Source organism: Microbispora sp. NPDC004025 (genome assembly GCF_053604425.1).
The window spans coordinates 112634-170304 of sequence record NZ_JBSGHN010000015.1 but is presented as its reverse complement, the minus strand read 5'-3'; the positions used below and the strand labels follow the sequence as shown (position 1 = coordinate 170304).

Sequence of the window (57671 nt, the reverse complement as noted above, 5' to 3'; positions counted from 1 at the left end):
CGGACCGCCTGCCTGCCGACGTCCTCGGCGGGAATGAGCACGGAGGTCAGCGCGGGGCTGGCCCGCTCGGCGATGTCGTCCGGGCAGATCGCCACCACCGAGACGTCCTCGGGCACCCGCCTGCCGAGGATCCGCAACGCCCCCAGCACATGGCCGGCGGCCGCCTCGTTGTGCACGACGAGCCCGGACAGCCGCGGCCGCTCGTCGAGCAGCAGCTTCACGGCCGCGTGGATCTCGTCGAACGACTCCTCGCAGGGCCGCGCGTCGGCCTCCAGGCCGTGCCGCCGGGCCGCTTCGACGAAGCCCGCCATCGTCCGCTCCGCGAAGCCCGTGCCGCGCTCGTAGACCACGCGCGGCGCGCCGAGCAGCGCGATCTCGCGATGCCCGAGGTCGGCCAGGTGGTCGGCGCACAGCGCCCCGGCCCGGGCGAAGTCGAGGTCGACGCAGGTCAGCCCTTCGGGGTCGGCCGGGAAACCGATCAGCACGCTCGGCTCGGCGAGCTTGCGCAGCAGCGGCACGCGGGGGTCGTGGATCTCCACGTCCATCAGCAGCAACCCGTCGACCAGCGCGCTGGCCGCCACCCGGTGCAGCCCGTCCGCTCCCTCGTCGGCCGTCATGAGGAGCACGTCGTGGTCGTACTGCCGGGCCGTGGTGACGACCGAGGTCGCGAACTGCATGAGGACCGGCAGGTTCATGCCGGCCCGCAGCGGCAGCACCAGCGCGATGACCTTCGCGCGCTTGCTCGCCAGGGCGCGGGCGCCCGCGTTCGGGTGGTAGCCGAGCGCACGGACGCTGTCCAGGACCCGCTGCCGCGTGGTCGCCGAGATCGCCCGCTTGCCGCTCAGCACGTACGACACCGTGGAGACGGCGACCCCCGCGTGCTTGGCGACGTCGGCGATCGTCACGGTCCTCACGGGCAGAACCCCAGCGCGTTCACCGTGACCCCCTCGCTCTCGTACACCACATAAAGATCGCGCACTCCGGCCGCTCCCGCCAGAGGGGTGCTCACCTCGACGAAATCATGCCTGGTGACCGTGGGCGGGACGCTGACCGCGCCGGCGACCTCGCCGGCCAGGGGATCGTCGAGCCGCAGCGTGACCACCCCGCCCTCGTCGCTCGACACCGCCAGCACGCAGGCCGACACCTTCCCCTCGGTGAAATCGCAGTCGCGGAAGACGATCCACGATCCCGGTGACGTGGAGCGCACGGCGTCCCCGGAGTCGAGCGCGGCGTCGCACAGCACCACACCGTCGTACTCGTCGTGGTCGGCCGCGTCCAGTGGCCCCGCGGTCAGGTCCCGCGGCGGGATGCGCTCGCCCCGCACCCGAACCGGCGCGCACAGGCGGATGTCCCCCGACGAGGCGCCCACCTGCACCGTGTGCGCGGCCTCCTCGACCACGAACCTGCCGCGCGTCACGTCCCAGAAGGCCAGGTCCCCGACCGGCACGTCCACCGACACCGTACGGCTCTCGCCCGGCGCGAGCCGCACCTTGACGAAGCCGCGCAGCTGACGCAGCGGCTGCTTCACCCGCGAGCGCCGCTGGTGGGTGTAGAACTGCACGACCTCCTCCCCAGCGCGCCCGCCCGCGTTCGTCACGGTCACGCTGACGGTCAGCGTCTCGCCCTCGGCGACCTCCGCCGACGACAGTTCGAGATCGGAGTACGCGAAGCGGGTGTAGCTCAGGCCGTGCCCGAACGGGTAGAGCGGCCGGCCCCGGTAGTAGAGGTAAGTGGCGTCGGAGGCGATGATGTCGTAGTCGAGCAGGTCGGGCAGCTCGGCGGCCGAGCGGTACCACGTCTGGGTGAGGCGGCCGCCCGGGTCGTCGTCGCCGAGCAGCACGCCGGCGAGCGCGTGGCCGTACTCCTGGCCGCCGTGCGACGACCAGACGATCGCGGACAGGTGCTCCTGCGCCCAGGTGACGGCGAAGGGGTAGCCGCTGGAGACGACCAGCACGGTGGCCGGGTTGGCCGCGTGGACGGCCTTGAGCAGGGCCTCCTGCCGCTCGGGCAGCGCCAGCGTCGCGCGGTCCTCGGTCTCGCGGCCGTTCACCAGCGGGTGGTCGCCGAGCACGACGACCGCGGCGTCGGCGCGGGCCGCCGCCTCCGCCGCGCGGGCCGCGCCGCTCTCCACCGGCTCCACGGCCAGCACGGCCGCGGCGTCGGGGTCGTCGGTCGTGCGCAGGACGCCGTCCGCCACGGTGACGTACCTGCCGGAGGAGATGTTGCGCAGCACGACGCCCCTCGGCCGCTCCTCGATCCGGAAGGTCTGGCGCACCTCCCAGCCGTTCGGGCCCGGCTGGTCGTTGACCAGCACGCCGTCCTCCCCCGCCGACACGTGCCGCCCGTTGGCACAGGACCGGAACGCGAACGCGCCGCCGCCCCAGTCGAACACGTCGAAGCAGGACCGCTCGCTCCCCACGTGCAGCGGCCCGCCCGCGGGGTCGGCGGACGCGCCGACGTACCCGCCCTCGGTGCGCAGCGCCACCCGGTCGACGCCCTCGCAGTAGACGGTCTCGCACCGCTCGGCGAGCCCCGCCAGGGCCGTCACCTGGTACGGCAGCGTGCCGCTGTACCAGTCCTCGAACAGGGCGCCGGCCAGCGGGCCGATCACCGCGACCGTGCGCGGGGCGGCCAGCGGCAGCAGGCCGTCGTTCTTCAGCAGGGTGATCGACTGCCGGGCCGCCTCCCGCGCGAGCCGCCGGTGCTCCGGGCTGTTGACCACGTCGTGGGTGATGTCGTCGTACGGCGTGGCGGGGTCGAACTCGCCCAGCCGCACCCGGATCGACAGCGCGTGCCGGGCGGCGGCGTCGATGTCGGCCTCGCTCAGCAGGCCGCGGTCGAGCGCCGTCCTGATGTGGCCGAGGGTGGTGGCGCTGTCGGCGTCGTCCTGGGTGAAGCTGTCCAGCCCGGCCTTGATCGCGTGCGCGTACGCCTGGGGCAGGTCCTTGTGGTAGCCCTGCATCCCGGCGAGGTTGCCCGGCGCGTACGCGTCGCTGACCACGAGGATGTCGTCGGACGCCCAGGCCCGCAGGTGACTGTCGATCAGCGGCGACAGGTGGGCCGGCCGGCCGTTGACGAGGTTGTACGACGGCATCACGGCCACCGCGGCTCCGGCCTGCAGCGCCGGGCGGAACGCCTTGAGCTCGTACTCGTGCAGCACCCGCGGCGGCAGGCCGCTGGAGGTCACGCACCGGTCGGTCTCGTTGTTGTAGCCGAGGAAGTGCTTCAGCGTGGGCGCCGTCTTCAGCACCTCGTGGCCTCCGCGCAGGCCGCTCGCGTAGGCCGTGCCCATGACGCCGGTGAGCCAGGGGTCCTCCGAGTAGCCTTCCTCGTTGCGACCCCAGCGCGGGTCGCGCAGCGGGTTGACCACCGGCGCCCAGACGTTGCGGCCCACGCTCTGCGGGTCCTTGTGGTGGAAGGCCATGACCTCGTCGCCGGTCGCGTCCCCCACCCGCCGGACCAGGTCGGGGTTCCAGGTGCTCGCCAACCCGATGGCCTGGGGGAACACGGTGGCCGGGCCGTGCCAGGCCAGGCCGTGCAGGGCCTCGGTGCCGGTGCGGAACGGCCGCAGGCCCAGCCGTTCCACGGGTGCCTGGTACTGGTGCAGCAGGCCGATCTTCTCGTCGAGTGTGAGCCTGCCGAGCAGGTCGTCCACCCGGTCGGCGGGAGACAGCGCGGGGTTCCGGAATGCCGGGCCTTGAGCCGGTTCGTTCATCTGGAGAGTTACCCTTCGCGTCGAAGCGCTTCGATGACCTGCCGAAAAACGCGCCCACAGGGCGTCGCGAGGATCCGCTGTTCGGTTGGGGAAGCGCCCGCCGTCGAAGCGCTTCGAAAGGGTTACCGTGAGTTTCCGGTGCGTAAATCCGGACTCATCCGGAAGATTGCCCGCATCCTCGGCTCAGGTCAAGACCTCTCGTCGCGCCGGTTCCACCCCGATGTCATCTCGGTCGTACGCGGGGGCTGACCCCAGGCGGACACGGAGGCGGACACGGAGACGGGCGCGGACCCGCCGGTCCGCGCCCGCTCTCGGATGCCCGGGGAGCCCTCGCGTCAGCCGACGATCCGCAGCAGCGCCTGCCGCCTGGCCGCGGCCGGCTCGCTCAGGCGCTGCAGCTGCCTGCCGTTCTTGTCGAGCACGACCAGGGTGTTGGCGGTGCGTCCGGCGACCCGGACGACCAGGCGGCCGTCCCCCAGGTAGAAGGCCCCGATGAGCGAGCCCTTGACCGGGATGGCGGTCTTCATGCCGGTGGCGACGTCGACCACGGCCGGGCGGAAGCCGCCGGGCCAGGAGCCGTCGCCCCCGGGCGCGTTGCGCGACAGCGGCGCCACGACCACCTTCGTGCCGTCGGGCGACAGGCTCTGCACGTGGTTCGCGAGGTCGACGCCCTTCACCTTGACCGCCTTGCCGGTCTTCACGTCGAGGCGGTACACGCCCTCGGTCGTCCCCGCGTACCCGGCGAGGTAGCGGCCGTCGGCCGACCACGCGAGGTGGCAGACGCCGAGGGTGGTGCCCGCCTTCCGGGCTCCCCTGCCGTCCGCGCCGACGACCGAGATCCGCCCGGCGTCGGAGTTGCCCTTGTTCACGTACGCCACCAGGCGGGAGTCCGGCGACCAGGCCGGGGTGGCGCACGGGAACCCGGCCGCGGCGCCCTTGGCCACGGTCGTGGCCGTGCTGCCGCTCCCGACCCGGAGCTCGCCGCGGTCCGTGATCCAGGCGAGCTTCCTGCCGTCCGGGGACGCGGAGAACTGGCCCGTCATCGGCATCGCGCCCAGTTTCGAGAAGCCCTTGCCGGGCTCGTACCGGCTGATCGGGAAGCCCTTGCCGTAGGAGAGGTAGACGGCGACCCCGGCAAGAGGCTTGGGCGCGGCGGAGGTTCCGGCCGGGGCGGCGGCCGCGGGGGCGGCCGGCGCGCCCGCGAGCACGCTGGAGAGCGCGGTGGAGAGCGCGGCGGCGCAGAGCAGGCGAGTCTTCATCATGTCCCATTCGTCGACGTTGCCGATGTTCGACGCCTCGTTCCCCGGCCCGGTTCGCGGGCATCCCGAATTGGCATCGGCCGTCGCGCCGGACCCCGCGTCCGGCGCATGGTTCCGGCGCCGGTGACCGCTCCCCGACCGGCGGGCGCTTCCGGCCGGCGGGCGCTTCCGGCCGGCGGATGCGTCCCGGCCGGCGGACGAGGACGGCGGCGGTCAGCGCTGCGGGGGCAGGCGGCCGGAGTCGACCGAGTCGAGCACCCGCGCGGCCGCCCCGAGCGCGGCGGCGCCGTACCCGAGCGTCGACACCTCCAGCCGGCAGCCTCCCCCGCCGGGGGCGAGCACCCTGCCGTACATCTCCTCCTCCGCGCACGCGACGAGCCAGGGCGCCAGCGGCACGTAGTAACCCCCGAGGATCACGACCTCGGGGTTGAGCATGTTGGCCACCGCGGCCATCCCCCTGCCGAGGTGGCGCCCCACGTTCTCCAGCAGCGCGAGGATGTCGCGCTCGCCGTTGCGGGCGCGGCGCACGACCTCGTCGATCTCGAGTTCCAGCTCGGACGGCGAGGCGTCGGGCGCCGTGCGGGCGAGGATCGCGCCGATCCCGGCGACGGCCTCCAGGCAGCCGCGCCGGCCGCACCGGCAGGTGGGCCCGGCGGGGTCGAGCTCGATGTGGCCGATCTCGCCGCTGTAGCCCTGCCCGCCCCGCCTGAGCCTGCCGTCCATGACGATGCCCGCGCCCACGCCCACCTCGCCGGTCACGTAGACGAGGTTGGCGGCGTTGCGGTGGGGCCCGAACCGGTGCTCGGCGAGGGCGGCGAGGTTGGCGTCGTTGTCGACCAGCACGGGAAAGCCCGGGTCGCGCAGTGCCTTGGTGAGGTCGCCGGCCAGGTCCGCGTCGCGCCAGCCCAGGTTGGGCGCGACCCGTACGGTGCCGTTGACGTCCACCAGCCCCGGGACGGCCACGGTCAGGCCGAGCACCTGGCGGGCCTCCTTGGTCATCCTGCTCACGACCCGCCGGGCGAGCGCGGCCATCGCGACGACCGCCTGGCCCGCGCTGGAGGTCCCGCCGGGGAAGGAGCGCCGCCAGTTCAGCAGTTCCTCGCCCTTGAGGTCCACCGCGACCGCCGTGATGTAGTCGACGTTGACCTCGATGCCGATCGCGGCGTACGGCGATCCGTCCAGGACGAGCATGGTGGCGGGCCGGCCGACGCGGTGCTCGGTCAGGCCGGTCTCGCGCAGCAGGCGCCGGTCGATGAGATCGGCGACCAGGCTGGACACGGTGGCCTTGTTGAGGCCGGTGGAGGCGGCGATGTCGGCACGCGAGCAGGGCGCGTTCTCCCGCACGAACCGCAGCACGACGGCGAGGTTGGTCGCGCGTACGTCGGTGAAGTCGGCCGGCTGTGGCCCGTTGTGCGATGTGATCAATGTCCGCCCCGTTCCCGCTCGGGCTCATCATGCCGCAATTGCGAGCAATTTGACACGACATCGGCGGCCAGGATCGCGGCACGGACGGACGCGTGGGCCGTGCCGCGTCCGGCTCGGCACCGGCCACCGGCCCCAGCGCCTCCCGGGTAACCTGGTGGCACTCGCTCCTCCGACGTTTGTTTGGCTAGGGAACTAACTAAAGCCTACCGTGCAGTGCCATGCGAATCCAGGGGCACGTCACGGGCCGCCCTCCCGCCCAGGACGAGCCGGTGATCACGTTCGACTTCTGGCGTGAGGAGCACCTGCTGGAGCACCCCGAGCACGCGGGAAGGGTTCTCGCGGCCGAGCTCCGGACCGGGGATTTCATCGGCATCCTCGATGAGCTGGCCGAGGTCGTCGGCCCTGACCAGGGTCTGACGCCGCCGATCCGGGCGGCAGCGGCGATCGGGCGCACCGTGAGTCCGCGGTTCGCCTGTTGACGGGTTGTGCGGCATTTCGTACGTTCCGGCTAGGCCGTCCTCCGGGCGCCCCGAACCGGAAGGGGTTGCAGTGACCACCGAGCCGGATTCGAACGGGACCCCGCCGGACGACGGGCAAGGTTCTGGGCCGGACATCGTGCCGGGACCGCTCGCCACTCCGCCACCGGAGTTCGCCCGCAGACGGGAGTCGGGGCCGTTGGAGCCGGCGACCATGCCCAGTGGCGACCGGGTGCCGATGGCCGTCCGGTACGACGACGTCCGCGCCCTGCTGGCCTCGCCCACCTCCAGCCGCAATCTGCGCCTTCCCGGGTTGCCGCGGTTCGTGAGCGGCGTCGGCATCGACGACGACCCGGACGCGCTCATCAACCAGGATCCGCCGGAGCACACGCGCTACCGCCGGATCATGCAGGGCACCTTCACCCCGCGCCAGATCGAACCGTGGCGCCCCCGCATCGCGCGGATCGCCCAGGACCTCCTCGACGGCCTGGGCGACGACTTCGACGTGGTCCAGGGATACGCGCTGCGGCTGCCGGCCAATGTCATCTGCGCGATGCTCGGCGTGCCGATGGACCACTACGAGCAGTTCGTCCGGTGGACGGACATGTTCCTGACCACCTCCACGGCCACCGAGCAGGCGCGTTACGAGAGCTACACCGACTTCATGGCCTACGCCGCCGAACTGGTCGCCCAGCATCGCCTCTCACCCGGCGAGGACCTCATCGATCTGCTCATCCGGGCCAGGGACGCCGATGACCGGCTGTCGGAGGGCGAGCTCGTCAACACCGTCTTCTCCCTGATCACGGCCGGTTACGAGACGACCGCCTCGATGATCGCCCGTGGTGTGTTCCGGCTGCTCCTCCACCGCGGCCAGTGGGACGAGCTGGTCGCGGATCCCGCCCTGACGGCCACCGCCGTCGAGGAGATCCTGCGCTTCGACGGCCCGCCCGCCAGCGCGTTCATGCGTCGCATCACGGAGGACACCGAGCTGCCCGGCGGCTCGCTGAGCGCGGGGACGGTCGTCATGCCGAACCTGAACGCGGCCAACCACGACCCGCGGGCGTTCCCCGAGCCCGGCCGGTTCGACATCCACCGTTTCACCGGCCATCCGCCCAACCCGCATGTGGCGTTCGGTTACGGCCCGCACCGCTGCCTGGCCGCCAGTCTGGCCAGGGTCGAGCTCACCGAGGCGATCAGAGCCCTGGTCATCCGGCGGCCCGCCCTCCGCCTGACCACCGCACCCGAGTCGGTGGCATGGACGGACGGCCTGGTCCTGCGGCCCGTCGCCCTGCACGTCACCTCGGCGGGATGACGCCCACGGATCCATGACGCGGCCGGCGGTGGCAAGGGAGCGCCCGGCAGGGGCAAACGGAGTGCAAGTCTGCATCAAACGGGACGCACCAGTATGGACGCCATGGAGAAGGACGTCCCGCATTATCTCGGCGAGCTACTCATTTGGGAGATCGAGGATTATCTGCGCGCCCGTACGGCACGCCCCGAGCGGGCGCGGGTGGCCCGCATCAAGGTGCCCAGCCGGTCGGCGGCGGAGGCGGTCGCCGCGGACCTGAAGGCGGGCGGCAGCTTCTACGCCGCGGCGAGACAGGCGCTCGCTCGGGGCGTGGCCATGCCGGACGACCTGTTCGGCGTGGTGACCCGGGACGAACACCCGGAGGTGTTCGAGGCGGTGCCGGGCACCACGCTGCCGCCCAAGCCCGAAGGCGAGCACTACCTCATCATCCGCCTCGTCGCCTTCGAGTCCTGACCGCCGCCGGTACGGCTACCGCATGCCGGCGGTCGTGACCTCCCTGTCGGTGATCCTGGTCGCGCCCTCCTCGCGCGCGCAGTGCGCGCAGCAGAACCAGCGGCCGTCGTACTCGGCGCCGTGGCCCACGATCCGGCACCCGCAGTGCTCGCACACGGGTGCCATCCGGGTGATGGCGCACTCGAAGCTGTCGAAGACGTGCACCGCGCCCTGGCTGTGCACCTCGAAGGCCATATCGTAGTCGTTGCCGCAGACTTCACACGTAGCCATGGTTTCCCCCCGTCGACTCGCGGTCGAGGGGGGAAATACCCGCCCAATCCTGGGCGAACACCGTCTCACAGGGCGCCGAGCAGGGCTTTGGCCACGGACTTGGCCCCGGCCTCGGCCTCCTTCGGGTCCATGAGCACGGAATCGGACGCGTTGATCGGCGTGTTCTCCGGCCGGTCGCTGCCGGACAGCAGCACCCAGATGACGTTCTTGCCGTCCAGCGCGTAGATCTCGTACCGGTTGCCCTGGGCCGTGTCGGTGCGCTGCCGGATCGCCTGGCCGAACGCCTCCTGCCCGAAACCGGTCAGCTTCTCGACCTTGCCCCACCGGATGCCGCCGATCTCGCTGCTCGCCGTGAACTTGGTCTTCGAGCGCTGGTCGATGAGGTAATAACGAGCGGACTCGGCGTCCCAGAAGCTGTGGACGGCGACCCGGAGGTTCCGCCAGCGGACCTTGCCGCCGCCGAGCGGCAGCTTGTCGTTCCACCACTGGCACTGGGTGACGGTCGAGTTGCCCTCCTTGCCCCGCACGGCCGCGCCCTCGGTCTGCGGCACCAGGGTGGCGGCCAGCGACTCGAGGCTCACGCAGGCCTTCGGCAGCGGGATCCGGGTGGGCGAGGGCGACGACGACGGGCTCGGCTTCGGGCGCGCGTGGTACGGCAGCGGTTTGCCGGCCTGCCAGGCGGTCACCGACTTCGCGAGCTGCCCGAGCAGGCCCTTCACCTCGCGCAGGGCGTTCTCCTCCGTGATCGACTGGGTGGTCTCGTTGGAGAAGAGGTCCGCCTCCTTCTTCTTCTGGCTCGCCTCGTACTTCACCTGGAAGACCACGTCACCGACCCGGCCGACCCCTTGGCCGAAGGAGTACCAGTACTTGTCGTCCTCCCGCGTCCAGTGGTACTGCGCGGCCGCCTGGTCCCCGACGCCCTGGTACTCCTGGACCGCCGAGTAATAGCGCTTCTCGTCCGAGTGGGTCGCGCCGTACTTGTACTGGCTGAGCTCGCCCTTGTATTGGATCTTCGCCGCGTCCACGGCCGTGGTCGTGCCGAGCGCCTCGTACTTGGACACGTTGACCGTGATCTCGCGGCTGCGGGTGACGTCCTTGTACGAGATGTTCCGGTTCGCCCAGCGGCACTGCCACCGGACGTAGCTCACGAGAGTGCTGTCGCGGTTGTCGCTGGTCGAGGAGTCGACGTCGGCCCGCGGCACGAGACGCTCGGCCTCGCCCGGGTCGAGCATCGAGCACACGTCGGCGGTCGCCGCCACCGGCGCGGCCGACGCCGACTTCGCGGCCTGTGACGGCACCGGCGAACCCGCCGCGCGGGGCGTCGTCCCCGTCTGGCGTACCGACATGAACGCGAACGTCCCCCCGGCCACCACCAGTACGGTGACGACCGCCACCACCGGCAGCACCCATCCCCGCCGCGCCGGGGCGGACGGCTGGGTCGGCATCTGCCACAGCTCGGGCGGGGGCGGCGTCGCCGCCTGCCAGCCCTGCCCCTGCTGCGCGCCCTGACCACTGTGGCCCGGGTACGGGCTCGAGTAGGGGCCGGAGTACTGACCGGGCTGCGCCTGCGGTCCGGATGGCGGAACAGATGGCGGAGTGGACGGCGGAGTGGGCGGCGGAGCGGCCTGCCCGCCGGGCGGCGGATAGGGATAGGGGTTCGACTGGGGCTGCGGCCCGCCGGGAGGCCCCGCCTGCGGCCAGGCCTGACCGCCCGGCGTGCCGGGGTACCCGCCGGGCTGCTGTCCCGGGTACGGACCGGGCTGCTGTCCGGGCTGAGGACCGGGGTACGGACCGGGCTGCTGTCCGGGCTGAGGACCGGGGTACGGACCGGGCTGCTGTCCGGGCTGAGGACCGGGGTATGGCCCGGGCGGCGATTGCGGACCGGACTGGGCGCCGGGGTACCCGCCGAAGTCGGGCTGCGGGGCGGGCTGACCGGGCACGGCACCCGGATACGCGCCGGGCTGAGACTGCTGACCGTACGGCGCACCAGGCTGAGCGCCCGGCTGCTGCTGACCGTACGGCGCACCCGCCTGCGGCTGACCATACGAAGCACCAGGCTGCACACCCGGCGGCGGACCGTACGGCGCCCCAGGCTGAGCACCCGGCGGCGGACCATACGGAGCGCCAGGCTGCACACCCGGCTGCTGCTGACCATACGGGACGCCGGGTTGAGCACCGGGTGGCGGGCCGTACGGGGGCGGGTACGGCGGCACGCCCTGCCGGGGGTGGTCCTGGGGAGGGGGCCCGCCGGGCTCGACGGATGCGTCGTCACCGCTGGTCATATCGTCTCCTACGGTCGGGAGGTCACCCGAGCCCGATGCCGACGAGTTCGGCGGCGCGCTCGACGGTGCGCCGGTCGGCCGGGGTGACCGAGGGGTCACCGGCACGCCGATAGGCGACCTCGACGATGAGATTGCTGAGGCGGAACCAGACCGTGGCCCCGGTGGCACCGGTGGCGGGGTCGGAGGAGTCACAGGTGAATGCCTCGTCGGCGATGCCGGGCCGGTCGCGCGCCGCGGCGCCCCGGGCGGCCCGCTCCGCCGCGAGGTCGCGGGAGGCCGCCGCCTCGCCCTCCCCGCCGTCGGGCAGCCGGTAGGTCACCGTGATCGCCCCTTCGCGGCCCGTGGCGTGCTCGTTCCACTCGCACCGCCCCTCGGCGGCGGGTTCCCCGCGCGGCGTGGCGCCGATGAGGTCGCGGATCTGGGCCGCGGTCAGGCTGCGGCAGGCGTCCGGGACCGCGGTGAACCGCGCGGAGCCGTCCCGTCCCCCGTCCACCAGCAACCAGGCGCCCAGACCCGCCGCCAGGCCGGCAACGATCACCAGGGCCGCCCCGGCGGCGAGCCGCCATCTCTGCGCGGGCCGAGGCGCGGGCACCGGCGGCGCGGCGGCGGCCCGCAGGGCCTGCCGTACGACGTCGGGCGGCGGACGCCGCGCCGGGTCCTTGTCGAGCAGCGCGAGCACGATCCACGCGAGCACCCGCGAGGCCCGCGTCATCGGCCGGGGCTCGTGGAGCAGGACGGCGGCGACGAGCGCGGCGGCCATGTTCCGGTGGAAGGGCGGCTCCCCCTCGACGGCGGTGTAGAGCGTGGCGCCCAGCGACCACAGGTCGGAGGGCGGGCCGTCGGGCTCGTCCCGGAACCGTTCTGGGGCCATGTAGTTGGGCGACCCCGCCGAGCTCTGCCAGGAGCCGCCGGCGCCGCCGACGGGCGCGGCGATCCCGAAGTCGGTGAGCAGGGCGCGGCCGTCGGGCCCGATGAGGACGTTGGCCGGCTTCACGTCGCGGTGCAGGATGCCCCGGGAGTGGGCCGCCTCCAGCGCGTCGAGCACGGCAAGGCCGATCTCGGCCACCCGCTCGGAGGGAAGCGGCCCGTCCTCACGGATGATCTTGTCCAGGGAGCGGCCGGGCACCAGGTCCATGACGATCCACGGTTGCCCGGCGTGCCCGACGACGTCGTGGACCGTCACGATGGCCGGATGGGTGAGCCGCCCGGCCGCCCGGGCCTCCTCGACGGCTCTCCCGAGGAAGCCGGCGCGCTCCCGGTCGTCCAGACCGGGCGGGACGCGCACCTGCTTGATCGCCACCTCCCGGCGCAGCAGCTCGTCGTGGGCGCGCCAGACCGTGCCGCCGCCGCCCTCACCCAGCGATTCGGCGAGCTGGTACCGTCCGGCGAGCAGATCCACGGCTAGGCCAGCCCTCTCAGGCCCTCGGCCGCCGACGCCGCCGCCGCGACCGCCCGGTCGCGCAGGTCGGCGGGCGACTTCGCGTCGAGGTCGGCGTACTGGAGCCGGGCCACGAGGTCGCCGAGCCTGAAGTACACGACCGTGGCCTGCGCCTTGCCCTCCGGCGTGGTGAGGTCCACCGCGAACGCCTCGTCGGCCGCCTCCGGCACGTCCCTGGCGGCCGACTCGATGGCCTGGCTCCTGCGGTCGAGGCCGATCTCGTACCAGATCCAGTCGCGGTCGCGCGGGCCCGACGCGTACTGCCTGCGCAGTCCCTCCAGCAGCGTGTGCGCGGAGGCCGTGTCGAGCGCCCACGGCTCGGGGGTGTCGGAGTCGGTCTCCGCGCTCAGCGCGATGCCGGCGCCCGTGACGGCCCACTGGCAGCTCGCCTCCCCCGGCCGCGCCTGCGCCGGGGCGCCCAGGATGCGCCGCACCTGGTCGGCCGACAGCGACCGGCACAGGTCCACGGCACGCTCGAAGGCGGGTGAGACCCGGCGGGCGGAATCGGCCGGCGGCTCGCTCCGCAGCGACCGCACCGTGAGGGGAATCGCGGCGGCCACCACGACGGCGGCCGCGGCGCCGATCCACCACCACGCCCGTCGGCGGCGCGGCGGGGGCTCGACCCGGATGCCCGGCCCGTGGTCCACGGACGGCGTGCCGCCGGCGGCGACCTGGCGCAGCAGCGTGAGCGCGGTCGCCGCGTCCGGACGGCCGGCCGGGTCGCGCGCCATCATCCACGCCAGCACCGGGCCGAGCGGCCCCGCGAGCACCGGCGGACGGGCGGCCTGGGTGAGGGTCGCCCGGATGGCCTCGGCACGCGGGCCCTGGTACGGGGCGACGCCTTCGACGGCCGTGTAGAGGGTGGCGGCGAGCGACCACAGGTCGGCGGCCGGGCCGCCGGGCTCGCCCGCGAGCCGTTCCGGCGCGATGAACCCGGGCGAGCCGACCAGCAGCCCGGCCTCGGTGATCGACGCCTGGCCGGCCTGGCGGGCGATGCCGAAATCCGTGAGCAGCACCCGGCCGTCGGCGCAGAGGAAGACGTTGCCCGGCTTGACGTCGCGGTGCTGCACGCCCCCGGCGTGCGTGGCCGACAACGCGTCGAGCAGGCGGGCGCCGAGGTCCGCCACCTGCCGGTACGGCAGCGGTCCGTACGCCGCGATCTGCCGGGCGAGGTCGTGGCCGTGGAGCAGTTCCATGACGATCCACGGCCTGCCGTCCTGGAGGAGCACGTCGTGGAGGGCGACGATCCCGGGATGCCGGACGCGCGCGGTGACCTCGGCCTCGCGCATGACCCTGGCGATCAGCTCGGCCCGCTCCCGCTCGCCGAGGCCGTCCGGGAGGCGAAGCTCCTTGATCGCCACCTCGCGGTCGAGCACGGAGTCCCTCGCCAGCCACACCGTGCCCATGCCGCCGGAGCCCAGCGGGCGCAGGAGGTGGTATCGCGAGGCCAGCGTCCCCCTCAGCGATTCGGCCATATGGGGGAGAATAGCGAAAGTGTGATTGATCGCCCGCCGAAACCCGGCGTCGCGACCCCGTGGCGGGTCCACATCGCCGGCCTGTCCGGCCGCCGGGTCCGGCTCTTCGCCGAGTTCACCGAGTTCGCCCAGATCACCGAGTTCGCCCAGTTCACCGAGTTCGCCCAGTTCACCGCGACCGCCGGCATGTGCCGGCTCGTCCACGTCACCTCTGGCTGACCGGCACGGGACGCCGGTTACCTCACAGGTCATCGTCTTCGTTACCCGTTCGCGGGATGCTCGAGACCTCGGGAGGACGCGCCCCACCGGCGCCCCGCATCCGGCCACACAGGATCACTGGAGGAACCATGACTGCCTACGCCGTCGCCCAGCTCCGCGACGTCAACCTGGGCGAGGACATCGTGGAGTACCTGCGGCGCATCGACGCCACGCTGGAGCCGTTCGGCGGCCGTTTCATCATCCACGGCGGCGAGCCCGAGCTGCTGGAGGGCACCTGGACGCAGACCCTCATCGTCATCGAGTTCCCCGACCTCGGCAGGGCGAGGGCGTGGTACCGGTCGCCCGCCTACCAGGAGATCCTTCCGCTGCGCACCCGCAACTCCTCCGGCGACGCCGTGCTGATCGAGGGCGTGGACGACGACCACAAGGCGACGGACGTGCTGGCGGGCTGACCGGCCCGGTGACGGGGAACGCCCCGCGCAGGCACGCGGGGCGTCCGCCGTCCTCAGGGGACCTCAGCTCAGAGTGAGGTCCCTGATCCGGAGATCACCGGTGAAGACGAGGTAGACGTCCTTCACGCCGTTCGCGCCGGACACGGGCGCGGACGCGCCGGCCCAGTTGTAGATCCCGCCGGTCGCGGCGACCGGGATCGTGGCCACCTTGGCGCCGGTCGGCGAGCCGAGGCGCACCTCGATCGTCCCGCCGCTCGCCGAGGCGACCCCGGCCGTGACCTTCCTGGAGTTGCGGAGCTGGACGTCCTTGAACGCGATCCAGCCGCCGTTCGCGCCCGCCACGGCGTCGCCGCGCTCCTTTGTCTCGTCGACCAGGTGGACGCCCGAGTAGTCGTCGAAGTCGACCGCCCGGGTGGTCTTCGACAGATCGCGGTGGGGGATGTTCTCGCCCTGCACGTTGATCGTCGCCCGCTGCCGGATGTTCGCCGAGGACGACCCCACGAGCACGTCGTGGGTGGCGTTCTCGACGGTCCACTTGTTCCGCGTGACGTCCCACAGCGCGAGGTCGCTCTTTGCGACGCTGAAGGCGACCGTCCTGGTCTGACCCGGCGCCAGCGTCACCCGCTGGAACGCGCGAAGCTGCTTGACCGGCTGCTTCACCCGCGAGCGGTGCTGGTGCGTGTAGAGCTGCACGACCTCGTCGCCGGCCCGGGAGCCGGTGTTGGTCACCTTCACCGAGACCTCGTACGCGTCGCCCTTCCGCACCGCCTTGAGGCCCTGGTAGGCGAACGACGTGTACGACAGGCCGTAGCCGAACGGGTAGAGCGGCCGGCCCTGGTAGTACAGGTACGTCCGGTCCTTCTTGACGATGTCGTAGTCGAGGATGCCCGGCAGCTCGTCCGCGGAGCGGTACCACGTCTGGGTGAGCCGGCCGGCCGGGTTGACGTCGCCGTACAGCACGTCGGCGAGGGCGTGCCCGGTCTCGGCGCCCGCGTGGGAGGTCCACAGGATGGCCGGGACGTTGTCCTGCGCCCAGTTGATCGTCGTCGGGTAGCTGTTCTCCAGCACCACCACCGTGTTCGGGTTGGCGGCCTTCACGGCCTTGACCAGCGCCTCCTGGCCCTCGGCGAGGTTCATGTCGGTGCGGTCGTGGGCCTCGCGGCCGTTGATGAACGGCATGCTGCCGACCACCACGACCGCCACGTCGGCGGCCTTGGCCTTGGCGACGGCGTCCTCGGCTCCGCTGGAGACGACCTCCTTGGCGTAGTGCGTGGCCTGGTCGGCGGAGGTCAGGCTCAGCGTGCCGTCGGCCGCCGCCTTGACGTACGGGTCCGAGCCGAACCAGCTCTCGGTCGTCTCGTAGCCGGCGTACCGCAGCAGGTACGTGCCGTCGGCCTGCCGCTCCAGCTTGAACTGCTCCTGCACGAACCAGCCGGACGGCTGGTCGGCGGTGTTGGCCAGCGTGGACCAGTTGGCCCGGCTGACGTACTTCCCGTTGGCGACGCTGCGCAGTGTCAGCACGCCCTGGCCCCAGTCGAACGCGTCGAACTGCTCGGTGGCGCCGGCCGAGGTCGCGCTCTCCTTCAGGTCGCCGCCGGCCGCGGGGGCGCTGATGTACCTGCCGGTGGCGACGTTCTTCAGCGCGATGCGGTCGACACCCTCGGAGGACGTCACCGAGGCCGCCCGCGCCTTGATCCCGTCGAGCGGGGTCACCTTGTACGGCAGGCCGCCCGAGTACCAGTCGGTGTAGAGCACGTCGGCCAGCGGGCCGACCACGGCGACCTTCTTGCCGGGCTTCAGCGGCAGCGCGCCGCCGGAGTTCTTCAGCAGCACCATCGCCTTGGCCGCGGTCTCGCGGGCCAGCTTCTGGTTCGCCGGGCTGTTGACCACGTCCTTGGTGATCTTCGCGTACGGCCCGCCGTCGGGGTCGAACTCGCCGAGCCGGAACCGGACGCTGAGCTGGTGCCGCACGGCGTCGTCCACGTCCGACTGGCTGAGCAGGCCCTTCGACAGCGCCTCCTTGACGGACGCGACCGTCGGGCCGCCGTTGGTGTCGTCCACGGTGAAGCTGTCGAGGCCCGCCTTGATCAGCGCGGCGGCGGCCTCGGGCTGGGTCGCGTAGTACTTCTCGGTCTGCACGAGGTTGTTCGGCGCCCAGGCGTCGGAGACGTTGAACAGCGTCCGCTCCGTCCAGGAGCGGACCACGTCGTCCAGATCGGGGTTGACCGTGTTCGGCCGGCCGTTCACGAGGTTGTACGACGCCATCACGCCGGTCGCCGCGTCGGCCTCGATGGCCGGCTTGAAGGCCGCCTCGTCGTACTCGTGCTTCACCCGCGGCGGCAGCTCCGACGACGTGGTGTCGCGGTTGACCTCGTTGTTGTTGGCCAGGTAGTGCTTCAGCGTGGGCGCCGTCTTCAGGTGGTCGGGGTCGTCGCCCGTCAGGCCCGAGCCGTACGCGGTGGAGATGGCGCCGGTCAGCAGCGGGTCCTCGGAGTAGCCCTCCTCGTTGCGTCCCCAGCGGGGGTCGCGCAGCAGGTTGACCACGGGCGCCCAGAGGTTGAGCCCCCACACGGTGGGGTTCTCGGCGTGGTAGCCGCGGGCCTCGTCGCCGACGGCGGAGCCGACCCGCTTGATCAGGGCGGGGTCCCAGGTGCTGGCCAGGCCGACCGCCTGGGGGAAGACGGTGCCCTTGGCGGTGACCACGGCGCCGTTGTTGGTGTAGTCCGTCGACCAGGCGACGCCGTGCAGCGCCTCGGTGCCCGTCTTGAACATCTTGATGCCCAGACGGTCGATCGCGGGGGCGTACTGGTGCAGCATCGCGACCTTCTCGTCCAGCGTGAGCCGGCCGAGCAGATCGTCGACGCGCTGGGCGAGCGGCAGCGACGGGTTCCGGAACGGATAGTCGTCGGCCGCCCTCGCGGGGCCGGCGCCCAGGCTCAGTGCCAGAGCCAGGGCGGCCGACGCGGACAGCATCGCCGAACGGCGATGGGACATTGCGCCTCCAGGTCAGGTAGTGACGCGTTACTTGGGGGGTGTTACTTGATGGCGCCGACCGTGACGCCACGGGTCAGCGTGCGCTGGAAGATCAGGAAGAAGGCCACGGCCGGGACGATGCCGAGCAGCGCCGACGCGCTGGACATGGTGGCGTCCATCATCTTCTCGCCCTGCAGGACGCCCAGGGCGACCGGCACGGTCTGGTTGTCGTTGGCGATGAGGAACACCATCGGCAGGAAGAACTCGTTCCACGTCCAGATGAAGAAGAAGATGAGCAGCACCGAGAGGGTCGGGCGGCTGATGGGCACGACGATGCGCCACAGCATCCGCCATCTGCTCGCCCCGTCGATCTCGGCCGCCTCCAGGATCCCCCGGGGGAACTGCCCGAGCACCGACGAGAGCAGGTAGGTCCCGAAGGCCGCCTGGATCACCGTGAAGATCAGGATGACGGCGAGCTTCGAGTCGTACAGCCCCACCTCCTTGGACAGGTAGTAGAGCGGGTAGACCAGCGCCTCCTGCGGCAGCGTGTTGGCGACCAGGAACAGCACGAGGATCCACAGCCGGCCGCGGACCTTGCCGATCCCCAGCGCGTACGCGTTGAGCACCGACAGCACCACGGCGGCGACCGCGACGACACCGCTGATCAGCAGGCTGTTCCACAGCTTCAGGCCGAAGTCGACGCGGTCCCAGAAGGCGACGATCCCGTCCAGGTAGAGCCCGTGGGGCAGGCTCAGCGGGCCGTCCGAGGAGTATTCGGCCGGGGACTTGAACGCGTTGAGCGTGACGATGACGAACGGGAAGAGCATCACGACCGCGAGCACGACCAGCGCCGCGAGCACGGCCCATCGTCCCGGCTGGCGGATGGTGCGATCGGGGGTCACGACTCACTCTCCTGGTCACGCTCCTGGACCCGCAGGAAGAGGAAGGTCACCACGACGATGATCAGGGCGAGCACGGTCGCGATCGCCGAGCCGTACCCGACGTTGACCTTCTGGAAGAAGTTCAGATAGGAGAAGTACGACGGCACCATGGTCGCGGAGCCGGGCCCTCCCCTGGTCAGCACGAAGATCGGCCCGAACACCTTCAGCGCCGCGATCGTGCAGGTCAGCAGCACCACGAAGATCTCCGGCCGGATCTGCGCGATCGTGATGTGCCAGAACCTGCGCCACCACGAGGCGCCGTCGATCTCGGCCGCCTCGTACAGCGAGGGGTCGACCCGCTGGAGCCCGGCCATGAAGATGACGACCGGATATCCGAGCTGGAACCACACCATGATCGCCATGACCGTCGCCAGCGCGAAATCGGGGTCGCCCAGCCAGTTGACCTTCAGCCCGAAGATCTGGTTGACCGCGCCGTACGACGGGTGGAGCATCCAGCCCCAGACCACGCCGGCCACCGCGACGGGCAGCACCTGCGGCAGGTAGAACGCCGCGCGCAGGGCCGAGGCCGTACGCCCGCCGAACCGCTTGGCGATGTAGTCGAACAGCGCGGCGGCGAGCACCAGGCCGATGATCGTGGGCACCACGGCCATCGCGACGATCAGCGCGACGTTGTGCTGGAAGGAGGCCCAGAAACGCTCGTCCTTGAACAGCTTGGTGTAGTTGTCGAGCCCGATCCACTTGGGAGTGCCGACGCCGGACCAGCGGGTGAAGCTCGTCGCGAGGTTCATCAGGAACGGGACGACGATGATCGCGAGGAACAGCACCAGGCTCGGAACCAGATAGAGCCAGTAGCCGCCCCTCCCGCGCGGGCGGGCGGTACCCGCGCCGGGTGGTGCCATGTGCGGAGCCTTTCGAGAAGGGGGTCCGGCGGCGGAGGCCGGTCAGGCAGCCCCGCCGCCGGAGTCGGGGGCTTACTCGGCGATGTCGGCCAGGTTGTCGTTGTACGGCTGGGCGATCTCGTCCAGGACCTCCTCGGGCTTCTTGCTGCCGTTGATCAGTTCCTGCACGCCGGCGACGAGCACGTCGTAGTAGCCGGGGGCCGGCCAGTCAGGGTAGAAAGCCAGGCCGTCCTGCGTCGAGAGCTTGTTGAAGTTCTCGATCAGCTCCTTGTTCTGCGCGTCGGTGATCGCGGTGGGGTCGGCCGCGACCGGGACGCCGCCCGAGTTGCCGAGCAGATTCTGGATCTCCTTCTTCATCGTGATGTCGATGAAGTCGTAGGCGAGGTCCTTGTTCTCGGACTTCTCGGGCACGACCCACAGGTTGCCGCTGGAGCCTGGGGCGAACTGGCCGGGCCACAGGAACGAGCCCCACTTGAAGTCCTTGATCTCCTCCTGCATGCGGCCGAACCACCAGCTGCCCGACACCATGATCGGGTACTTGCCGCCGATGAACGCCACGCCCATGTCCTCGGCCTTCATGCCGGCCGAGTCCTTGCCGATGTATCCCTTCTTCACCCAGTCGGAGAAGGTCTGCGCGGCGTAGGTGAACTCGGGGCCGTGGAAGTCGACCTTGCCCTTGTAGAGCTCGAAGGAGTCGATCCAGGCGCGGTTGGCCTTGTTCAGCGCGAGCAGGTAGAACAGCTGCTGGGCGGGGTACTCGGCGCCCGCCGTCGCGATCGGCGTGGTGCCCTTCTTCGCGAACGCGTCGAGCGCGGCGGTGAACTCGTCGAAGCTGGCAGGCACCTTGACGCCCGCCTTCTCGAACATGTCCTTGTTGTAGTAGACCATCACGTACTCGCCGTAGTTCGGCACCCCGAACCACTTGCCCGAGCCCATGATGCCCCGCTCGTCATATCTGGCGGTGGTCTGCAGCGACGGGCTGAGCAGCTTGTCCCAGCCGCGCTTGGTGGCCTCCTCCGACAGGTCGGTGAGCAGGCCCTGCTTGGACAGCTGACCGGCGGTCGCGTTGCCCTTGTTGTACTCCATGATGTCGGGCGCCTCGTCGGAGTTGAGGACCATCGACGCCGTCTTCTGGATCTGCTCGAAGCCCTTCTCCTCGAACTTCACCTTGACGCCGGGGTGGCTCGCCTCGAAATCCTTGATCGCCTGAGCCCAGGCGGTGCCCATGGCGCTGTTGCCGGTCTCGTAGTGCCAGAGGGTGAGGGTCCTGCCCTCCGCGGAGCCGCCGCCGCTGCCGCTATTGGAATCGTCAGAGGATCCACCGCACGCGCCGAGCGCCAGCGCGGCCGCGGCCAGTGCCGCCACCGTCGCGCTCCTGCCTACTCTGAACATGGTCTTTCTCCAGGGGGTTTCTCTAGTTGATGACGACCGGGACGCCGGGGCCCGCGAACTCGACGCCGTCGATCTGCTTGGGGCCCTCGGCGGTGACGACCAGCCGGTCGCCGTCCCTCACCGCCGTGACCGTCGTGTCCCCGTCCAGGTCCCTGATCGTCGTACGGCTCTCGCGCTCCGGCACGCCGAAGGCGAGCAGCGAGACCCGGGGCTCGTCGGCCACCGTGTCGCCCGGCTCGGTGACCGGGATCAGCGAGCCGTGCCGTACGAACAGGGGGATCTGGTCGAGCGGCGGCGACACCGTGACGTAACGCCCGCCGTCCACGGCCTCGCCGGTCCAGTAGTCCACCCACACCCCCGAGGGCAGGTAGACCTTCCTGGTGCCGTCGGCGGAGGTCATCGGGGCGACGAGCAGGTCGGTGCCGAGAAGGTACTGCAGGTCCGCCTGCCAGGCCACCGGGTCGTCGGGGTGGTCGACGCACAGCGCGCGCAGCATCGGCGCGCCCGTCTCGGCCGCGGTGACGGCCGCCGAGTAGATGTACGGCATGAGCCGGTACCGCAGCCGCAGGGCCTCGACGGCGGCCTGCTCCGCGTGCGCCGGGAACTCCCAGGGCTCCCGGGTGGTCGTGCCGTGGAACCGTACGAGCGGGGACAGCGCGGCGAACTGCGACCAGCGGATGTAGAGGTCCGGGCTGGGCGTGCCGGTGAAGCCGCCCGCGTCGTGGCTCCAGAAGGGGACGCCGGACAGGCCGTGCGACAGCCCGCCCCTGATCGTGCTGCCCATCGCGGAATAGGTCGTGTCGACGTCGCCGCTCCACTGGGCCGAGTGGCGCTGGCCGCCGAGGTAGGACGAGCGGGCCCAGACCAGCTCGTGCCCGTTCACCTCGCGGGTCACCTCCGCCACGATGTCGTTGAACAGCAGCGTGTAGACGTTGTGCAGCTCGGTGCCGGTCATGCCGTTGAAGGCCACGGCGTCGGCGGGGACCCCCTCGGCGAAGTCGGTCTTGAACGCCGCCACGCCCTCACGCAGGCGGTCGCGCAGCAGGCCCTTGAACCACTCGACCGCCTCGGGGTTGGTGAAGTCGACGATGCCGCAGGCCGGGTAGGAGCCGTGCCAGGTGTCGGCGACGTAGGTCTCGCCGTCGCGTGTCCTGAGGAAGTAGCCCCTCTCGGAGGCCTCGGCGAAGGCCGGGCTGAGGTGCGAGATGTAGGAGTTCATCCACAGGCAGACCTTGAAGCCCTGCTCCTTGAGCGTGGCGAGCATGCCCGCCGGGTCGGGGAACGTCTCCGGGTCCCACTGGAGGTCGGACCAGTGCCCGTCCGCCTGCCAGTAGCAGTCGAGGTGGAGCACGTCGCAGGGGATCCCCCGGTCCCTGATCTTCCTGGCGCGCTCCAGCACGCGCTCCTGGCTGTCGCGGAAGAAGCCCGAGGAGATCCAGGTGCCGAACGCCCACTTCGGCGGCAGCTGCGGCCGGCAGGTCAGCCGGTCGAACCGGTCCAGGACCTCCGCCGGGGCCGGTCCCGCGATGACGTAGTAGTCGATGAGGTCGTCGGGCACGATGATCTGCACGGCGCTGTGCGTGGACTGGCACACGTCGAACTCGACCGGCGTGCCGCTGTCGACGCAGATGCCGTATCCCCTGCTGGACAGGTAGAAGGGCACGTTCTTGTACGCGCGCTGCGACTCGGCGCCGAAGGCGTCGAAGTTCCACATGAGCGGGCGCTGGCCGCGCTTGTCGAGCGGCGTGAACGACTCGCCGAAGCCGCCGAACGCCTCGTCGGAGGGGGCCACGAACGTGTCGTGGTAGGCGACGGGGACGCCGTCCACGGCCGAGCGGCCGAACGGCAGCGTGCGCAGCCGGCCGCTGATGTCGGGGTGACCCGGGTCCTGCTCCACTAGAGTCCGGCCGGCCCGGTCGGTGAAGCGCAGGTTCCAGGGGTGCAGCCGCACCTCGGCACGCAGCGATCCGGCGTCGACGATCACGCGGCTGTGGCTCGCCTCCACGACGGCCTCGCCGTACTCGCCGGGGGTGACCATGGAGATCGCGCGGGCGGACCGGGTGCGCGCGTCGGGATCCTCCGACAGGCGCACCCGGATCACCCCCTCGCCCGCGACCGTGATCTGCACGACGAGCGTCTCCTCGGCCGAGGTGGAGCCCTTGAGCGTCACGCCCCGGCCGTCGGAGGCCACCACCTCCGCGCTGGTCAGCGCGGACAGGCCCGCCTCGCCCGGCTCGCGCACCGGAAGCTCGGGAGGATCCGCCACGAAGAACTCGCGCGCGATCAATGGGGGACGGTACGGCATTGCGGCACTCCATCGGCTCATCCGGCGATTGTGGAGTTAGTTTGCCGTCCATCCCAACAAAGGTCAATGGTTCAAAGTGGCTCCGGATTTGTCCAAATTATTCCGATTAATGCCGGTTTGAGGTAATGTGACCGCAATCCCCCGACAAGGTAGGTGAGATGGACAGGTTCGTGCATGTGATGCCGCTCGACGACGTAATCGACCACGAGGGCAACCCCGAGTGCGTATGCGGCCCCGGAGGCCAGCCGGTCACAGCCGCCGACCTCGGCGAGCCGATTCCGTACACGGACCGCGACACGGTCGCGCTCGGCTGGTCCCGCCCCGCGGTCGGCGTCATCTACCAGCACCACGCACTCAGCCCCTGCCGCGAATGGGAAGCCATCCCCGAGCCCTGAGGGCCTTTGATAGCCGTCAATCGCCGCCATTTCTGCGAACTATGTGTAACTGACCGACAACATTCAGTAATGTCGCGGCCATGCCCGGTATTGATCACGAGATGCCACTCGAACTCATCCGCAACCGGCCGGAGACGGCGGTCGAGCTGCTGCGTCGCGCGCCGGGGGCCGACGTCCCCCCTTACGCCGCCGCTCACGTGGAGACGGTCGACTGCACCCAGGCGCCGATCGAGTTCCGCGCCGATTCGGTCGTGGTGCTGCGAGACGAGACCGGAGCGGCACTGATGGCCGTCATCGTGGAGGTTCAGCTCGGCCGGGACTACGGCAAGCGCTTCAGCTGGCCGGTCTACGTCACGACACTGCGGTCCCAGCACAAGTGCGACACCGCGCTGCTGGTCATCTGCCCGGATCGGTCGATGGCCCGCTGGTGCGAGAGGACGATCCGGCTGGGCCCGAACGGCGCCATCACGCCGCTGGTGATCGACCCCGGCCGCATGCCCCTGATCACCGACCCCGACCAGGCCCGCGCCTGCCCGGAACTCGCCGTCCTCTCGGCCGTGGCACACCCCGATGAGTCCGACAACGAGATGGTGCTGGCGGCGATGCTGGCAGGGCTGGCGACATTGAATGAGGATCGCGCCAGAGTATATTTGAGCTACGTGATCAGCTCGCTACGGGATGTGACGGTCAAGCGTCTGGAGGAGATGGTGACCACCATTCAGGACTTCGACTACCTCGGCGAGAAGTACTTCTCCCACTGGAAGGACCAGGGCCGCGCGGAGGCGCTTCTCATCATGCTCGACGCCCGCGGCCTGGAGATCTCCGACGTCGCGCGCGAGCGGATCCAGCGGTGTGAGGACACGAATCAACTGGAGGCTTGGGTCCGTAAGGCCGCCGTCATCACCTCGGCCGACGAACTGTTCGATTGATGGCGGCCTGGCCTGTGGGGGCGGGCGGGCCGCCCGGGGTGCACCCCGCGAGACGGCCCGCTCGGTTTCAGGCGGTCATGGGGTCCATCTGACGTTCGGGTTGATGTGGCCGGTCCAGTCGAAGACGGCCATGTTGTCCCAGCCGTCGCCGGTGCCGTTGATGTTCGCCGGGTCCCAGCCGTTCCCGGGCACGGCGTACCACGTCGGCTCCCAGTAGAAGACGCCGACGGCGCCCGCGTTGCGGGCCGTGCTCTGCACCGCCGCGAACTCGGCGCCCTGTCCCTGCCAGGTGAGGCCGTACCCCGGGCAGCCCGACGTGACCGAGTTGCCCTCCCAGTCGGCGTTGTCGGGAGTGAACGGGTAGGCCGTCTCGGCGATGACGACCGGCTTGCCGTAGCGGGACCGCATGTCCGAGATCACGCTGGACAGGTTGGACAGTGTGCCGTGCCACATGCAGTAGTACGACAGGCCGGTGATGTCCCAGGGGACGCCCTTGGCCCGGATGCCGTCGTAGAACCAGCGGGCGTGCGCGTCGCTGTCGGCGTTCGCGGTGTGGATGATCACCTGAGTGCCGGAGTTGCAGGCCTTGGTCGCGTTGTAGCCGGCCTTGAGCAGCAGGCTCAGGTTCGTGAAGTCGTTGTTCACGACCTTGCCGTCGTTCCACAGCATGCCGACGTTGATCTCGTTGCCGATCTGCACGCTGTCGGGGGTCGTGCCCTGGGCCTTGAGGCTGGAGCACACGTCGTAGGTGTAGTTGTAGACGTCGGTCTGCAACTGGCCGATGCCGTGGCTCGCCCACGCGGCGGGCTTGTACTGCTTGCCGGGGTCCGCCCAGGTGTCGGAGTAGTGGAAGTCGATCATCAGCTTCAGGCCCTTGGCCTTGACCGTCCTGGCGTACTGGAGGACCTTCGCCTTGTTGTTGTAGCCGCTGGCCGGGTTGTTCCAGATCCGCAGGCGGACGTAGTTGACGCCGACGCCCTTGAGGATGTCGAGCGGGTCCTTCTGGCCGCCGCTCGCGTCGTAGTACTTCGCGCCCAGGTCGAGGGAGCGCTGCACGGAGGACACGTCGGCTCCGAGCATGGTCAGTGTGCCGGCGGCGTGCGCCGGTTGCGCGGCGGGGAGCACCGCGGCGGCGCACACGACCAGCGCCGCCAGGATCTTTCTCATGGTTCCTCCGGTCAGGAGAGGATGGGTGGACACCCCCGAACCCCCGCCGTCACGAGGTCAGGTCGCCACGGCGAGGGACGCTTCGATACTCACCGGCGGGCGAACTCCCGCAGCGCGGGCAGCGCCCGGTCGTCGAAGCCGAACAGCGCCTGGTTCTCCCAGGCGTTGCCGGACGACGGGTCGGCGGGATCCCAGCCGTTGCCCTTCACCCCCGTCCAGGTGGCCTCCCACCAGAAGGCCCCCAGGCCGAGTCCGCCGGGCACCGCCCGCACGATGTCCGTCAGGTCGCGGGCGAACGCCGCCTGACCCGCGGGGGTCGCCGGATACCCGGGGTACGGCTCGGCGGAGGTGACGATGTTCTCCCAGCCGTCGTCGTCGGCCGTCGTGAAGGGATAGGCGGTCTCCACCACCACGACCGGCTTGCCGTACCGTGCGGCGACGTCGTTCAGGTTGGCCTGGAACGCGGCGAGGGTGCCGTGCCAGAACGGGTAGTACGACAGGCCGATCACGTCGTAGCGGACGCCGTAGGACGCGGCGGTGTCGAACCACCACCGGTAGAGGCCGTTGTCGCCGCCGTCCGCAAGGTGCAGCACGACCTTGGTCCTGGCGGACACCGCCTTGACCGCGTCGTACCCCGCGCCCAGCAGGGCGGCCATCCCCGGCCAGTCGTCCCAGCGGCCGTCCGGCCACAGCAGGCCGCCGTTGATCTCGTTGCCGACCTGCACCATGTCGGCCGTCGTGCCCTGCGCCTTCAGCGCGCTCAGCACGTCGTAGGTGTGGTCGTACACCGCCTGTTTCAGTTCCGCCAAGGACAGCGAGGACCAGGCGGCGGGCTTGTTCTGTTTGCCGGGGTCGGCCCAGGAGTCGGAGTAGTGGAAGTCGACCAGCAGGCCCATGCCGTGCGCCTTGGCCCGCTTCGCGATCGCGAGCACCTGGCTCTTGGTGTTGTAGCCGTCGGCGGGGTTCACCCACACCTTGAGCCGGATGTAGTCGACCCCGCTGTGCCGCAGGATCGCCAGCGCGTCGCCCCGCCGCCCGTTCGCGTAGCGGTACGTCCCGCCCAGCGCCTCGGACTTGGCGAGGCTCGACACGTCGGCGCCCCTGATCGCGAGGTGGGGTGGTGGGCCGCCGGGCTTCGGGCCGCCGCCGGACGGTGCCGCGGCCCCTGCCGGGGCGGCGGTGGTGAACAGCGCGGCCATCGCGCACAGCAGGGCCGCCAGGAATCGAGCCATGTGATCCTCCGGTCAGGAGAGGACGAGCCGTGTTCCCCCGTGTTCGATTGTGCGGGCCCCGGCGCCGCGTCACCGGCCAGGTGCGGCACGGCGCCGGGGAGTCTCAGGAGGTGTGGACGACCACGACGCCTCCGGCGGGCACCGCCGCCGAGCCGTCGTACGCGGCGCCGTCGAGCACTCCCGTGCCGGTCACCCCGGTCACGGTGACCGGCGCGTCCCCGTGGTTGATGAGGAACAGGTGGTCGCCCCGCCGTACGAGCTCCAGCGTGTCGGGCAGGCCGCGCGGCCGGGACACGCCGGCGCCGTCGAGCACCCGGCCGAGGAGTCCGCGCAGGCCGGACCCGGCGTCCAGGGCGGTGGACACGTACCACGCGGTGCCCGCGCCCAGGTCGTGCCGGGTCACGGCGGGGTGCCCGGCGTCGGGCCCGTCGGCGAACTCGTGCACGGCCCGCGCCCCCGCGAGCCGTACGCGCTCGGACCAGATCCGGCCGGTCGCCCCGGGCCCGGCTGACTCCGAGGGCTCCACCGTCACGGTCTCGTGCTCGCGGAGCGGGTGGAACTCCTCGACGGCCACCCCGAGCACCTCGCGCAGCGCCCCGGGGTAGGGCCCCGCGTGGATGGTGTCGTTCTCGTCCACGATCCCGGAGAAGTAGGAGACCAGCAGGTGCCCGCCGGCCTCCACGTAGCGGTGCAGGTTCTTCGCCGGCGCCTCGCCGAGCAGATAGGAACTCGGCGCGACGACCAGCCGGTACGGCGACAGGTCGGCCGACGGGTGGACGAAGTCGACGGTGACGTGCTCCCGCCACAACGCCTCGTAATAGGCCTCGACGCGCTCCCGGAAGCGCAGGTCGGCCGAGGGCCGCCACTCGAACTCGAGTGCCCAGTAGGACTCCCAGTCCCACACCACGGCGACCTCGGCCGTCACCCGCGAGCCCCTCACCCCGGCGAGTTCGCGCAGGTCCGCGCCGAGTGCCAGCACCTCGCGCCACATCTGCGAGTCGGTCCCGGCGTGCGGCACCATCGCCGAGTGGAACTTCTCCGCGCCGTGACGGGAGGCGCGCCACTGGAAGAACATCGCCGAGTCGGAACCGCGCGCCACGTGGGCGAGGGTGTTGCGGCGCATCTCCCCCGGCCGTTTGGCGAGGTTGCGCGGCTGCCAGTTGACCGCGCCCGTCGAGTGCTCCATCAGCATCCAGGGGCGGCCTCCGGCCACCGAGCGGGTGAGGTCGGCGGCCATGGCCAGCTCGATGTGCGGGTCGGCCCGCCCCGAGTCGAGGTAGTGGTCGTTGGCCACCACGTCGACCTCCGCCGCCCACCGCCAGTAGTCCATGGGCTTGCAGTTGGGGATCATGAAGTTGGTCGTGACCGGCAGGTCGCCGAACCGGCGGATCGTGTCCCGCTCCCTGCGGAAACAGGCGATGTGGGTGTCGACGGAGAACCGCATGAAGTCGAGCTGGAGCCCGGTGAGCAGGCCCACCGGCGCGGCCACGGGCGGCTCGACCTCCTCGAACGAGCCGTAGGTCAGCCCCCAGAAGGTCGTGCCCCAGGCGGCGTTGAGCGCGCCCACGTCGCCGTACCTGTCCCTCAGCCAGGCGCGGAACGCCTCGGCCGACGTCGGGCAGTAGCAGTGGGCGTTGGCCCAGCCGTACTCGTTGTGCACGTGCCACATGGCCACGGCGGGGTGGCCGGCGTACCGCCGGGCCAGGGCGGTGACGATCCGCTCGGACGCGGCGGCGTAGTCGGGCGAGCTCGGGCAGAAGCTGTGGCGTGAGCCACCGCCGAGCACGTGGCCCTCCCGGTCCACCAGGCGGCTGCCGGGGTAGCGGCGGCGGAACCACGTGGGCGGCGACGAGGTGGGGGTGGCGAGGTCGGCGTACACGCCGGCCGAGTGGAGCAGGTCGAGGATCCGGTCGAGCCGGGAGAAGTCGTACTCGCCCTCCTCCGGTTCGATGAGTCCCCAGTTGAAGACCCCCACGGTGACCAGGTTCACCCCGGCCTCCCGCATCAGGCGGACGTCCTCCCGCCATACGTCCTCCGGCCACTGCTCGGGGTTGTAGTCCCCGCCGTAGGCGAGGCCCTCGGGCAGGACGGGATATCCGGGCACGTCTCCCCCTCGATTCTGCTTCTGTGAACGTGCACAGTAACGCACAGCCGCCCAGGCGTGAAGGTGTGAGTGATTTGCGCTGATAGGGACGGACCGTTAACAACCGGGTAACGGCCATTGACAGCACATGAGCGAACTTCCACTCTGTGAACGCTCCCAGAACGTCTCATCATCCCTTCCCCCTCTCCCCCCTGCCTGGAGGGCCCTATGCGTGTGAACCGGTTAGCAGTGGCGGCCGTCGCGATCCTCACCACCACACTGTCGGCGGCCTGCTCGGGCGGCGCCGAGGAGCCGTCCGAGGCCGCGAGTCAGAGCGCGGCACCGGCCGGGCCGGTGAAGCTGACCTACTGGACCTGGGTCCCGAACATGGACAAGATCGTCGCGGTATGGAACCAGGCCCACCCCGACATCCAGGTCACAGTCAGCAAGCAGGCGGGCGGGGACGACGCGGCGGCCAAGTTCCTCACCGCCGCCAAGGCCGGCAACCCGCCGGACCTGGTCCAGGCCGAATACCAGATGCTGCCCTCGTTCGTGGCCGCCGACGCCGTGGCCGACCTCAAGGCGGAGACCGCTCAGGCGAAAAACGAGTTCGGCGAGGGCATCTGGGGGCTGGTCACCCTCGGCACCGACGCCGTCTACGCGGTCCCGCAGGACAGCGGGCCGATGATGCTCTACTACCGCGAGGACCTGTTCGAGAAGTACGGCATCGAGGTGCCGAAGACCTGGGACGAGTACGCCGAGGCCGCCCGCACCGTGCACAAGAAGGACCCGAAGGTCTTCCTCGGCACGTTCTCCAGCAAGGACCCCGGCTGGTTCGCCGGCCTCTCCCAGCAGGCGGGCGCGCAGTGGTGGTCGATCAGTGGCGACGCCTGGAAGGTCGCGGTGAACGACGAGGCCACCACGAAGGTCGCCTCCTACTGGGGCGGCCTGGTGAAGGAGGGCGTCATCGACGGCATGCCGTACTTCACCCCGGAGTGGAACAAGGCACTCAACGACGGCAAGCTGCTCACCTGGCCGTCGGCGGTGTGGGGGCCGGGCGTGCTGTCGAGCAACGCGCCGAAGGCCAAGGGCAAGTGGGCCATCGCGCCGTTGCCGCAGTGGAACGCGGGTGAAAGCCACAGCGGCTTCTGGGGCGGCTCCTCCACCGCCGTCGCCGCCAAGTCGCCCAGCAAGGCGGCCGCCGCGCGGTTCGCCACCTGGCTGAACACCGACCCGCAGGCGCTCGGCCTGCTGATCAAGGAGGGCGCGGTCTACCCGGCCTCCGCCAAGGGCGCCGCGCTGATGACCGGCGCTCCCGACTACTTCTCCAACCAGCCCGACTTCTGGAAGCAGGCGGCCGACATCGGCGCCACCGCCCGCGGCTTCACCTTCGGCCCCAACGTCAACGTGACCTACAACGCCTATAGGGACGCCTTCGACAAGGCCGTCGCCGCCAAGTCCGACTTCGCCGCCGCCATCCGGACGATGCAGGACACCACCGTCGCCGACATGCGCAAGTCCGGCTTCAGCCTCGCCCAGTGACGATGCGATCCCCGAAGACAGGCGCCCGCGCCGGCCGCGCGGGCGCCGTGCCCTATCTGTTCCTCGCCCCGGCCATGGCGTTGTTCACGCTCTTCATGGCCCTGCCCATCGGCTACACGATCTATCTGAGCCTGCGGCGCACCAAGGTCTCCGGCCTGGGCCTCGGCAAGGGGGCCCGTACGGAGGTCTTCGCCGGGCTCGCCAACTACGCGGCCGCCGTCGGCGACGGCGAGCTGTGGGCCGGCTGGCTGCGCGTCCTCGGATACGGCGCGCTGGTGCTGGTGCTGATGCTGGGGCTCGCCCTCGTGTTCGCGCTCATGCTCGACGCCGCGCACGTGCGGCTCGCCCGCCTCACCCGGATCTCGATCTTCCTGCCGTACGCCGTGCCCGGCGTGGCCGCGACGCTGATGTGGGGCTTCCTCTACCTGCCCAGCCTCAGCCCGTTCGGCGAGCATCCGTTCCTGAGCGCCGGCCTGGTGACGTTCTCGATGGCGAACGTCGCGGTCTGGGGCGGCACCGGCTTCAACATGCTGGTGCTCTACACGAACCTGCGGGCCGTGCCGCGGGAGTACTACGAGGCGGCCAGGATCGACGGCGCGAGCGAGCTGGGCATCGCGCTGCGTGTCAAGATCCCGATCCTGGTCCCGTCGATCATCCTGACCACCGTGTTCTCCGTCATCGCGACCGTCCAGGTGTTCACGGAACCGACCACCCTTCGGCCGCTGACGAACACGATCAGCTCGACCTGGAGCCCCCTGATGAAGGTGTACCGCGACGCGTTCGTCACCGGCGACCTCTACTCGGCCGCCGCGACATCCATGGTGATCGCCGGGATCTCCCTCGTCCTGTCGTTCGGCTTCCTGCGGATCGTGAAGAACCGCGCGTTCGGGGAGGGCTGATGGCCGCCACCGCGCTGCCGCGGAGCCGCGGCCACGCCCGGCCGGCGCCGCGCCGGCCGCTGGGGATCGTGCCGACCGGGGTGCTCGTGCTGGGCGCGATCTACACCCTGTTCCCGGTGAGCTGGGTGGTGGTCGCGGCCACCAAATCGAAGGCCGAGCTGTTCTCCACCTCGACGTTCGCGCCCGGGACCGGCCTGCTGTCCAACCTGACCGACCTGTTCGCCTACCGCGACGGCGTCTTCTGGCTCTGGCTGCTCAACACCCTCCTGTACGCCGGGGGCGGCGCGGTCCTGTCGACCGCGGTGTCCACCGTCTCGGGCTACGCCCTCGCCACGTACGACTTCCCAGGGCGAAATCTGATCTTCAACCTGCTCATCGGCGGCATCCTCGTGCCGTCGGTGGTGCTGGCGATCCCGCAGTATCTGCTGTTCTCCAAGGCCGGCCTGGCCGACACGTACTGGTCGGTGCTGTTGCCCCAGATCCTGCATCCGTACAGCATCTACCTGGCCCGGATCTACGCCAGGGCCGCGATCCCGGGCTCGCTGCTGGAGGCGGGCCGGCTCGACGGCGCGAGCGAGTGGCGGCTGTTCCGCCAGGTGGCGCTGCCGATGATGACGCCGGGCATGGTGACGATCTTCCTGTTCCAGTTCGTCGCGATCTGGAACAACTTCCTGCTGCCGTTCATCATGCTGGGCGACGACCACAGGTTCCCGCTGACGGTCGGCCTCTACACGCTGCTCGCCGCGGGCGCCAACCAGCCGTCGCTGTACAACCTGATCATCACGGGGACGATGCTGTCGCTCATCCCGCTGATCGCGCTGTTCCTCACGATGCAGCGCTACTGGCGTACGGACCTGTCCGGCGGGGCCGTGAAAAGCTGATGCGCACGGGGAAACACGCTGATCGGCGGGGGGAAAATACGTCTATGGCGAAACGTCCGACCATCCACGACGTGGCCGCGGCGGCGGGCGTCTCCCGGGGCACGGTCTCCCGGGTGCTCAACGACGACCGGTACGTGAGCCCCGCCGCCCACGCCGCCGTCCGCCGGGCCATCGCCGAGACCGGGTACGTCGTCAACCGCGCCGCCAGGAGCCTGGTCACCCAGCGGACCGGGTCGGTCGTGATGGTCCTGTCCGAACCGCACGAGAAGCTGTTCGAGGACCCCAACTACAGCGTGATGATCCGCACGGCCATCAAACGCCTGGCCGAGCGCGACGTGTCCCTCGTCGTCATGCTGGCCGGCGACGACGGGGACCGCGAGCGGGTGCTCCGCTACGTGCGCGGCGGCCACGCCGACGGCGTGTTCCTGATGTCCACGCACGCCGGCGACACGCTCGTGGACGCCCTGGTGGAGACGAAGGTCCCCGCCGTGGCGCAGGGCGCGGTCATCGGACGGGAGACCACGATCCCCTACGCGGCGGCCGACGACCGCGAGGGCGCCCGGCAGATGACCCGCTACCTGGTCGAGCAGGGCCGCAGGAGGATCGCCACGATCACCGGCCCGATGGACACCCCCGGCGGCATCCAGCGCCTGGAGGGCTTCGCCGACGTGCTCGGCAGGAAGGCGTCCAGGAGGCTCATCGAGCACGGCGACTGGACCCAGATCAGCGGCGAGAGCGCGATGGCGCGGCTCCTGGAGCGCACGCCCGACCTCGACGCCGTCTTCGTGGCTTCCGACCTCATGGCGGCCGGCGCGCTGTCCACGCTGCGCGCGGCCGGGCGCCGGGTGCCCGACGACGTGGCCGTGGGGGGCTTCGACGACTCGTCGGTGGCCGCCACCACGCATCCGCCGCTGACCACCGTCCGCCAGCCGCTCGCCGAGGTCGCGCAGGAGACCGTACGGCTCCTGCTCACGCTCATCGACGGCGGCGGCCCGGTGGACCCGGTGATCCTGCCCACCCGCCTCGTCGTGAGGGAGTCGGCCTAGGACGCGTACCGGGCCGGCGCGTGCTCGCGCTCGTCCAGGCACCCGTACCGACGGTCAGCCCCTGATCGGCAGGACCGCGCGCGCGACGGCCAGGCGTTCGGCCTCTTCGCGCTCGGCGGCCTCCTGCTCGGCGGCCACGCGCCGGTCGTAGGCGGCGCGCGCCGCGGCGATGGCGTTCTGGTGCTCCTCGGTCCAGACGACCAGGGCGCGGATGGTGGCGTGCAGAGTCGCGCCCATAGGCGTCAGCGCGTAGTCCACACGCGGCGGGACCGTGGGGTGCACCGTGCGGCTCACCAGTCCGTCGCGTTCGAGATGCCGCAACGTGCGGGCGAGCATGCGCTGGCTGACCCCGTCGATCGCGCGGCGCAGCTCGGTGAAGCGCAGGCTCCGCTTGTCGAGCAGCGCGATCACCAGGAGCGACCACTTGTCGGCGATGCGGTCGAGGATCTGCCGCACCTCGCAGTCCGCGCGCTGGTCCCATTGGAGGACGTCGTCGTCGACGCCGGTATTCGCGCAGTAACCGAGGGACTGAGGAGTGCCGTCTTCCACAGTCACCGATAGTGCCTGAGGATGCAGTCGGTTACAAGAGGGAACCGGCAGGCACTCGGGGAACCGCTCCGGGGCCGGTTCCCCTACGAGATGGAGCCGGACTCCGATGTCCAATTCCGTGGGCGGAATCGCCGCCCGGCAGCCGGCCCGCATGACCGCCCGCATGACGGGACGCGCATGGGGCGTGCTGATGGTGTTGTGCGGCGCGATCTTCCTGGAGGGGATCGACGTGGCGATGCTGAACGTGGCGCTGCCGTCGATCCGGGCCGACCTGGGCCTGTCCACCGGGATGCTCAGCGGCGTCGTCAGCGCCTACGTGCTCGGCTACGGCGGGTTCATGCTGCTCGGTGGGCGCGCCGCCGACCTGCTGGGGCACCGGCGGATGTTCCTGCTGTGGCTGACCGTCTTCCTGGTCTTCTCCGGGCTCGGCGGGTTCGCCACCCAGGGCTGGATGCTGCTGGCCGCACGGTTCGTCACGGGGGTCGCGTCCGCGTTCATGGCGCCCGCCGGGTTGGCGCTGGTCACCTCCAACTTCCCCGAGGGACCGCTGCGCACCAAGGCGCTCGGCGTGTACGCGGGCACGGCGGCGGGCGGGTTCTCGCTCGGCCTGGTCGCCGGCGGCGTGCTCACCGCGTTCGGCTGGCGGTGGGTGTTCTTCGCGCCGGTCATCCTGTCCGCGCTGATCCTGGCGGCCGCGCTGATCCTCGTCCGTGACACGGGCGGCGAGCGCCCGTCACTCTCAGCGGCACCGGGCGGCTTCGACCTGGCGGGGGCGTTCGCCGTCACGGGAGCCATGTTGCTGCTGGCGTACGGGGTGGTCCGGTTGGAACACCCCGGCGACGGCCCCGGCCTGACCGCCGGCGCGATCGCGGCGGGGCTGGTGCTGCTGGGGGTGTTCGCCGCGATCGAGCGGCGGTCGTCGTCGCCCCTGGTGCGGCTGGGCATCCTGCGCACCGCGCCGCTGGTGCGGGTGAACGCGGCGGCGCTGTTGTTCCTGTTCGCGTTCGCGGGGTTCCAGTTCCTGATCACCCTGTACCTCCAGGAGTGGCGTGGCTGGAACACGATGCAGACCGGCCTGGCCATGCTGGTGATCGGCATCGACACGGTGCTCGCGCCGACGCTGACGCCGCGCCTGGTGAACCGCTTCGGCAACACGCGGGTGCTGTTCGGCGGCATCGTGCTCGCGGCGGTCGCGTACGCGCTGTTCCTGCCCGTGGGGATGGACTGGACCTACGCCGCCATGCTCCCGGCGCTGCTCCTGCTCGGCCTGTCCTTCTCTCTGGCGTACGGCCCGCTGACCATGGCCGCGACGGAGGGCGTCGACGAGGACGAGCACGGCCTGGCGGGCGGCCTGCTCTACACGGCGATGCAGTTCGGCACCGCGCTCGGGCTGTCGGCCGTCACCGCCGTCAGCGTCGCGGCCGGACCGGGACCGGACGCGCTGCGGACCGCGCTGGCCGTCCCGATGGCGGCGGCGGTGCTCGGCGCGGTCGTCGTCGCGTTCGGCCTGCGCGCCCCCGGAGGTTCCCCGGCACCGGCTCAGGACGCCCCGTGAGCGCAGCCGCCGCGAAGGGATGTCACACACTGAGGAGGTGTCCCGTCCTCAGGGTGTGAACGACCATGAAAGCGCGGTGACCGGCCTGGACGCCGAGTTCCAGGCGCTGCGGCCCCGGCTGCTCGGCGTCGCGTACGGCCTGCTCGGCAGCCTGGACGAGGCCGAGGACGTGGTGCAGGACGCCTGGCTGCGGCTGCGGACCGCCAAGGCCGCGGCCGGCGACGAGATCAGGGACGTGACCGGCTGGCTGGTGGTCACGGTCTCCCGGCTCGCCCTCGACGTGCTGCGCTCGGCGCGGCGTCGCAGGGAGGAGTACGTGGGGCCGTGGCTGCCCGAGCCCGTCCTGATGGGGCCCGACCCCGCCGAGCGGGTGACTCTGGACGAATCGATGAGCATGGCCATGCTCGTCGTGCTGGAGTCGCTCAGCCCGGCCGAGCGGACCGCCTTCGTGCTGCACGACGTGTTCGGCCTGACGTTCGCCGAGGTGGGCGCGGCGGTCGGGCGCAGCCCGGCCGCCTGCCGGCAGCTCGCCGCACGGGCGCGGGCGCACGTCGCGTCCCGCGCGCCCCGGTTCGACGTGGACCCCTCCGAACACCGGCGGGTGGTGGACGCCTTCGCCCGGGCCTGCCTGGGCGACGACATCGACGCGCTGCTCGCGCTGCTCGACCCCGGCGTCGTGCTGCGCAGCGACGGCGGCGGTCTCGTGACCGCGGCGCGGCGGCCGATCCTCGGCGCCGCCAAGGTGGCCAGGCTGCTGATCGGCATCCACCGGTGCGGGCACGTACTGGTCCCGGCCACCGTCAACGGCTGGCCGGGGCTGCTGCGCTACCGGGACGGCCGGCTGGTGACGGTGATCGGGCTCACCGTCGCGCACGGCCGGGTCACCGCCGTCGACATGGTCCTCAACCCGGACAAGCTCGCCCGCGTGACGCGGGCCGACGAGACGAGGAGATCACGATGACCGCGAGGATCGATGTCCAGAAGCTGGCTCCCGAGGCGTACCGGGCCATGCTCGGGGTGGAGCGCTTCCTGCACGAGTGCGACGTGCCGCCCGCGACCCTGGAACTGATGAAGATCCGGGCGAGCCAGATCAACGGCTGCGCCTTCTGCGTGGACATGCACAGCCGGGACGCGAAGAAGGCCGGGGAGAGCGACGAGCGGCTGTGGTCGGTGGCCGCGTGGCGCGAGGCGCCGTACTACACCGACGCCGAGCGGGCCGCGCTCGCGCTGACCGAGGCCGCGACACGGCTCGCCGACCGGCCCGACCCGGTGCCGGACGAGGTCTGGCAGGAGGCGGCCGAGCACTACTCCGAGGAGCAGCTGGCCGCGCTGGTGGTGGCGATCGCGCAGATCAACGCCTGGAACCGGCTCTCCGTGATCAGCCGGAAGGTCCCCGGCACGATGGTCTGACCGGTCTGTCCCCGAAAACCGGAAGACGATGGCAGGCGGGACGAATAGTCTTCCTACGTCACGGAAGGAGGAGGCCATGAGACGCACCAGGATCCGCAAGCCGCTCCGCATCCGCCGTCCCGCCGCCGATCTCGACCTGCGCACCCCCTCCGGCCGGCTGCTTCCTTACTGAGACCCGCGTGACAGCGGAGGCTTTACGCCGGTTTTACCGAGTCTCCGATATCTATTCCGACAAGGTCACGGAACCATCACGGTCGGGGGGTAATGAACATGGTCACGGTGGTGCCGTCGCTCGCCAAGGTCAGGGACATCAGGACCGCGCTGCGCCGCAGGCCCAGGAGGGACAGAGGGGACAGGAAGATCGTCGATCTCCGGGCATACACGGGCGGGAACGTCATCCGGTTCCCGAGGACGTCCGCACCGACGTCGGCCGCCTGATCCGGCCCGTCACAGCGATCCCACGGCCCGCCCGGCGTCTCCGCCGGGCGGGCCTCGCGCGTCGCGTCCATGGTGACCATCCTCCGCCGCCACCGAGGTGTTGCGGAAGGGGTATCTGAAGGGGACGGGAAGGCCGCTCCGGCAGCGCCGCAAGGTCGAGCGCTTTCTGGCCGGTCTCGCCAGAGCGGTGTCCACGGCGCACCTGGGAGACCTGGACATCGGCGTCGCTCTCGTCGTCGAACTGAAGGAACCCCTGACCTACGCGGAGATCGAGGCGAGCGACGTGGAGGGCAACAGAGTGCTGTTCCCGGCCCTCGGACCGGCTCATCTCCCTCTGTCGTGGTCGGAGGACAACTGCCGGCCTCTCCACACGGCGGCCTGCGAGGGAACGGATCCGGTCGAGCAGTTCCGCGGGTGGCTGCGGGAGCTCAGCCGCAGGCCAGCCCTTATCTGATTGAATGCCGCCTCATGAGTGAATTGTCCGCGACGGAGCGGACCCGGCACCGCCGGTTGCGAGAGCAGGGGCGTACCGGCCGGGAGGCGCTGTTCGAGGTGCTCCGGGCCGGGTTCGTCTGCCACCTCGGCGTCGTCGTGGACGGCGACCCCATGGTGGTGCCGACGGTCTACGGCTTCGACGACGCCCAGCTGTACGTGCACGGCTCGGTGGCCAGCCGCAGCCTCACCCGGGGCACGACGGTCTGCGTGACGATCACCCATGTCGACGGCCTGGTGCTGGCCCGGTCGGTCTTCGAGCACGGCGTCAACTACCGCAGCGCGATGGTCTACGGCGTGCCGCGCGTGCTGGAGGACGACGAGAAGCTCGCCGCCCTGCGGTGCCTGACCGAGCACGTCGCTCCGGGCCAGTGGGACCACGCCCGGCAGCCGAACCGCAAGGAACTGGCCGCGACGACCATCCTCGCGGTCCCCCTCGACGAGGCGTCGGTCAAGGCGCGCGAAGGCCACCCGGACGACGCGGACGACCCGCACGACGTGTGGGCGGGCGTTCTGCCGCTCACCCCGTCGTGGCAGGCCCCCGTGACCGATCCGCACGCCGCCCACCCCGTCCCGCAGCACATCCTGGCCCGCACCGGCCTGCCGTACTGACCGTCGCCGCGACGGACGGCGGCCGCGGCGAGGATTTCACGGCCGCTCGTCGGCAAGGTGAGCACTACGGAGGTTGACCGGACGATCTTTCTCGCCGACGCTGCTTGGGGAGACGCCCGTCCCACTTCCCCCGCCAGCAAGGGAGCGTCCATGCCCCACATCGCCCTCGGATCCGACGCGCCGGGGATCCGCGGTCTGTTCGCCTTCCGCCCCGAGACCGCCCAGCCGCTGAACGCGCTCGCCGAGGTGCTGCTGCGCGGCGACAACACTCTCTCGCGGGGCGAGCGCGAGTTGATCGCGGCGTACGTGTCGTCGCTCAACGAGTGCCGTTACTGCTTCTCCTCGCACGCCGCGTACGCCGCCGCCCAGTTGCCCGAGGGGATGACGCTGGTCGAGCAGGTGCGCGCCGACCTCGACTCCGCACCGGTCACGCCCAAGATGAGGGCCCTGCTGCGCATCGCGGCCTCCGTCCAGCACGGCGGCAGGGAAGTGAGCGAGGAGCAGATCGCCGCGGCGCGCGCCGAGGACGCCACCGACATGGAGATCCACGACACCGTGCTCATCGCCGCCGCCTTCTGCATGTTCAACCGGTACGTCGACGGCCTGGCCACGATCGCGCCCGACGACCCCGAGTCGTACGCCGCCCGGGCCGAGCGGATCGTCGCCAACGGCTACCTGGCGCTCTTCGCCGAGATGCAGGCCGCCGCCGGGCGGTCCTGACCTTCCCTCCGCAGCTCCCGATCGCACCTCCCCCGTCACGTCCTCGTCCGGAGAAAGGTGTTCCATGGCTCGGACCCTGCCGCTTCCCACCTCCCCGTCCCTCTCGCGCTCCGACGGCGTACCCCGGCGCCGCGGTCTGATCGTCGTCCTCAGTGTGCTGGCCGGCGCGGTCATCGCCGCCCTCTGGTCGTTCCGGTTCGTGGACAGCGTGATCGGCGACAACGTCGCCAACACCCTGCTCGGCTACGACGCCAAGGAGACGGCCATCGGCGGTCTCGCCGCGGGCACCGTCTTCGCGTTCGTCTCGGGCCTGGCCGGGACGTTCACCGCGTGCAACATCGCCGTGTTCGGCGCGATCGCACCGATGGCCGGCTCTCCGGACGCGCACAGCCGCAGGCTCGGGGCCGTGCTGCGCCCGCTCAGCAGGCTCGCGCTCGGCATGGTCGTCGTCTCCGCGGTGTACGGCGCGGTCGGGGCGCTGCTCGGCGACCGGCTTCCCCAGCTGTCCGCCGTGCAGACGGACTCCGGTCTGCCGCCCCGGCTGATCCAGGCGTCCGTGGTCTTCGGGCTGATCGGCCTGGCTTTCGTCTACCTCGGCCTGGCGGCCCTGCGCGTCGTGCCCGATCCGTTCACCCGCCTGTCCGGCCGGTTCCCGCACGCCCGGCTCGTCGTCGTCGGCGCGCTGATCGGCGGGTTCCTCGTCGGCCGCCCGTTCCCGCTGTTCCACAAGCTGTTCGAGTACGCCGCGGCGACGCGCAACCCGTTCTACGGCGCCGCCGTCTTCGTCCTGCAGTCCCTCGGCAACATCACCTTGATGGCCGTGCTCTTCGTGGTGCTCCTCTACGCGACCAGGGGCCGTTTCACGCAGTGGCTCACGGCGTCGCCCGCGCGGATCGCGGCGGTCACCGCCGTGACCTTCCTGGTCGTCGGCGCCTTCACGTTCCTCTACTGGGACGTACGGCTGCCCGCGATGTTCGGCTACGGGTGGTTCCCGACGGCCTCCTGGTAGCGCTTACAGCCCGAGCACCTGTTCGGCGAGCCTGGTGCCCTCCAGCCGCGCGGTGATCTTGGCGAACGCCGTCTCCCGCGACGTCGAGGCGTCGTCGGCGAACGGCGCGAAACCGCAGTCGTCACAGGTACCGAGCCGCTCGGGCGGCAGGTGCCGGGCCGCCTCCAGAACGCGGTCGCGCACCTGCTCGGCTGTCTCCACCACGGGATCGATCGGGTCGGTCACTCCCACGAAGATCCGTGCCTCGGCCGGGAGCGTTTCCGCGATAACGCGGAGCACCCGCTCCCGGTCGGGCTCGCTCGCGAGCTGGACGTAGAAGCTGCCCGCCCGGAGCCGGAAGAACGTGGGGAGCAGCAGGGCGTAATCGACGTCGGCGCTGTGTGTGGAGTCCAGGTCGCCGCCGGGGCAGGTGTGCACGCCGATCCGGGCGCGCTCGGCCGCGCTGAAGCGCTCGAGCACCCGGTTGTTCAGGGCGACGAAGGCGTCCAGCAGGCCGCCCGAGGGGTCGAGCTTGAGCGACAGACGACCCTCGGTGAAGTCCAGCTGCACCATATGGGCTCCCGCCTCGAGGCACCTGCGGATGTCCGCCTCGGCCTCGTCGACCAGGTCGTCGAGGAAGACTTCGCGGGGATAGCCGTCGACCCCCTCTGCCGGGTACAGCAGGCTCAGTGCGGAGGGCGCGGCGACGGCCTGCTTGACCGGCAGGTCCGTGTGCCGACGTGCCGTCCGCAGGTACGTGTCGGAGTGGGTCGCGTAGCGGAACGGCCCTTCGGTGAGCCGCGGCAGCTGACGCGTGTGCCCGTCGGCGAACGGGATGACCGCACCGTCCGGCGCGAGCGTGCCGAGCCCGGCGACCGGGTAGGTGGCGAAGCTCGGCTTGGCCTGCTCACCGTCGACCAGGACCGGGCAACCGAGCCGCTGCAGCCTGCGGATGGTGTCGGCGGTCGCCTCCTCCTGCCGCGCGGCGAGTTCGTCATCCTCGACCCTCCCCGCGGCATGGTCGGCCAGGGCGGTCAGCAGCGTCGCGGGACGGGGGATGCTGCCGATGGGTTCGGTGGGGATGCTCATGCGGTGATCGTAAGGTCACCCCACGTGTCCCATCAATCACAGAGTGGTAAGCACGGCTACCACAAGCACTACGCCTCGACCTCATGACGCTCCACCGCGGAGCTGAGCGGCCGGACGGCGAGCCCGAACAACCGGGCTCTGTGCTCGACGGACTCCTCGGCAGTCTCCCTTGTCACATCCCCCACTGCAGGATCGAGCCGATGCGGCAGGATGGGACCGTGACGCCTTCCCCAGCGGTCGTACAGCCCGACCGGGATCTCCTCGAGGAGATCCTCGACGAGCTGGACATCGAGCACACCATAGACGCCGAGGGCGATCTGGCGATCTCCACCGCCCACCTCACGATCTTCTTCCTGTTCGGCAGGGAAGGAGATCTCTTCACCGTACGCACCTTCTACGACAGACCGCACTCGGTGGACGACAAGCCGATGCTGCTCACGGCGCTCAACGAGTGGAACGCCGACACGATGTGGCCGAAGGTGTACACGTTCACCCAGGACAACGGCGACATCCGCCTCGTCGGCGACTCGCAGGTCTACATCGGGGCCGGCGTGACCAGGGAGCACCTGACCACGATGGTGGCCCACTGGGTCAGGTTCTCGATCAAGTTCTACCGCTGGCTCACCGACCGGATCGCCTTCGAGACCGACTGATCGGGCGACCGGCGGCCCGGCCGGACGCCGGGCCGCCGTCCGGCGTCAGCCGCGGCTCAGGGCCTCGCGCAGCTCGGCGGCGGTGAGCCGCGGACCGTAGGCGGGCTTGTCCCGCTGGAACCTACGCCCCTCCGCCAGCGGCCCGGCGTCGACCACGTCGAAGCCGAAGGAGTCGATCAGTTCGGCGACCGCCTTCTTGGCCTCGGCGTCGTCGCCCGCGATGGGCAGCGCCCGCCGGTTCTCCGTGCCGGCGGCCTGCCCTTGCTCGGCGAGATGGACGTAGTTGATGGCGTTGAAGGCCTTCACGACCCGCGACCCCGGCAGGTGCGCCGCGAGCAGCTCACTGTCGGTGGTCTCCCCCGCGTCCAGCTCGGGGAAGTGACCGTCCCGCTCGAAGTAGTAGTTGTTCGTGTCGATCACGACTTTGCCGTCCAGCGGCTCGACCGGCACCTCGCGGTACCGCCCGAAGGGGATCGTGACGACCACGATGTCCCCCGCCTCCGCGGCCTCGGCCGCGGTGGCGGCGCGTGCGTCCGGGCCCAGCCCGGCGACGAGTTCGGAGAGCGTCTGCGGCCCACGGGAGTTGCTCAGCACCACCGAGTGCCCGGCGTCGACCGCCAGCTTCGCGAGGGTGCCGCCGATCTTCCCGCTGCCGATGAATCCGATGACCATGGCTGCGGCAACACGCCCGCCCCCGGTCTCATTCCCCCGGTCTCATCCGTCTGGCGGCCTGTCCTCCAGGACGACGACGGCACGTTCGAGCAGGTCTCGCAGCCGGTCGGCCTCGTCGGGCGTGAAGGCGTCCACGAGCCGGCGCTCCACCGCCACGGCCGCGGCGTCGGCCCTGCGCAGCAACGCCTGCCCGGCGCGCGTGAGACGGGTCACGAGCACCTGGGCGTGATCGCTGGAGGGACGCCGCTCCACCAGCCCGCGCGATTCCAGCGTCTTGAGCACGGTCGTCATGCTCTGCGGGGTCACCGCGCAGTACCGCGCGAGCTTCGCCCCCGAGATGCCGGGGGCGAGCGACAGCGCGTACATCGCCGCGTACTGCGGGACGGTCAGCTCGAACGGCCGCAGCACTCGGGTCTTCTCCGCGATCAGCGCCTGCTCGGCGCGCTTGATGGCGTTGCCCGGCCGCCACGCCACCGCGTCGGCGATCCTCTCCTCGGCTCCCATCCACCCTCCCCCGTCCACCAGGGTTCTGACATGCGGACCGTATCACCGGTTTGACAGCCCTTCCCCTATTCATCCATGCTCTGATGACCATCAGGGTTTTTATGGTTATCAATCTTCGGATGGTAGTGATGTCCCCGCGATACTCCGGTCCGCCCCGCCGGGCGTCCTCCCTCGCCGTGATCTGCGCCGCCGTGCTGCTCGTCCCGGTGACCGCCACGGGCACCGCCGTGGCGCTCGGCGACATCGGCGCGGATCTGCGCGCCGGACTGGACGCCACACAGTGGGTGGTCAACGCCTTCTTCCTCGCCTTCGCCGCGTTCATGGCGAGCACCGGGGCGCTGGCCGACCGGGTCGGCCGGCGCAGGATGTTCGCCCTCGGCACCGGCGTGTTCACGGCGTCGATGCTCCTGGCCGCCGCCGCCCCGGACGTCGGCGTCCTGGTCGCCGCGAGGGCGCTGGCGGGCGTGGGCGCCGCCGCGGCCTCCACCGGCGGCACCGCCCTGCTCGCGCACGCCTACCCGGCGGGCCCCGGCAGGACCAGGGCGTTCGCCTGGTTCGGCACGACGCTCGGCCTGGGACTGGCCTTCGGTCCGGTGATCGCGGGAACGCTGGTCGGCGCAGTCGGCTGGCGCGGACTGTTCGCGGCCGCGGCGGTGGCGCTGCTCCTGGTCCTGCCGCTGAGTGTGGTGCTGGAGGAGTCGCGCGCCGTCCCCGGCGGACCCATGGACTGGGGCGGCGCGGCGGCCTTCACCCTCGCGCTCGCCGCCTTCACCTTCGGTGTGATCGAGGGCCCCGCGCTCGGCTGGACGCACCCCGCCGTGGCGGCCGCCTTCGCGGCCTGTGCGATCCTGGCCGCGGCCTTCGCCATGGCCGAGCGGCGCCATCCCGCGCCGCTTGTGGACCTGTCGCTGCTGACCCGTCCCCGGTTCGCGGCGATCGCGTCCATGCCGTTCCTGCTGGCCTTCGGCTTCGTCGCGCTGACGATCGTGCTACCGCCGTACCTCATGGCCACCTCCGGCTACTCGGCCGGGCAGGCGGGGCTGACGCTGATGCTGCTGACCGGGCCGACGCTGGTCATGCCGCCCGTCACCGGCGTCCTGGCACGCCGCCTGCCGCACCGCGTCCTGCTCGTGGCCACGCTGCTGCTCGTCGCTGCGGGGACCGCGTTGCTGGCCACCGTCCCCGCCGGGGCGGGCCCGGTGCGGCTCGCCGCGCCGCTGGTGCTGATCGGGGCGGGGTTCGGCCTGTCGCTGGCCGTGGTCGACGGCGCGGCCGTCTCCTCCGTCGAGCCCGCGCGGGCCGGAATGGCGGCCGGGCTGTTCAACACGGCCCGGATCACCGGCGAGGTCGTCGCCATCGCCGTGCTCGGCACGGTGCTGTCCACGCTCACCCGGGCGAGCCTGACCGGCCGGTACGGCGAGGCGCGGGCGGCCCTGGCGACCTCACGCCTGCTGCAGGGCGACATCGCGGGCGCCGTTCCGGCGGGAGCGGGGCGGCTGGAGTTCGCCCGCCTGGCGAGCGCCGGCTACGCGGACGCGCTGCACACCGCCCTGTGGCTGCTGACCCTGTTGTCCCTGGCCGGCGCGCTCGCCGTCGGCCTCCTGATGTCCGTGCGCGAACCCGCGCGGATCACCTCCTGAAAGGAACGATCATGCCCGTCGTCACCGTCGGCTCCAGCACCGTCGGCTACCTCGTCACCGGAACCGGCCCCGGCCTCGTGCTGGTGCACGGAACCGGCGCCACCGGCGAGACCAACTGGGCTCCCCTCATCGAGGCCGTCGCCGGCCGCTTCACCGTGGTCGCCCCCGACCTGTCGGGCTCGGGCACCACGGTCGACGAGGGCGGCCCGATCCACGTGGAGGACCTGGTCGCCCAGGTGCTCGGTGCGGCCGCACACGCCGGTTTGGAGCGGTTCCACCTGGTCGGCCATTCGCTCGGCGCCGTCGTGGCGCTGGCGGCGGCCGGCACCCGGCCGGACAGGGTGCTGTCGCTGACCGCGCATGCCGGATGGGCCAGGACCGACCCGTGGATGGCCTTCCAGATGGACCTGTGGATCCGCCTGGTGCGTACCGACAGGGCACTGCTGGCCCGGCTGCTCCAGTTCACCGCGATGGGCGACGCCACGCTGCGCGCCCGCTCGGCGGAGGACTTCGAGCAGGCCGCCGCCGCCTTCACCGCCTCCCTCGACGGCGCGGAGGAGGGGTTCGCCCGGCAGGCGCGTGCCGACATCGCGGTCGACATCACGGAGTTGCTTCCGCGTGTGACCGCCCCGACTCTGATCGTCTCCAGCGCCGGCGACCGCATCGTGCCGCCGCACCACCAGCGTGAGCTCGCCCGGCTCATCCCGCACGCCGAGCTCGTGACCGTCCCCGGCGGTCACGGCCTGCCGTTCGAGGACCCCGCCGCGTTCACCGCCGTCATCACCGAGCACCTGGACCGCGCGGCCGCGACGGTCTGAGGAAACGCGAGGGGGCCGGCCACTCGCCAGTCCCCTTTCGCTCGCGGGGTCGCGCGCGAAGGTGTCGGCAAGATCGTTGCCCAGGTCCGACGATGAGTGGCCGGGATCCTTGGCTGTCAGACCCTTCACCGAGAAGAGGCCGGGCCAGTCGTACTGGGTGCTCATGGCGAGTGACCGTATCCGCGACGGCCGACATTCCCTGCCGACGTCAGGAGTACGGCCTCGCCGTGGAGGCGGCAGCAGCGCCACAGGGAACCGGGCCACGGCCCGGTTCCCTGCTCACCGCTTCGGCGCTGTCACGCCTGTTCCACCTGGAACATCACTTCGTCAGCTGCAACCGCTGGTGCTGCCGCAGCCCTCGCAGACGTAGCAGCTGCCCGCGGGCCGCATCTTGGTGCCGCAGGTCATGCACAGCGGCGCGTCGGCCGTGCGGCCCTGGTGGCTCTCCAGCGAGGCGCCGGCCCGGCGCGGCTCGGGCACCGCGACCGGCGCGGGCTGCCCGGCGGACGGCCCCTCGGCGGGCTTGGCCTCGATCGATGCCGGCTGGCCGTTCTCGATGGGCGCGGACTGCCCGCTCTCAATGGGCGCGGACTGCGCCAGGGCGGCGGTGTCGACGTCCTGGAGCGCGGCCGGGTCCTCCCCGCGCTGCTGCGCGGCCCGCTCGGAGGCGGAGAAGATGCCCAGGGCCGCCCGGTCCTCATACGGCAGGTAGTCGAGCGCGAGCCTCCGGAAGATGTAGTCCATCACGGACTGCGCCATCCGGACGTCGGGGTCGTCGGTCATGCCGGCCGGCTCGAACCGCATGTTGACGAACTTCTGCACGTACGTGTCCAGCGGCACGCCGTACTGGAGGCCGATCGAGATCGCCACGGAGAACGCGTCCATCACGCCCGCGAGGGTGGAGCCCTGCTTGGACATCTTGAGGAAGACCTCGCCCAGGCCGTCGTCGGGGTAGGACGACGCGGTCATGTAGCCCTTGGCGCCGCCGACCGTGAAGCGGGTGGTGATGCTGGGCCGCTGGTTCGGCATCCGCCGCCGGGTCGGCCTCGCGACCTCGACGACCTGGACGACCGGCTCCTGCTCCGCGGCCTCCTGGGAGGCCTCCTCCGGGGTCTTCTTGGCGATCGACAGCGGCTGCCCGACCTTGCAGTTGTCGCGGTAGACGGCCAGGGCCTTGAGGCCGAGCTTCCAGCCCTGCAGGTAGACCTGCTCGATGTCGTCCACGGTGGCCGACTCGGGCAGGTTCACGGTCTTGGAGATCGCACCGGACAGGAACGGCTGGACGGCCGCCATCATCCGGACGTGGCCCATCGGGGCGATGGCCCGCTCGCCCATCGCGCAGTCGAACACCTCGTAGTGCTCCGGCCGCAGGCCGGGGGCGTCCACGACGTGGCCGTGCTCGGCGATGTACTCGACGATGGCCTCGACCTGCTCCTCGAGGTAGCCGAGCCGGCGCAGCGCCCGCGGGATCGTCTGGTTGACGATCTGCATCGAGCCGCCGCCGACGAGCTTCTTGAACTTGACCAGCGCCAGGTCGGGCTCGATGCCGGTGGTGTCGCAGTCCATCATCAGGCCGATGGTGCCGGTCGGGGCGAGCAGCGACGCCTGGGCGTTGCGGTAGCCGTTCTTCTCGCCGAGCCGCAGGCACTCCTGCCACTGCCGGGTGGCCTCGGAGTGCAGGGCCTTGTCCATGTCCTCGAGCGTGCGCAGGTCGTCGTTGGCCGCGGCGTGCTTGCGCATGACCCGCTTGTGCGGCTCGGCGTTGCGCTGGTAGCCGTCGTACGGGCCGACGATCCCGGCCATCTCGGCCGAGCGGCGGTAGGACACGGCGGTCATCAGCGAGGTGATCCCGGCCGCGATGGCCCGGCCGCCGTCGGAGTCGTACGCGTGGCCGGTCGCCATCAGCAGCGCGCCCAGGTTGGCGTAGCCGATGCCGAGCTGGCGGTACGCCCGGGTGGTCTCGGCGATCTTCTGCGTCGGGAAGTCGGCGAAGGTGATCGAGATGTCCATCGCGGTGATGATCAGCTCGGTGACCTTGACGAAGTTCGCGACGTCGAAGCTGTCGTCGTCGCGCAGGAACTTCAGCAGGTTGATCGACGCGAGGTTGCACGAGGAGTTGTCCAGGTGGACGTACTCCGAGCAGGGGTTGCTGGCCGTGATGCGCCCGGTCTCGGGGCAGGTGTGCCAGTCGTTGATCGTGTCGTCGTACTGCACGCCGGGGTCGGCGCACTCCCAGGCGGCCTGGGCCATCTTGCGGAACAGCGAGCGGGCCTCGACCTCCTCGATGACCTCGCCGGTCAGCCGGGCCCGCAGGCCGAACTGCCCGCCGGCCTCGACGGACCGCATGAACTCGTCGGAGACGCGCACCGAGTTGTTGGCGTTCTGGTACTGCACGGACACGATGTCCTTGCCGCCGAGGTCCATGTCGAACCCGGCGTCGCGCAGCGCGCGGATCTTGTCCTCCTCGCGCGCCTTGGTCTCGATGAACTCCTCGATGTCGGGGTGGTCCACGTCGAGGACGACCATCTTGGCCGCCCTGCGGGTGGCGCCGCCCGACTTGATGGTGCCGGCGGAGGCGTCGGCGCCGCGCATGAAGGAGACCGGGCCGCTGGCCGTGCCGCCGCTGGACAGCAGCTCCTTGGACGAGCGGATGCGGGAGAGGTTGACCCCGGAGCCCGAGCCGCCCTTGAAGATGACGCCTTCTTCCTTGTACCAGTCGAGGATCGACTCCATCGTGTCGTCCACGGCCAGGATGAAGCAGGCGCTCACCTGCTGGGGCGAGCGGGTGCCGACGTTGAACCACACCGGCGAGTTGAAGCTGAAGATCTGGTGGATCAGCGCGTGCTTGAGCTCGTGGTCGAAGATCTCGGCGTCCTCGTCGGAGGCGAAGTAGCCGTTCTCCAGACCGGTCCTGGTGTAGACGCCCACCACCCGGTCGACGAGCTGCTTGAGGCTCGACTCACGCTGCGGGGTGCCCACCGCCCCGCGGAAGTACTTGGTGGTGACGATGTTGGCCGCGTTGACCGACCAGAAGTCGGGGAACTCGACACCGTGCTGCTCGAAGTTGACCGAGCCGTCCCGCCAGTTCGTCATCACGACGTCGCGCCGCTCCCAGCGGACCTCGTCGTACGGGTGGACGCCCGGGGTGGTGAAGACGCGCTTCATCTTCAGGCCCTTGCGCGGGCGCTTGCCCCCCCGGCCCCCCGTACCCGATACGGTGCCGCTCACGGTCTCCGTCATGACTTCCCCCTCCCAGGGCCCGATGGAGCCCCTTCTCCGGACCACGCTCGTTACAACCACATCGTCGCGCCGCGCCGTCGCGCGCCGCCGTCCGCCTCGTCCCGGTCCCCCGGAAGGCGCCTACTTCTCGCCCCCCGGGCCGTGGGCCGCACGGAGCCGCTCGATCTCCGCCTCGAAGTCCGCCAGCGTCTCGAAGCTGCGGTAGACCGACGCGAAGCGCAGGTAGGCCACCTCGTCGAGGTCGCGGAGCGGACCGAGGATGGCCAGACCCACCTCGTGGGAGGCGATCTCGGCCGCACCGGTGCCCCGGATGCTCTCCTCGACCCGCTGCCCGAGCTGGGCGAGGGAGTCCTCGCTGACCGGGCGTCCCTGGCAGGCCCGCCGCACGCCGGCGACGACCTTCTCCCGGGAGAACGGCTCGGTGACCCCGCTGCGCTTGCTCACCATCAGCAGCACCGTCTCCTGGGTGGTGAACCTGCGCCCGCATTCGGGACAGGTGCGCCGGCGACGGATCGCTGCCCCGTCCTCGGCGGCGCGGCTGTCCACGACCCGCGTGTCGGGGTTGCGACAGAACGGACAGTGCACTCCATCGCCTCCCTGAACGCCCATCCCGAACACAAGGTGTGGTGAACTTACACCGGTGTGACTACTAGATGTTGTGGTCCAACCGTAGAAGTGCCCGACCTTGAACGCAAGTCGAACCGGCCTTGGGAGGGGAAGTGCCTGTTCGGCGCGCGTGTCGCGCCTCCGGTCACGGCCGCCTCACCTGCCCCGCCGGTCGCGGAATAGGCCCTTTACGGCGCCTTTCCTCGCCGATTTCCGCAGGGCCTCTGACCTGGACGTACATCGGCCCTGGAAGATCGGGTAAATCGAACACGGGATCGATCGAACTCCCGTACGATGAGGGGAACGGCGAGATCGGCGATTTCGCTGGATATCGAACAATTGTTTGACGGTGATCTTGAATCGCGGTACGGTCGCTCTGTGCGACATGAGGAACACGGATTGAGAGGTGGCATCGTGGGTGACCGAAGTGAGCAAGCGGATGGCGTCAGCGACCTCGCGGTTCGCAGGCGCGACTCGCTTGGCCTCACCCCCAGGCAGCGGAAGATCCTCGAGGTGATCCGCGACTCGGTCCAGCAGCGCGGCTATCCGCCGTCCATGCGGGAGATCGGGGAGGCAGTCCAGCTGACGAGCACCTCCAGCGTGTCGCACCAGCTCACGGCGCTCCAGCGTAAGGGTTACCTCCGGCGCGACCCGCACCGCCCCCGCGCCCTGGAGGTCCGGCTGCCCGGAGAGCCGGTGCTGTGGGTGGATCCGGACGCCACCACGGAGGAGGAGGCCGGGTTCAGCCGTCCGACGGCCGCCTACGTGCCGCTGGTCGGCCGCATCGCCGCCGGTGGTCCCATCCTCGCCGAGCAGAGCATCGAGGACGTGTTCGCCCTGCCCAAGCAGCTCGTGGGCGAGGGCACCCTGTTCCTGCTCCAGGTCTCCGGCGACTCGATGATCGAGGCCGCCATCGCCGACGGCGACTGGGTCGTGGTGCGGCAGCAGCCGGTCGCCGACAACGGCGACATCGTGGCCGCCATGATCGACGGTGAGGCCACCGTGAAGACGTTCAAGCGCAAGGACGGGCACGTGTGGCTGGTGCCCCACAACCCCAACTACGAGCCGATCCCCGGTGACGAGGCGACCGTGCTCGGCAAGGTCACGGCCGTCCTGCGCAAGCTGTGACGGCGTCGGCGCCCCGTGGCACGACGCGCCGCGGGGCGCGACGACCACCCCTTTCCGCTGGTCACTAATTCGCAATTAGGGTGAGTCGGGTGAATCTCGACTCGCTGTCGCTGGATGCGGCCCGCCGCCGTGACGGAATCAAATGGGCCCACGCCGCGTCCGGCGTCATCCCCGCCTGGGTCGCCGACATGGACTTCCCCGTGCCCGACGCGGTCACGGAGGCCATCGCGAGACGCGCCGCCACGGATCTCGGCTATCCCGCTTGGCTGGACGAGCCGACCGCCGGGCCCCTGGCGGAGGCGTTCGCCGAGCGCATGGAGGCGCGGTACGGCTGGCGAGCGGATCCGGCCCACGTGCGGTCCTACACGGACCTGAACCAGGCCCTCCAGGTGCTGCTGCACGTCATGACCGAGCCCGGCGACGCCGTGGCGCTGCACGTGCCGGCCTACGACCCCTTCCTCGGCACGATCACCGGGATGAACCGCCGCCTGGTGCCCATGCCGCTCACGGCCGACGGCAGGTTCGAGGTCCCCGGCGAGCCCGTCCGGGTGCTCCTGCTGGTCAACCCGCAGAACCCGTCGGGCCGCTCGTTCACCCGTGAGGAGCTCGCGGCGGTCGCCGCGTACGCCGATCTGCACGGCACGCTGGTGATCGCCGACGAGATCCACGCGGACCTGACGTACGCCCCGGCCCGGCACATCCCGTTCGCCACGATCCTTCCCGAGCGCACCGTCACGCTGACCTCCGCCAGCAAGGCCTTCAACATGGGTGGCCTGCACTGCTCGGTGGCCCACATCGGCGCGAAGGACGCCAGGGACGCGCTCGGCCGCCAGCCCGCCCACATCTACGGGGCGCCGAGTGTCCTCGGCGTGGAGGCCACGGTGGCCGCCTGGCGGCACGGCGACGCGTGGCTGGAGGAGGTGCTGACGATTCTCGACCGCAACCGCAGGCGCATCGCCGAGCGGCTCCCGTCGGTCGGGTACCGCATGCCCGAGGCCACCTATCTCGCGTGGCTCGACTTCGGCGTGCCCGGCGCGGCGCACTTCCTCGAGCGGGAGGCCCGGGTCAAGCTCAACCCGGGCCCGAACTACGGAGGCGGCGACACCTTCGCCCGCCTCAACTTCGCGACGTCGGCGGCGATCCTGGAGGAGATCCTGTCCAGGATCGCCGCCGCGCTGGCGTGAGGCGCCCGCTCAGCTCGCCGTGCAGCTCACCGAGGACGGAACGCCGTTGCTGCCCGACCAGCTGCCGTTGAAGCCGAACGTGGTCGAGGCCCCGGCCCCGAGCGCGCCGTTGTAGGACAGGTTCGTCACCGTGACGTTGGCGCCGCTCGCGCTGAGCGTGCCGTTCCAGAGCTGGCTGATGCTCTGGCCGTTCGGGAAGGACCACTTCACGGTCCAGCCCGAGATGGCCGAGTTGCCGGCCTTCACGGTGACATCGCCCTGGAAGCCGCCGGGGTACTGGTTGGCGACCTTGTACGTGGCGGTGCAGGTCTTGCCCCCCTGAGACGACGGCGACGCCGACGGGGACACCGGAGGCGACACCGAGGGGGACACCGGCGGCGACACGCTCGGCGAGACGCGCGGCGAGGGCGACACCGGCGGGTTGTCGCCCACCGGCGGGATGAGGTACGGCGAGATGATGCTCTGCTTGGCCTGGTCGACCGTGGCCCAGTCGTCCTTCAGGATGCCGCCCGTGTCACCCGAGTTGGGGTTCCACGACCAGTAGGTGAAGGACATGCCGTTCACTCCGGTGCCCATGTACTTCATGAGCTCCTGGAGCCAGACCTTGTCGATGTTGCTGGCCAGCGTGGTGCCGAACTCGCCGACCATGATCGGGGCGATGTTCTGCTTGTACAGGTAGCCCCAGTACTTGTCCCAGATGGCCGGCATGTTGGCCGGGTAGTTCGGGTCGTCGAACCAGTTCTGGTGGAAGACCGACGTGGCGTACTCGTGCGGCGAGTAGACGAGCCGGTTGGCCACGTTGAGCCGTACGGGGAACTGGCCGGCCTTGGTGAGGTTGCCGCCCCACCAGCCGCAGTCCTCGTCGTTGCTGGGGTCGTTGTCCCAGACGTTGGACAGGCCGCCGCTCGGGCAGCTCACGCCCTCCACGAAGATCAGCCAGTTGGGCTGCACGGACAGGATCGCGTTGCCCGCCCGCTCGGCCGCCAGGCGCCAGTCACGCGACTGGTCGCCGCAGCCCCAGCAGGAGCCGGTCGCGTTCGGGTTGGTGCCGTCCGCGTGCGGCTCGTTGTGCAGGTCCGCCCCGATGACGGTGGGGTTGCCGGCGTAGTGCTGGGCCAGCGACTTCCAGTTGCTGATCCAGGTCGACTCGGGGACGCCGGAGGTGTACCACAGGGCGGTCTGGCCCGCGCTGGTCGGCCGGTGCCGGTCGAGGATGATGCGCATGCCCTTCTGGCCCGCGTAGTCCACGACCTTGTCGAGGATCTGCAGCGGCGACAGGCCGATCAGGTCGGGGTTGGAGGCGGTGTTGACGCTCGTCGCCTGCGCGCCCGGCTTGAGCGCGTCGTCGGAGAACGGCACCCGCAGGGTGTTGTAGCCCAGGTTCGCCATGAGGTCGATCTGGCTCTTCCACGGGTTGTTCGCCCACAGGCCGTGGAAGGTCTTGTTGTCGGTCTCCATGCCGAACCAGTTGATGCCGGTCAGCCGGACCGTGGCGCCGGTGCTGTCGACGATCTTGTTTCCGTTGGTGTGCAGGTAGCCGGTGCCCGTGCCGGCGGCGTTCGCCGGCGTACCGGTGACGACGAGAACGGTCGCCGCCATCGCGGCGGCGGTCGCCAGCCCGCCGATGATGCGTCTGTACAAGACGTGCCTCCCACGCGGGGCGCACGCCGACGGTGAGCCATACGGTCAGGCGCGCGCCCCAGACCACCGCCGGAGCGGTGGTGGTCGCGGCATGCCCTGACCGCACGCCTACTTCTCTATGACTAGTTTGTGGCTCGGGCGTAATTTTGTCCGGTAGGTCGGCCGATCGTCAACGTCCCCAGTGGGTCACCGCAGCGGCGGCATCTCCGGCGGAGTCGCCGGAGGCCGCTCCTCCAGTGCCGCCAGGGCCAGCTCCACCGCCCGCGCCAGCTGCGGATCCCGCCCGGCGACCAGGTCCTGCGGGGTCATCACGACCTCGACGTCCGGGTCGACGCCGTGGTTCTCGACGCCCCACCCCTCGCCCTCCAGCCAGAACGAGTACCGCGGCTGCGTGACGACGGTCCCGTCCACGAGCGAGTACCGCGAGTCGATGCCGATCACACCGCCCCAGGTCCGCGTGCCCACGAGCGGCCCGATGCCGCGGTTCTTGATCCCGGCACTGACGATGTCCCCGTCCGACCCGGCGTACTCGTCGGTGACGGCCACGACGGCCCCGCGGGGCGCGTCCTCCGGGTAGCGCGCCGGCTCGTACCCCCGGGCCAGCGACCATCCGGTCACCCGCCGCTGCAGCTTCTCCAGCACCAGCTCGGACACATGCCCGCCGCCGTTGTCACGCACGTCCACGACGAGCCCGTCGAAGCCCATCTCGGTACGCAGATCCCGGTGGAACTGCGCCCACCCGGCCGACATCATGTCCGGCACGTGCAGGTAGCCGAGCCGTCCGCCCGACGCCTCACGCACGAACGCCCGCCGTCCGGCCACCCAGTCGTGGTAGCGCAGCCGCGTCTCGTCGGCGAGGGGCGTGACGACGACCCGGCGGGTCTCGCCGCCGGAGGCGGGCTGGACGGTCAGCTCCACCGGCCGCTCCGCCGTACCGGACAGCAGTGCCAGCGGCCCGCGGACCGGGTCGACCGGGCGCCCGCCGACGGCCACGATCGCATCGCCCTCCCGGACGGCGACGCCGGGCGCGAGCAGCGGCGAGCGGGCCTCGTGGTCGGAGGACTCCCCCGGCAGGACGCGGCTGATCCGCCACACCCCGTTCTCGTCCCGGGTCAGGTCGGCGCCGAGCAGGCCCTGGCGGCGCCGGGGATCGCGGGCGCCGCCGGCCGGCCGCGCGTAGGCGTGGGAGGTGGCCAGCTCGCCCTGCACCTCCCAGAGCAGGTCGATGAGCTCGGAGTAGGCGCCCAGCCGCTCCACGAGGGGCGCGTAACGGTCGAGCGTGCCCGGCCAGTCCACGCCGTTCATGTCCGCGCGCCAGTAGTGGTCGCGCATGAGCCGCCCGGCCTCGTCGTACGCCTGCCGCCACTCGGCGACCGGGTCGACGGTTACCACCACCCGGTCCAGGTCGATGGTGACGACCTCGTCGTCCTCTCCGGTGGCACGGGTTTGCAGGCCGTTCCCGCCGGTGGCCACCAGGCGCGTGCCGTCGCCGCTGACCTCGAAGGTCCCGAACTCCCCGTCGAGCTCGCCGAGCTTGCGCTTGACCAGGTCGTAGCGTTCCAGGACCGGCTCCCCGTGCTCGGTGCCGTCGCCGAGCTGCCCGGTCAGAGGATGGCGCAGCCACAGCAGGCCGTCCTTGGCGGCACGCAGGGTGGAGTAGGTGGCGGCGGGCACCGGCACGGGCACGATCCGCGCCGCCAGCCCGTCGGCGTCCACCTCGGTCATCGGCGGCGGGGCGGGCTTGCCGTCGTCCTTGGCGTGCTGGGCGTTCCGGCCGCGCCGGCCGTCCGGTCCGGCGTCGTCCTCGCCATTGAAGCCGCGCCCCGCCGGCGAGGGGTCGAACGGCGAGGGCGTGGTGGCCTTGAGCGGCACCAGGTACGGCCGGCAGCCGGCGGGGAAGGACAGGTCGAAGACGTGACTGTCGTAGACCGGGTTGAACGTGCGGTCCGACAGGAAGGCCAGATACTTGCCGTCCTTGGTGAAGGATGGGCTGTAGTCGTTGAACCGCGGCGGCGTCACCTCGATCGCGGTGCTGCCGTCCACGCGGGCGAGCTTCAGGTGCGAGCGCCCGGGCTGGTAGGCGTGCGCCCACGCGAGCCAGGCCGAGTCCGGCGAGAAGGTCAGGTGCCGCACGTCGCCGTGGGCGGTGCGGTCCAGCTCGCGGACGTCGCCGAAGTCGACGTCCACCATCAGGAGCCGCCCGTCGTGCGTGGCGACCGCGACGTGCTTGCCGTCCGGCGCGGCGGCCAGGTCGAGCACCCGGCCGAGTTCCCCGGCGGCCAGGGTGCGGATCTCGCCGCCGGTCGCGCCGATCTCCAGCGCGTCCTCGCCGGAGGCGTCCGACACCCAGACGGCCCGGCCCGCGTCGTCGAGGGGCCGCGGCAGCCGTACCCGGACGCCGGGCTCCGCGCGCAGCACGCCCGCGGGGCCGTCGCGGTGGGTCAGCCAGTGGGCGGTGCCGCGGATCTCCACCACGCTGGCCCGCCCGGTGCGGTCCGGCGCGAAATCGCCGACCCTGTTCGGCGCCGGCCGCCTGGCCCTGGCCGGACGCGGCCCGCTCAGGATGACGTCCAGCTTGTACGGCTCGGCGTCCAAGCTCTCCAGCAGCCACAGGTCGCCGGCGAGGCTGTAGACGACGCGGGAGCCGTCCGTCGCGGCGTGACGCGCGTAGAAGCCGTGGTGCGTCGTGTGCTGCCGCAGGTCCGAGCCGTCCGGCAGGCAGGAGTACAGGTTGCCGTCGCCGTCGGTGTCGGCGAGGAAGGCCAGGCGCTCGCCCACCCACATGACCGCCCAGTGCTGCGCGGGGTTGCCGGCGAACAGACGGCTGAACTCGCCGTCGCCCGTGGCGTCCACCCAGATCTTGGCCGCGGTGCCGCCGCGGTAACGCTTCCACTGCGACGGCTCGCGCCACACCGCCGAGACGGTCGCCACCCTGCGTCCGCTGACCGCGGCCTCGCTGACCCTGCCGTACGGCAGAGCCGTCACCGACCCGCCGTCCAGCGGGACCGCGCAGGCCCACTGCCGGGAGCGCGAGGCCTGGCCCGCGGCGGTGACGGCCAGCACGTTCCCGTCCTCGGTCCAGCCGCGCACGCCCGTCATGGCGTTGCCCCAGTGCGTGAGCCGCTCGCCCTCCCCGCCGTCCAATTCGGCGGCGAACACCTCGGGGTCGCCCTCGCGGGTGCTCGTCCACGCGATGCGCGTGCCGTCGGAGGAGAACCGGGGATGGGAGACCGGCACCCGGTCGGCCGTGAACCGCCACGCCCTGCCGCCGCCCGTGGGCGCCAGCCAGACGTCGTCGTCCGCCACGAAGGTGAGGATGTCGCCGTGCAGATGGGGGAATCTCAGATACGCACCATTCGCCACATGCGCACCCTATGCCGAATGGCGACGGCTCCGCCGTACCGGACAGGTTCGTTCACGGTACGACGGAGCCGGGGTCACCCGTTACGGGACGATGTTGACGAGCTTCGGCGCCCGCACGATCACCTTGCGCGGCTCGCCGTCCAGGTAGGGCCGGACCTTGTCCGACGCCAGGGCCAGCGCCTGCAGGTCGGCCTCGGTGATGTCCGGGGAGACCTCCAGCCGGTCGCGGAGCTTGCCCGCCACCTGGACCACGGCCGTGACCGACTCCTGGACCAGCAGCGCCGGGTCGGCCACGGGCCAGCCGGCCTTCGCGACCGACGGCGCGTGCCCGAGCCGTTCCCAGCCCTCCTCCGCGGCGTACGGCGCGACCAGCGACAGCATGATCGCCAGGGTCTCGGCGGCCTCGCGGACGGCCGGGTCGGCCGCGCCGGGACCGGCGTCGATCGCCCGGCGGGCGGCCGAGGTCAGCTCCATCATGCGGGCCACCGCGACGTTGAACCGGTGGCTCTCGACGAGCTTGGTCACCTCGTCGATGGTCCGGTGGGTGACCTTGCGCAGTTCGACGTCGCCGCCGGACAGGTCGGCCCCCGGAGCGGACGCCGCACCGGCCTCGGCCATCACGCGGAACGCGCGGGCCAGGAACTTCTGCGACGCGGCCGGCGAGACGTCGGCCCAGTCGATGTCGTCCTCCGGCGGCCCGGCGAAGATCATCGTCAGCCGGACGGCGTCCACGCCGAAGGCGTCGATCTGCTGGCCCAGGTCCACGCCGTTGCCCAGCGACTTCGACATCGCCTTGCCCCGGTTGATGACCTGACCCTGGTTGAGCAGGCGCAGGAACGGCTCGGTGAAGCTCACCAGGCCCATGTCGTGCAGGACCTTGGTGAAGAACCGCGAGTACAGCAGGTGGAGCACCGCGTGCTCGACGCCGCCGACGTACTGGTCGATCGGGCC

General features: G+C 71.1%; 49 protein-coding genes (2 of these 49 running past the window's edge). 23 read left to right on the top strand and 26 right to left on the bottom strand.

What is annotated here, in order from left to right; translation table 11 throughout:
• The 4 genes from ACWEQG_RS31225 to ACWEQG_RS31210 form a co-directional block, all read right to left on the bottom strand.
• Positions 1–920: the 5' portion of a LacI family DNA-binding transcriptional regulator gene (locus tag ACWEQG_RS31225; protein ID WP_363472578.1), read on the bottom strand. The gene continues 88 nt to the left of window position 1, outside the view; only the first 920 of its 1008 coding nucleotides appear in the window; its start codon is at positions 918–920; the stop codon falls past the left edge of the window.
• Positions 911–3715 (bottom strand): glycoside hydrolase family 3 C-terminal domain-containing protein, encoded by a 2805-nt coding sequence (locus ACWEQG_RS31220; RefSeq protein ID WP_452290203.1) that lies wholly within the window; start codon positions 3713–3715, stop codon positions 911–913. The genes ACWEQG_RS31225 and ACWEQG_RS31220 overlap by 10 nt, the downstream gene beginning before the upstream one ends.
• A gap of 335 nt (positions 3716–4050) precedes the next feature.
• Positions 4051–4977, bottom strand: a complete 927-nt coding sequence (locus ACWEQG_RS31215) for a TolB family protein (protein ID WP_452290201.1) — start codon at positions 4975–4977, stop codon at positions 4051–4053.
• 210 nt (positions 4978–5187) lie between these two features.
• Positions 5188–6399, bottom strand: coding sequence for an ROK family protein (locus tag ACWEQG_RS31210; protein ID WP_452290199.1), 1212 nt, complete (start codon positions 6397–6399; stop codon positions 5188–5190).
• Positions 6400–6617: 218 nt separating this feature from the next.
• On the opposite strand from ACWEQG_RS31210, the gene ACWEQG_RS31205 reads away from it, so the two are divergent.
• From ACWEQG_RS31205 to ACWEQG_RS31195, 3 genes are all read left to right on the top strand, one after another.
• Positions 6618–6878: a hypothetical protein gene (locus ACWEQG_RS31205; RefSeq protein WP_452290197.1), complete on the top strand. Its 261-nt coding sequence runs from the start codon at positions 6618–6620 to the stop codon at positions 6876–6878.
• A gap of 70 nt (positions 6879–6948) precedes the next feature.
• Positions 6949–8187 carry a cytochrome P450 gene (locus ACWEQG_RS31200; RefSeq protein ID WP_452290195.1) on the top strand — a complete coding sequence of 413 codons (1239 nt, stop codon included), beginning with the start codon at positions 6949–6951 and terminating at the stop codon, positions 8185–8187.
• Positions 8188–8289: 102 nt separating this feature from the next.
• On the top strand, positions 8290–8637 hold the full coding sequence (locus tag ACWEQG_RS31195; RefSeq protein WP_452290193.1) for a hypothetical protein: 348 nt from the start codon (positions 8290–8292) through the stop codon (positions 8635–8637).
• Between the two features lie 15 nt (positions 8638–8652).
• Here ACWEQG_RS31195 and ACWEQG_RS31190 read toward each other — a convergent pair whose 3' ends face one another.
• From ACWEQG_RS31190 to ACWEQG_RS31175, 4 genes are all read right to left on the bottom strand, one after another.
• Positions 8653–8907, bottom strand: a complete 255-nt coding sequence (locus ACWEQG_RS31190; protein ID WP_346225939.1) for a hypothetical protein — start codon at positions 8905–8907, stop codon at positions 8653–8655.
• 65 nt (positions 8908–8972) lie between these two features.
• Positions 8973–10352: a hypothetical protein gene (locus ACWEQG_RS31185; RefSeq protein WP_452290191.1), complete on the bottom strand. Its 1380-nt coding sequence runs from the start codon at positions 10350–10352 to the stop codon at positions 8973–8975.
• A gap of 859 nt (positions 10353–11211) precedes the next feature.
• Positions 11212–12588: a serine/threonine-protein kinase gene (locus ACWEQG_RS31180; protein WP_452290189.1), complete on the bottom strand. Its 1377-nt coding sequence runs from the start codon at positions 12586–12588 to the stop codon at positions 11212–11214.
• Between the two features lie 2 nt (positions 12589–12590).
• Complete coding sequence (locus tag ACWEQG_RS31175; RefSeq protein WP_452290187.1) at positions 12591–14102, bottom strand: serine/threonine-protein kinase; 1512 nt, start codon at positions 14100–14102, stop codon at positions 12591–12593.
• Between the two features lie 21 nt (positions 14103–14123).
• Between ACWEQG_RS31175 and ACWEQG_RS31170 the strand changes: the two genes are divergently transcribed.
• Positions 14124–14321 carry a hypothetical protein gene (locus ACWEQG_RS31170; protein WP_452290185.1) on the top strand — a complete coding sequence of 66 codons (198 nt, stop codon included), beginning with the start codon at positions 14124–14126 and terminating at the stop codon, positions 14319–14321.
• 128 nt (positions 14322–14449) lie between these two features.
• Complete coding sequence (locus tag ACWEQG_RS31165; protein ID WP_363461178.1) at positions 14450–14773, top strand: DUF1330 domain-containing protein; 324 nt, start codon at positions 14450–14452, stop codon at positions 14771–14773.
• A 63-nt stretch (positions 14774–14836) separates the two neighbouring features.
• Here ACWEQG_RS31165 and ACWEQG_RS31160 read toward each other — a convergent pair whose 3' ends face one another.
• The 5 genes from ACWEQG_RS31160 to ACWEQG_RS31140 form a co-directional block, all read right to left on the bottom strand.
• The gene (locus ACWEQG_RS31160; RefSeq protein ID WP_452290183.1) at positions 14837–17767 is read right to left on the bottom strand and encodes a glycoside hydrolase family 3 C-terminal domain-containing protein; all 2931 of its coding nucleotides are present in this window, start codon (positions 17765–17767) and stop codon (positions 14837–14839) included.
• A 41-nt stretch (positions 17768–17808) separates the two neighbouring features.
• Positions 17809–18648 (bottom strand): carbohydrate ABC transporter permease, encoded by an 840-nt coding sequence (locus ACWEQG_RS31155; RefSeq protein ID WP_452290181.1) that lies wholly within the window; start codon positions 18646–18648, stop codon positions 17809–17811.
• Entirely contained in the window at positions 18645–19547 is a 903-nt protein-coding gene (locus ACWEQG_RS31150; protein WP_452290179.1) for a carbohydrate ABC transporter permease, read from the bottom strand. The genes ACWEQG_RS31155 and ACWEQG_RS31150 overlap by 4 nt, the downstream gene beginning before the upstream one ends.
• 72 nt (positions 19548–19619) lie before the next feature.
• A complete protein-coding gene (locus tag ACWEQG_RS31145; RefSeq protein ID WP_452290177.1) occupies positions 19620–20939 on the bottom strand; it encodes an ABC transporter substrate-binding protein in 1320 nt (439 codons plus the stop codon).
• A gap of 22 nt (positions 20940–20961) precedes the next feature.
• On the bottom strand, positions 20962–23226 hold the full coding sequence (locus ACWEQG_RS31140; RefSeq protein ID WP_452290175.1) for a TIM-barrel domain-containing protein: 2265 nt from the start codon (positions 23224–23226) through the stop codon (positions 20962–20964).
• 176 nt (positions 23227–23402) lie between these two features.
• Between ACWEQG_RS31140 and ACWEQG_RS31135 the strand changes: the two genes are divergently transcribed.
• Positions 23403–23639, top strand: a complete 237-nt coding sequence (locus ACWEQG_RS31135; RefSeq protein ID WP_452290173.1) for a hypothetical protein — start codon at positions 23403–23405, stop codon at positions 23637–23639.
• Between the two features lie 80 nt (positions 23640–23719).
• Entirely contained in the window at positions 23720–24568 is an 849-nt protein-coding gene (locus tag ACWEQG_RS31130) for a hypothetical protein (RefSeq protein ID WP_452290171.1), read from the top strand.
• A gap of 75 nt (positions 24569–24643) precedes the next feature.
• On the opposite strand, the gene ACWEQG_RS31125 is transcribed toward ACWEQG_RS31130, so the two are convergent.
• From ACWEQG_RS31125 to ACWEQG_RS31115, 3 genes are all read right to left on the bottom strand, one after another.
• On the bottom strand, positions 24644–25735 hold the full coding sequence (locus tag ACWEQG_RS31125) for a glycoside hydrolase family 53 protein (protein WP_363461162.1): 1092 nt from the start codon (positions 25733–25735) through the stop codon (positions 24644–24646).
• Between the two features lie 89 nt (positions 25736–25824).
• Positions 25825–26967 (bottom strand): glycoside hydrolase family 53 protein, encoded by a 1143-nt coding sequence (locus ACWEQG_RS31120; RefSeq protein ID WP_452290169.1) that lies wholly within the window; start codon positions 26965–26967, stop codon positions 25825–25827.
• 103 nt (positions 26968–27070) lie between these two features.
• Entirely contained in the window at positions 27071–29071 is a 2001-nt protein-coding gene (locus ACWEQG_RS31115) for a beta-galactosidase (RefSeq protein WP_452290167.1), read from the bottom strand.
• Positions 29072–29278: 207 nt separating this feature from the next.
• Here ACWEQG_RS31115 and ACWEQG_RS31110 point away from each other — a divergent pair, with 207 nt between their 5' ends.
• The 4 genes from ACWEQG_RS31110 to ACWEQG_RS31095 are packed head-to-tail and all read left to right on the top strand — an operon-like array spanning position 29279 to position 33418.
• Positions 29279–30592, top strand: coding sequence for an ABC transporter substrate-binding protein (locus ACWEQG_RS31110; protein WP_452290165.1), 1314 nt, complete (start codon positions 29279–29281; stop codon positions 30590–30592).
• Between the two features lie 2 nt (positions 30593–30594).
• On the top strand, positions 30595–31491 hold the full coding sequence (locus ACWEQG_RS31105; RefSeq protein ID WP_452290299.1) for a carbohydrate ABC transporter permease: 897 nt from the start codon (positions 30595–30597) through the stop codon (positions 31489–31491).
• A complete protein-coding gene (locus tag ACWEQG_RS31100; RefSeq protein WP_452290163.1) occupies positions 31491–32372 on the top strand; it encodes a carbohydrate ABC transporter permease in 882 nt (293 codons plus the stop codon). The genes ACWEQG_RS31105 and ACWEQG_RS31100 overlap by 1 nt, the downstream gene beginning before the upstream one ends.
• Positions 32373–32416: 44 nt before the next feature.
• Entirely contained in the window at positions 32417–33418 is a 1002-nt protein-coding gene (locus tag ACWEQG_RS31095) for a LacI family DNA-binding transcriptional regulator (protein WP_452290161.1), read from the top strand.
• Positions 33419–33472: 54 nt separating this feature from the next.
• On the opposite strand, the gene ACWEQG_RS31090 is transcribed toward ACWEQG_RS31095, so the two are convergent.
• A complete protein-coding gene (locus ACWEQG_RS31090) occupies positions 33473–33973 on the bottom strand; it encodes a winged helix-turn-helix transcriptional regulator (RefSeq protein ID WP_452290160.1) in 501 nt (166 codons plus the stop codon).
• A 100-nt stretch (positions 33974–34073) separates the two neighbouring features.
• On the opposite strand from ACWEQG_RS31090, the gene ACWEQG_RS31085 reads away from it, so the two are divergent.
• From ACWEQG_RS31085 to ACWEQG_RS31075, 3 genes are read left to right on the top strand one after another with little or no spacing between them, the layout of a single operon-like run.
• Positions 34074–35522 carry an MFS transporter gene (locus ACWEQG_RS31085; protein WP_452290158.1) on the top strand — a complete coding sequence of 483 codons (1449 nt, stop codon included), beginning with the start codon at positions 34074–34076 and terminating at the stop codon, positions 35520–35522.
• 55 nt (positions 35523–35577) lie between these two features.
• Positions 35578–36483: an RNA polymerase sigma factor SigJ gene (gene sigJ, locus ACWEQG_RS31080; protein ID WP_452290156.1), complete on the top strand. Its 906-nt coding sequence runs from the start codon at positions 35578–35580 to the stop codon at positions 36481–36483.
• Positions 36480–36932, top strand: coding sequence for a carboxymuconolactone decarboxylase family protein (locus ACWEQG_RS31075; protein ID WP_452290154.1), 453 nt, complete (start codon positions 36480–36482; stop codon positions 36930–36932). The genes sigJ and ACWEQG_RS31075 overlap by 4 nt, the downstream gene beginning before the upstream one ends.
• A 248-nt stretch (positions 36933–37180) precedes the next feature.
• Here the strand turns inward: ACWEQG_RS31075 and ACWEQG_RS31070 are convergent, their stop codons facing one another.
• The gene (locus ACWEQG_RS31070; protein WP_452290153.1) at positions 37181–37441 is read right to left on the bottom strand and encodes a hypothetical protein; all 261 of its coding nucleotides are present in this window, start codon (positions 37439–37441) and stop codon (positions 37181–37183) included.
• A gap of 29 nt (positions 37442–37470) precedes the next feature.
• On the opposite strand from ACWEQG_RS31070, the gene ACWEQG_RS31065 reads away from it, so the two are divergent.
• From ACWEQG_RS31065 to ACWEQG_RS31050, 4 genes are all read left to right on the top strand, one after another.
• Positions 37471–37824 carry a hypothetical protein gene (locus ACWEQG_RS31065; protein ID WP_452290151.1) on the top strand — a complete coding sequence of 118 codons (354 nt, stop codon included), beginning with the start codon at positions 37471–37473 and terminating at the stop codon, positions 37822–37824.
• Positions 37825–37838: 14 nt separating this feature from the next.
• On the top strand, positions 37839–38474 hold the full coding sequence (locus ACWEQG_RS31060; protein ID WP_452290149.1) for a pyridoxamine 5'-phosphate oxidase family protein: 636 nt from the start codon (positions 37839–37841) through the stop codon (positions 38472–38474).
• Positions 38475–38624: 150 nt separating this feature from the next.
• Entirely contained in the window at positions 38625–39194 is a 570-nt protein-coding gene (locus ACWEQG_RS31055; RefSeq protein WP_452290147.1) for a carboxymuconolactone decarboxylase family protein, read from the top strand.
• A 64-nt stretch (positions 39195–39258) separates the two neighbouring features.
• A complete protein-coding gene (locus ACWEQG_RS31050) occupies positions 39259–40203 on the top strand; it encodes a hypothetical protein (protein WP_452290145.1) in 945 nt (314 codons plus the stop codon).
• 3 nt (positions 40204–40206) lie between these two features.
• Here the strand turns inward: ACWEQG_RS31050 and ACWEQG_RS31045 are convergent, their stop codons facing one another.
• Positions 40207–41271 (bottom strand): cobalamin-independent methionine synthase II family protein, encoded by a 1065-nt coding sequence (locus tag ACWEQG_RS31045; protein WP_452290144.1) that lies wholly within the window; start codon positions 41269–41271, stop codon positions 40207–40209.
• 218 nt (positions 41272–41489) lie between these two features.
• On the opposite strand from ACWEQG_RS31045, the gene ACWEQG_RS31040 reads away from it, so the two are divergent.
• The gene (locus tag ACWEQG_RS31040) at positions 41490–41924 is read left to right on the top strand and encodes a type III secretion system chaperone family protein (protein ID WP_363461135.1); all 435 of its coding nucleotides are present in this window, start codon (positions 41490–41492) and stop codon (positions 41922–41924) included.
• A 45-nt stretch (positions 41925–41969) separates the two neighbouring features.
• On the opposite strand, the gene ACWEQG_RS31035 is transcribed toward ACWEQG_RS31040, so the two are convergent.
• Positions 41970–42596 carry an NADPH-dependent F420 reductase gene (locus tag ACWEQG_RS31035; RefSeq protein ID WP_452290142.1) on the bottom strand — a complete coding sequence of 209 codons (627 nt, stop codon included), beginning with the start codon at positions 42594–42596 and terminating at the stop codon, positions 41970–41972.
• 42 nt (positions 42597–42638) lie between these two features.
• The gene (locus tag ACWEQG_RS31030) at positions 42639–43100 is read right to left on the bottom strand and encodes a MarR family winged helix-turn-helix transcriptional regulator (protein ID WP_452290140.1); all 462 of its coding nucleotides are present in this window, start codon (positions 43098–43100) and stop codon (positions 42639–42641) included.
• 128 nt (positions 43101–43228) lie between these two features.
• Between ACWEQG_RS31030 and ACWEQG_RS31025 the strand changes: the two genes are divergently transcribed.
• Together ACWEQG_RS31025 and ACWEQG_RS31020 are read left to right on the top strand one after the other, a co-directional pair.
• A complete protein-coding gene (locus ACWEQG_RS31025; protein WP_452290138.1) occupies positions 43229–44740 on the top strand; it encodes an MFS transporter in 1512 nt (503 codons plus the stop codon).
• Positions 44741–44751: 11 nt separating this feature from the next.
• Positions 44752–45558 (top strand): alpha/beta fold hydrolase, encoded by an 807-nt coding sequence (locus ACWEQG_RS31020; protein ID WP_452290136.1) that lies wholly within the window; start codon positions 44752–44754, stop codon positions 45556–45558.
• A gap of 327 nt (positions 45559–45885) precedes the next feature.
• Here ACWEQG_RS31020 and ACWEQG_RS31015 read toward each other — a convergent pair whose 3' ends face one another.
• On the bottom strand, positions 45886–48798 hold the full coding sequence (locus tag ACWEQG_RS31015) for a vitamin B12-dependent ribonucleotide reductase (RefSeq protein WP_452290134.1): 2913 nt from the start codon (positions 48796–48798) through the stop codon (positions 45886–45888).
• A gap of 120 nt (positions 48799–48918) precedes the next feature.
• Complete coding sequence (gene nrdR / locus ACWEQG_RS31010; RefSeq protein WP_363461123.1) at positions 48919–49383, bottom strand: transcriptional regulator NrdR; 465 nt, start codon at positions 49381–49383, stop codon at positions 48919–48921.
• 432 nt (positions 49384–49815) lie between these two features.
• Between nrdR and lexA the strand changes: the two genes are divergently transcribed.
• Positions 49816–50532: a transcriptional repressor LexA gene (gene lexA, locus ACWEQG_RS31005; protein WP_363461198.1), complete on the top strand. Its 717-nt coding sequence runs from the start codon at positions 49816–49818 to the stop codon at positions 50530–50532.
• 89 nt (positions 50533–50621) lie between these two features.
• Positions 50622–51716 (top strand): MalY/PatB family protein, encoded by a 1095-nt coding sequence (locus tag ACWEQG_RS31000; protein WP_452290132.1) that lies wholly within the window; start codon positions 50622–50624, stop codon positions 51714–51716.
• A gap of 9 nt (positions 51717–51725) precedes the next feature.
• Here the strand turns inward: ACWEQG_RS31000 and ACWEQG_RS30995 are convergent, their stop codons facing one another.
• From ACWEQG_RS30995 to leuS, 3 genes are all read right to left on the bottom strand, one after another.
• Positions 51726–53357 carry a cellulase family glycosylhydrolase gene (locus ACWEQG_RS30995; protein ID WP_452290130.1) on the bottom strand — a complete coding sequence of 544 codons (1632 nt, stop codon included), beginning with the start codon at positions 53355–53357 and terminating at the stop codon, positions 51726–51728.
• Between the two features lie 186 nt (positions 53358–53543).
• Entirely contained in the window at positions 53544–56720 is a 3177-nt protein-coding gene (locus tag ACWEQG_RS30990) for a S41 family peptidase (RefSeq protein ID WP_452290128.1), read from the bottom strand.
• An 81-nt stretch (positions 56721–56801) separates the two neighbouring features.
• Positions 56802–57671, bottom strand: the 3' end of a protein-coding gene (gene leuS / locus ACWEQG_RS30985; protein WP_452290126.1) for a leucine--tRNA ligase. Its footprint extends 1593 nt past the window's final position; 870 of the gene's 2463 nt are visible here — the last part of the coding sequence; the start codon falls outside the window, past its right edge; it ends in the stop codon at positions 56802–56804.

What these genes read in the sequence shown, in the direction of transcription:
- ACWEQG_RS31220 (WP_452290203.1), bottom strand. Translation starts at nt 3,715, where the DNA reads ATGAACGAACCGGCTCAAGGCCCGGCATTCCGGAACCCCGCGCTGTCT.
- ACWEQG_RS31215 (WP_452290201.1), bottom strand. Translation starts at nt 4,977, where the DNA reads ATGATGAAGACTCGCCTGCTCTGCGCCGCCGCGCTCTCCACCGCGCTC.
- ACWEQG_RS31205 (WP_452290197.1), top strand. Translation starts at nt 6,618, where the DNA reads ATGCGAATCCAGGGGCACGTCACGGGCCGCCCTCCCGCCCAGGACGAG.
- ACWEQG_RS31195 (WP_452290193.1), top strand. Translation starts at nt 8,290, where the DNA reads ATGGAGAAGGACGTCCCGCATTATCTCGGCGAGCTACTCATTTGGGAG.
- ACWEQG_RS31190 (WP_346225939.1), bottom strand. Translation starts at nt 8,907, where the DNA reads ATGGCTACGTGTGAAGTCTGCGGCAACGACTACGATATGGCCTTCGAG.
- ACWEQG_RS31185 (WP_452290191.1), bottom strand. Translation starts at nt 10,352, where the DNA reads ATGCCGACCCAGCCGTCCGCCCCGGCGCGGCGGGGATGGGTGCTGCCG.
- ACWEQG_RS31175 (WP_452290187.1), bottom strand. Translation starts at nt 14,102, where the DNA reads ATGGCCGAATCGCTGAGGGGGACGCTGGCCTCGCGATACCACCTCCTG.
- ACWEQG_RS31165 (WP_363461178.1), top strand. Translation starts at nt 14,450, where the DNA reads ATGACTGCCTACGCCGTCGCCCAGCTCCGCGACGTCAACCTGGGCGAG.
- ACWEQG_RS31160 (WP_452290183.1), bottom strand. Translation starts at nt 17,767, where the DNA reads ATGTCCCATCGCCGTTCGGCGATGCTGTCCGCGTCGGCCGCCCTGGCT.
- ACWEQG_RS31150 (WP_452290179.1), bottom strand. Translation starts at nt 19,547, where the DNA reads ATGGCACCACCCGGCGCGGGTACCGCCCGCCCGCGCGGGAGGGGCGGC.
- ACWEQG_RS31145 (WP_452290177.1), bottom strand. Translation starts at nt 20,939, where the DNA reads ATGTTCAGAGTAGGCAGGAGCGCGACGGTGGCGGCACTGGCCGCGGCC.
- ACWEQG_RS31135 (WP_452290173.1), top strand. Translation starts at nt 23,403, where the DNA reads ATGGACAGGTTCGTGCATGTGATGCCGCTCGACGACGTAATCGACCAC.
- ACWEQG_RS31130 (WP_452290171.1), top strand. Translation starts at nt 23,720, where the DNA reads ATGCCCGGTATTGATCACGAGATGCCACTCGAACTCATCCGCAACCGG.
- ACWEQG_RS31125 (WP_363461162.1), bottom strand. Translation starts at nt 25,735, where the DNA reads ATGAGAAAGATCCTGGCGGCGCTGGTCGTGTGCGCCGCCGCGGTGCTC.
- ACWEQG_RS31120 (WP_452290169.1), bottom strand. Translation starts at nt 26,967, where the DNA reads ATGGCTCGATTCCTGGCGGCCCTGCTGTGCGCGATGGCCGCGCTGTTC.
- ACWEQG_RS31110 (WP_452290165.1), top strand. Translation starts at nt 29,279, where the DNA reads ATGCGTGTGAACCGGTTAGCAGTGGCGGCCGTCGCGATCCTCACCACC.
- ACWEQG_RS31105 (WP_452290299.1), top strand. Translation starts at nt 30,595, where the DNA reads ATGCGATCCCCGAAGACAGGCGCCCGCGCCGGCCGCGCGGGCGCCGTG.
- ACWEQG_RS31100 (WP_452290163.1), top strand. Translation starts at nt 31,491, where the DNA reads ATGGCCGCCACCGCGCTGCCGCGGAGCCGCGGCCACGCCCGGCCGGCG.
- ACWEQG_RS31095 (WP_452290161.1), top strand. Translation starts at nt 32,417, where the DNA reads ATGGCGAAACGTCCGACCATCCACGACGTGGCCGCGGCGGCGGGCGTC.
- ACWEQG_RS31085 (WP_452290158.1), top strand. Translation starts at nt 34,074, where the DNA reads ATGTCCAATTCCGTGGGCGGAATCGCCGCCCGGCAGCCGGCCCGCATG.
- ACWEQG_RS31075 (WP_452290154.1), top strand. Translation starts at nt 36,480, where the DNA reads ATGACCGCGAGGATCGATGTCCAGAAGCTGGCTCCCGAGGCGTACCGG.
- ACWEQG_RS31070 (WP_452290153.1), bottom strand. Translation starts at nt 37,441, where the DNA reads ATGGACGCGACGCGCGAGGCCCGCCCGGCGGAGACGCCGGGCGGGCCG.
- ACWEQG_RS31060 (WP_452290149.1), top strand. Translation starts at nt 37,839, where the DNA reads ATGAGTGAATTGTCCGCGACGGAGCGGACCCGGCACCGCCGGTTGCGA.
- ACWEQG_RS31055 (WP_452290147.1), top strand. Translation starts at nt 38,625, where the DNA reads ATGCCCCACATCGCCCTCGGATCCGACGCGCCGGGGATCCGCGGTCTG.
- ACWEQG_RS31050 (WP_452290145.1), top strand. Translation starts at nt 39,259, where the DNA reads ATGGCTCGGACCCTGCCGCTTCCCACCTCCCCGTCCCTCTCGCGCTCC.
- ACWEQG_RS31045 (WP_452290144.1), bottom strand. Translation starts at nt 41,271, where the DNA reads ATGAGCATCCCCACCGAACCCATCGGCAGCATCCCCCGTCCCGCGACG.
- ACWEQG_RS31035 (WP_452290142.1), bottom strand. Translation starts at nt 42,596, where the DNA reads ATGGTCATCGGATTCATCGGCAGCGGGAAGATCGGCGGCACCCTCGCG.
- ACWEQG_RS31030 (WP_452290140.1), bottom strand. Translation starts at nt 43,100, where the DNA reads ATGGGAGCCGAGGAGAGGATCGCCGACGCGGTGGCGTGGCGGCCGGGC.
- ACWEQG_RS31025 (WP_452290138.1), top strand. Translation starts at nt 43,229, where the DNA reads ATGTCCCCGCGATACTCCGGTCCGCCCCGCCGGGCGTCCTCCCTCGCC.
- ACWEQG_RS31020 (WP_452290136.1), top strand. Translation starts at nt 44,752, where the DNA reads ATGCCCGTCGTCACCGTCGGCTCCAGCACCGTCGGCTACCTCGTCACC.
- ACWEQG_RS31015 (WP_452290134.1), bottom strand. Translation starts at nt 48,798, where the DNA reads ATGACGGAGACCGTGAGCGGCACCGTATCGGGTACGGGGGGCCGGGGG.